Here is a 43,985-nt window from a genome sequence, read left to right on the forward strand (position 1 = left end):
ATTACCTCACCAACAAGCTGATAGGCCGCGAGCTCATCCTTCTCCGCCGGAGCTTTCCACTTCAGACCATGCAGTCCGAAGTCGTATTCGGCATTAGCCATCGTTTCCAATGGTTATTCCAAAGAGAAGGGCAGATTGCTCACGTGTTACTCACCCGTTCGCCGCTCGTGTACTCCCGAAGGAGCCTTACCGCTCGACTTGCATGTGTTAAGCACGCCGCCAGCGTTCGTCCTGAGCCAGGATCAAACTCTCCATTGAAAGTGCACAGACCGAGGTCTGCAGACTGCAACTTCAGTTCGACTCTGACAAACTATTTGCTGACAAATAAATTGTCGGAATTGATTCCATCGATCTTCTCGGCGAGCCGAAGCTCTCCGATTGGTCTCGACGGGGTATTACTAATTAATCTCGTCGACTTTTGGCACACTGTTGAGTTCTCAAGGATCAGACGCTCACCTTGGCTAGGACCTTTCGGCCGGCACCTCGGGGCTGCTCGTCCAACTTACACGGCTCGTTTTCACCGGTCAAACCCGGGTTGGTCGCCATGTTCAGCTCGTGTTGTCCCGCGGTCCGTCTCCAGGCACCAGAGGTGCCGTGCCGTTAACCGTTTCGGTTGAGCTGGCTGCTAGCCCGAGCGACCTGCCTTTCGGCCTTTCGCTCCGCCGTGCTGTGCAACAAGAAGAACATTACGGACAAGATCCACGCTCGTCAAATCGCGTCCGTGTGGCGCCCGTCACACGATTCCGAGCCCCTGAAATGACGGGGATCAGGACACCGACACGCCCGAGATCGAACGTTTTCCCTTGCGCAGAACCGCCCACCGACCGTGCAGCAACGTCCCAGCGGCCAGCTCCAGCTCGGGGTCTGACACACGTTCGTTGTTGAGGTAGGCGCCCCCGTCGGCGACGGCACGTCGGGCAGCCGATCTGCTGTCCGCCAGACCTGATGCCACCAACGCGTCGACGACGGTGGGACGGTCTGCTGCCAGGAGGTCGACTGCGCCGGCCTCACGCAGTGCGGCAGCGAGCGTCGACTCCGGCAGGTCAGCCAGCTCCCCCCGTCCGAACAACGCGCCGGAGGCGAGCTCTGCTGCCCCAGCCTCCTCGGCGCCGTGCACGATCGTCGTCACCTCTGAGGCGAGCCGTCGCTGGGCAGCCCGAAGCCCCGGCGTCTCGATGTGGTCGGCCTCGATGCTGGCGATCTCCTCCACGTCGAGGAAGGTGAACTGACGGAGGTACTCCCCCACCTTCGCGTCCTCGGCCTGGATCCACGACTGGTAGAACGCGTACGGACTCGTGAGCCCGGGATCGAGCCACACCGTGCCCGACTCCGTCTTGCCGAACTTGGTGCCGTCGGCCTTCGTGATGAGTGGGGTCGCCAAGGCGTGGACCTTGGCACCGTCTGCACGGCGCACCAGCTCGACCCCCGCCGTGATGTTGCCCCACTGATCGCTCCCCCCGGTCTGGAGCACGCATCCGTGGCGCCGATGCAGCTCGAGGTAGTCCAGCGACTGCAGGAGGACGTAGCTGAACTCGGTGTAGCTGATGCCGGACTCGAGCCGGCTGCTCACGACGTCGCGGGCCAACATCCGGTTGACCGGGAAGTGCTTGCCGATGTCGCGCAGGAAGTCGATTGCGCTGAGGTCAGCCGTCCAGTCGAGGTTGTTGACGAGGACGGCGGCGTTGTCTCCGTCGAAGTCAACGAACCGTGACACCTGCTCGCGGATGTTGTCGACCCACTCGCCGACGGTCTCCTTGGCGTTCATGATCCGCTCGCCCGCCTCCTTGGGGTCGCCGATCAACCCCGTGGAGCCACCCACCAGGAGCAGCGGTCTGTGCCCCGCGAGCTGAAGGCGGCGAGCCGTGAGGATCTGCAGCAGGTTGCCGATGTGCAGGCTGGCGGCCGTGGGGTCGAACCCCACGTAGTAGGTGATCGCCCCCGCCGACAGCTCTGCGCGGAGGGCGGCGCGGTCCGTCGTGTGCGCGACGAGCCCTCTCGCCTCGAGATCGTCGAGTACGTGGGTCACGGTGAGTCCTTGTCCGGTGCCAGGGAAAGATGCACCGCGACTTTAGCGCGCCGAACTCAGGGCCTGGCGGACTCAGGCTCGACGGACTCAGGCTCGAGAAACTCAGGGCTTGACGGCAACAACCGGGATGGTGGAGTCGAGCAGGATCGACTGCGCGACGCTGCCGAGCAGGACCTTGCCGACCGGGCTGCGGGGGCGCACGCCGATCGCTATCAGCGAGGCACCTGCCTGCTCGGCCTCGAACAGGACTGTCTCGGAAATGTTCTCGCCGACGACCTGTCTGACCTCGTACCCCACGTTGTCGGCGTCGAGCGCCTCGGTGATGGCCTGCACATGGGTGCCACGGGCGTGCCCCGTGTCGAGCCGGGGTTCGGCTCTGCTGACGTTGATGATGAGCAGCGAGTCGTTCCGGGCGCGAGCCTCTGAGGCGGCCCAGTCGAGAGCGGCCTGGCCGAACTCGTCGGGGCGATATGCGACGGCAATTGTCATGACATAAGGGTATCGTCTTCACGGCTCGAAGCACAGGAGAACTACTGCGACCAGTGCCGACCTCGGATAGATTTCGCGCCGTGTCTCAACTCATCGTGGCGTGGATGCCCGAGGACCCCCGTCGTACCGGGCTCGAGATGATGAGCGGCGTCATCGACAAGCTCACGGGCGGGTTCTCGGCAGGCGTCGGGTTCCGCATCGCGCGGGTGTGCCGGCGGTGTGGGAGCGATGCGCACGGCAAGCCGCAGGTAATGATGGGTGACGGCTCGACGGCCACGACGCACGTCAGCCTGAGTCGCGCGGGCGGCCTGGTGCTGGTCGCCGCGACGAATGCGGGGCCTGTGGGCGTCGACATCGAGGCTGCTGGCGCGGCTGACTTTCACCATCACGCTGACGTCGTCCTCCACGACGAGGAGCGACCGTGTGACGACCCGACCCGCATGTGGGTGCGCAAGGAGTCGGTGCTCAAGGCGACCGGCCACGGCCTGACGATCGACCCCCGCTCGATCAGGGTCAGCGCCCCGGACCGCCGACCTGAACTGCTCATCTGGCCAGCGGGCGAGGAGATGACCGGTCCAGCACAGATGTTCGACCTCGCGATGCCTGAGGGCTACTCCGCGGCTCTCACGGTGCTGATCGGTGAAAGACCCGAGATCGTCGTCACGGGGTCGGCAACGGCGGCAGGGTGAGCTCGTCGAGCCACGAGCGGAAGAGCTCGTCGGTGGACGTGCTGCTGTGCTGGTCGACGAGGTCGACGAACTGGTCTGTCGTCACCGAGCCGTGCGCGTGCTTGGCCGTCCACTCCTGGAGGACGGTGAAGAACATCCCGTCGCCGACCGTGAGCCGCAGGGCGTGCAGCGCGAGGGCACCGCGCTTGTAGACCCGGTCGTCGAACAGGAGATCGGGACCCGGATCGGCGAGCACCATGTCCTGCGGAAGGTCGGAGAGCTTCTTCCAGTGCTCCTCAGCCTGCTGCTGCGCAGTGTCGCCGCCGGACGCCTCCGACCACAGCCACTCGGCATAGCAGGCGAAGCCCTCGTGCAACCAGATGTCGCGCCAGTGGCTGAGCGTCAAGCTGTTGCCGAACCACTGGTGGGACATCTCGTGCGCGATGAGTCGTTGGGCCTCCCACTCCTCGGTGAGGAAGTTGGACCCGAAGATCGACACTCCTTGCGCCTCGAGCGGGATCTCCAGCTCGTCGGCCGTGATGACCGCGGTGTACTCGGCGAAGGGGTAGGGCCCGAATCTGGAGATGAACAACGACATCATCTCGGTCTGGCGCCCGAACGCCCTGGAGCACCGGCCGGAGTCGCCCGGGGGGTGCACCGCGTTGACCGCGACCCCGGACGTCTCGTCGGTCGTCGTGATGTAGCGACCCACCTGGACCGTCGCGAGGTAGGTCGCCATGGGCGCCGCCTCCTCGAAGACCCACGTCGTGGTGCCGGCCCGACGACGGCGGCTCGTGAGCACGCCGTTGGCCACCACGGTGTAGTCCGACGGGACAGAGAGCTGGATGCGATAGATGGCCTTGTTGGACGGGCGGTCGTTGCAGGGGAACCACGAGGGGGCCCCGTGCGGCTGAGAGGCGACGATCACCCCGTCCTCGAGCTCTTCCCAGCCGGCGTCCCCGTCGAGGCCGGGCATCGGCCGGGGCGAACCGGCGTAGGTCACGACGATCGTGCACCGCTCACCCTCGCGCAGGACCGTGCGGAACCGGATGAGGAGCTTGTCGTCGCGCCGGGAGTGCTTGGCGGGCTGGGCCCGGTCGACGGTGATCTTGGAGACCCGCAGGCCGAAGAGGTCGAGCTCGACCCGCTCCAGGTGCTCGCGCGCCTCGACAACGATCGTGGCCTTGCCCGACAGTCGGTTGCCCTCGAGCACGTACGTCAGGTCGAGCTCGTAGGAGATCACGTCGTAGGCCAGGTCTCCGTGGCCCGGGACATACCGCTCGTTGGACGTGTCGGGCCCGGCAGCTGCAGTCATCGCACACCGACGAGGTCGTCGTCCTCGGTCCACGGCCCGATGGGGTTGCCCAGCCACCGCGTCTTGTCGGGCACTGACTCACCCCGCATCACCAAGGACACCGGACCGATAGTCGCGTGGTTGCCCAGACGGGCAGCGGGGAGGATGACGCTGTGGGGACCGAGGGTCGCACCCGCCTGCAAGATGACCGTGTCCATGCTGAGCATCCGATCATGGAACAGGTGCGTCTGCACCACGCAACCCCGATTGACCGTCGCGCCGTCGTGGAGGCGGATGAGATCCGGCTCGGGAAGCCAGTAGGTCTCGCACCACACTCCCCGACCGATCTGGGCGCCGATGGAGCGCAACCAGACGTTGAGGGCAGCGGTCCCCGTCGTGCAGCGAGCGAACCAGGGCGCGGCCAGAACCTCCACGAAGGTGTCAGCGAGCTCGCTTCGCCAGACGAATGAGCTCCAGAGCGGGTGCTCACCCGGGCGCACTCGCCCGACGAGGAGCCACTTGGCGGCAGTCGCGACGACTGCGGCCACCATCCCGACGGCCATCAGCGCAAGGCCCGACGTGAGCGCTGCGACGAGCCACCCATACCGGTCGGCAACGCTCAGCATGCCCACCACCGCTCCGAGTGCCAGCACGACCGACAGGACGAGGGCAATCGCCCGGCACGCCTCGACGATCACGCGGGCAACGCGCAGGCGCCGGGGGGGCTCGTGCGTGCGGGTGACGTCGCCCGCGTCCGACGTGCGGCGCAACCGTTGCGGAGGGCTACCGAGCCAGGAGGTCCCGGGCTTGGCCTTCGTACGGCTGGGCGCGGCCGACAGCACGGCGACCAACCCGCGCTTGGGCACCTTGCGGCCCGGCGCCGTCATGCCGGAGTTGCCGACGAAGGCGTGCCGGCCGATCTTGACCTGCTCGATGCGGAGCCAACCACCGCCGAGCTCGTACATCCCGAGCATCGTGTCGTCCGCGAGGAAGGCTCCGTCGTTGACCGACGTCAGCGGTGGCAGCATCAGCACCGTGGACGCCTCGACGTCCTTGCCGATGCGGGCCCCCAGCGCTCGCAGCCAGGCGGGCGTCAGCGCGCTCGAGTAGAGCGGGAACAGCCAGGTCCGAGCCTCGTCCATGATGCGAAGGATCGACCACGCCTGCCAGGCGCGCAGGCCGTGGACCGGATGGGTCCCGCTTCGCAGACCGATCGACTGCACCCGCACGAGCGCGATGATCAACAGCGCCAGCGACACATGTCCGGCCAGCGCTGCGAGCGGCGCCGCGAGGAGGAGCCTGACGGTAGCGCCCCGTAGATCTTCTGCCGGGCTGACCAGGAAGATCACCGCCGACGCTCCGATGGCAACCGCGAGCAGGGGCAGGGCCGAGACAAGACTTGCCATGGCGGCGTACGCCACGACCCAGCGCGCATAACGGCGCGGTCGTGAGCCGCCGAGCGGGCCGCGGGCCGGTCCACTGTGCTTCGCCGGAGCTCCGGACCAGTACTCCCCTGCCGGGACCGGGCCGAACACCGCCGCACCGGGCCCGATCTCGGCACCATCGCCGATGTCAGCACCGCCGCCCAGCATGCTACGAACGCCGATGCGAACATCTCGGCCGACGTGCACGCTGCCGATGTGCAGGATGTCGCCGTCGAGCCAGTGGCCTGCAAGGTCGACCTCCGGCTCGACCGACGAACCGTCGCCCAGCGACAGCATCCCGGTGATCGGCGGGACGGAGTGGAGGTCGACATCACGTCCGACCTGGGCACCGAGGGCGCGGGCGTAGACACCTAGCAGGGCCGCGCCGGAGAGTGACCCGGCCCGCAGCTCGTCGGCCACCCGCTCAGCCAGCCACAGCCGCAGGTGGACCTTTCCGCCGCGCGGATACTCACCGGGCACGACCCCGCGCAGCAGCAACCGTGCGGCGAGCGCGGCCAGCAGGATGCGACCCGGTGGGGCTACGAGAAGGAGCCACCCCAGGGCGAGCCATGCCCACGACGGCGACGGTGGCAACCATGTCCAGGACAGCAGGGACGTGGCGGCGTGGTTGCCGATCGCGATCCAGGTGAGCCAGCGCAGACCGCTGATGGTGCGGAGCGGGAGAAGGCACGCGAGCTGGCCGAGCTGGGTGCGCAGAGGCACGGGCTGTACCGCGTCGTTGCGTCGTCCGGAGGTGACCGCCATGCCGTCGAGGCCGACGGCGAGGTCCCCGATGGTGGGGTGCTCATAGATGTCGGCGACCGTCACCTCGATGAACCTGTCGCGGAGACGGCCGACCAGCTGGGCGGCGGTCAGGCTGCCTCCGCCGAGAGTGAAGAAGTCGTCATCAGGTCCGGCGACGACCGCTCCGAGGATCTCGAGCCACAGCTCCTGCAGCCAGCCCCCTGTTCCGTCCAGCGTTGCTGAGAGGTCTGACGACGCGACACTCGCCAGGGGCCACGGGAGTGCGTCACGGTCGATCTTGCCCGACGTGCGGGTCGGGAGGCTCTCGAGCTGCGCGATCCGCGGGACCAGCGCAGCGGGCATCGAGGCTCGCAGGTGAGCCATCGACGCGTGCAGGTCGAACGATTCGTCGGCGGCGATGTAGCCGACCAGGATGCGGTTGCCGGCACCGGTGACGCGGATGGTGGCGGCCGCCGCGGCCACACCCGGCAGGCCGAGCAGCGCGCTGTCGATCTCGCCGAGCTCGATGCGGCGGCCGCCCAGCTTGATCTGCTCGTCGGCGCGGCCGTTGAAGACCAGACCCTCCACATGGAACGTCACCTGGTCGCCGCTGCGGTAGGCACGATCCCAGCCGAGCGTGGGCATCGGCGCATACTTCTCGGCGTCCTTGACCGGGTCGAGGTAGCGAGCCAGCCCCACGCCGCCGATGATCAGCTCACCGGACTCCCCCGGCGCGACCTGCTGCCCGTCGGGGCCCACGACCGCGAGGTCCCAACCATCGAGGGGGAGCCCGATGCGCACGGGAGGGTCGGCAGACAGCCGCGCTGCGCAGGCCACGACCGTCGCCTCGGTGGGTCCGTACGTGTTCCAGACCTCCCGTCCGTCGGTCGCCAGCCGGGCTCCGATCTGCGGGGGGCATGCCTCCCCGCCGAGGATCAGCAGCCGGACCCCGTCAAGAGCGCCGGGCGGCCACAGGGCGACGAGCGTGGGCACCGTGGAGACCACCGTGACGTCGTTGGCCACCATCCACGGGCCGAGGTCGGTGCCGCTCCTGACCAGCGACCTCGGCGCGGGGACCAGGCACGCTCCGTGCCGCCAGGCGAGCCACATCTCCTCGCACGACGCATCAAAAGCGACTGACAACCCCGCCATGACCCGGTCACCGGGGCCGAGAGGGCGATCGGGCACGAACAACACGGCCTCGGCATCGACGAAAGCGGCGGCAGAACGGTGGGAGACCGCGACGCCCTTGGGTGTGCCGGTCGAGCCGGAGGTGAAGATGATCCAGGCGTCGTCGTCCGGGCCGGGCGCCCTCCCCTCGACCGGGGGACGTGCGGCGCGGCGCGGCGCGGCGACGAGACCGTTGCCGATGACAGCCGCCACCTCGGCCTCATCGAACACCATCGCCGCCCGGGAGTCGGGGTCGTCGACGTCGACCGGGACGTAGGCTGCGCCCGCGACCAGCACTGCCATGATCGCGATGTAGAGCTCTGCCGTGCCCGAGTCGATGCGGACGCCGACCCGGTCGCCCACCCCTATTCCCTGCTCGTGCAGGACCTCTGCGAGCGACTCCGCCGCCTCACTGAACTCCTGGTAGGTCAGGACGATCGCACCGTTGTCGAGGGCCGCGGCATCGGGGACCTCAGTGACCGTCGCGCGCAGGATGTCGACAAGGGTCCGCTCGGGTGCGGCCATCGGCGAGCGCCGCAGGACCGAGTCGGCCGCTGCGCCGACGGCGAGGGCGTCTGATCCGTGCACAGCGTCATTGTCGCCGTACTCGGTGAACACCTGGTGAACCGCCACCCGCCGGTCAGTCCTCGACGTTGGTCCCCTCGGGCTTGACGGCCAGCACTGGGCACGTCGCGTCGAGGATGGTCCGCTGGGCGACGCTGCCCAGCAGCAGCTTGCCGACAGGGCTTCGAGGACGGATGCCCACGACGATCAGGCTCGCAGCGACTTCTTCGCTGACCTGCAGCACTGCTTCGGCGATGTCTCGGACCATGTCCTGGCGCACCTCGGACTCGACATCGAGCCGCGCGAGCTGTGTGCGCAGCGCGTCGATCTCGGCCTCGTGGGCGAGCCGCGCGTCGACATAGGCATCGCCCTTGGTGTCGTTGATGACGATGAGCTTCTCTCCCCGCCGAGACGCCTCCGCGGCGCCGTGGCTGAGGGCCGACCGCCCGTACACGTCGGGGGCGTAGGCGACGATGACACTCATCTGTTGACCTCGATCTTCTTCTCGTCGGACGGTGCAGGCTTGCGCAGCCCCTTGGCCACGACGTACGCCAGGGCTCCGAGGATGATGGCGTAGATGAGCACGGCGACCGGCTCGCTCCACAGCGTGCTGACCTGGCCGGAGGAGATCGCGAGCGCCTCGGTGAGCTGCGCCTCCAGCCTGGGGCCGAGTATCACCCCGATGATCAGCGGCAGCACCGGAAGTCCGAACCGGCGCATCGTCAGGCCCAGGACGCCGATGATCAGCAGGATCAGCAGATCGAACGACTGGAAGTTGACGCTGTAGGCGCCAAGGGAGGCGAAGAACAGAATTCCGGCGTAGAGGTACGGCCGGGGCGTCTGCAGCAGCTTCGCCCACAGGGGCGCAAGCGGCAGGTTGAGCACGAGCAGCAGGGTGTTGCCGATGAACAGGCTCGCCAGCAGCGTCCACACCAGCAACGGTTCGGTGTCGAAGAGCTCGGGGCCGGTCTGGATGCCATAGCTCTGGAAGGCCAGCAGCATGACCGCCGCCGTGGCCGTGGTCGGCAGGCCTATCGCGAGCAGGGGAACCAGCGTGCCGGCCGCCGAGGCGTTGTTGGCGGCTTCCGGGCCGGCGACGCCCTCGATCGCGCCGTGGCCGAACTCCTCGGGCGTCTTGGACAGCCTGCGCTCCGTGACGTAGGACAGGAACGTCGGCAGCTCTGCACCGCCGGCCGGCAGCGCACCGAACGGGAAGCCGAACGCGGTGCCCCGGGGCCACGGCTTCCACGAGCGACCCCAGTCGTCGCGACTCATCCACGGCTGGCCGACCGGGATGATCTCCAGCGGACGACGTCGCAGGTGGGCCGCGACCCACAGGGCCTCTCCGATGGCGAAGATCGCGACGGCGACCACCACGACATCGATGCCGTCTGCCAGCAGGGGGCTACCGAACGTCAGCCTCGGCTGGCCTGTCTGCGTACCGATCAACCCGATCATCAGGCCCAGGAACAGCGCGATGAATCCGCGGAGGCGCGAGCTCCCGAGCACTGCGGTGACGGCCAGCAGCGCGAGCAGCATGATCGCAAAGTAGGACGGCGCTCCGAGCTTGACGACCTGACTGGCGACGGTCGGGGCGAACAGCACCAGCAGCACCGTGCCGATCGTGCCGGCGACGAACGAACCGATGGCGGCCGTGGCGAGCGCCTGCGCGGCCCGCCCAGCCTTGGCCATCTTGTTGCCCTCGATCGCGGTGACCACCGACGAGGACTCCCCCGGCGTGTTCAGGAGGATCGACGTCGTCGACCCGCCGTACATGCCGCCGTAGTAGATGCCGGCGAACATGATGAGCGCGCTGGCGGGCGGAACGCTGTAGGTGATCGGGAGCAGCAGCGCCAGCGTCATCGCCGGGCCGATGCCGGGCAGGACGCCGACGGCCGTACCCAGCAGCACGCCGAGGCACGCGTACAGGAGGTTGGTCGGTGTCACGGCGTTCTCAAAGCCCTGCATCAGGAGGTCGAAGGATCCCATCTCAGAGCACCCCGTCAAGGATTCCGGCCGGTATCGGTAGTCCGAGACCGGAGTAGAAGCCGTACCAGGTGCTGGTCGAGAGGACGACGCCGATGGCCAGGTTGCGGACGATGGTCCGGCTGCCGAGGACGTGGGCGGTGCCGACGAACAGCAGCGCCCCGGTGACGGCCCAGCCGAGCCAGTCGATCAGGACGATGTTGAGCGCGAAGACCACGACCAGCTTGACGACAGTGGCCCAGTCGCTGCCGTGCGTGAGGTCGATGTCCTCACCGTCCTCAGCCTGCGCAACGTCTCCGCGGGCCGTGGCAACGGCGAGGAGCGCGCCGAGGATGACCAGGCCGGCACCGACGACATACGAAAGGGTGTGGGGCTGGACCGGCTGGTCGGCGAACCCGTTGCGCAGGGTGGTCGCGTCGTAGAGGACGTAAGCTCCGGCGATGGCGAGGAACGCCGCGAGGCCGTACTGGGCCGAGTCGACGAGGTGCGTGCCACCCGGGTCGCCGATCGTCTCCTCGTGGTCGATCTCGTGCTGTGTCGTGGTCATGTCAGTCCCAGCTCCTTGAGGGTCGTCTCGACCCGGGCGTCCTGCTCCTTGAGGAAGGTGGCGAACTCGTCGCCGGTGGCGAACGAGTCGATCCACCCATTGCGCTTCACGGCGGCCTTCCAGGCCTTCGTGCCGTGCATCGTGGTGAACAGCTCAGTGAGGTCGGCCCTCGTCTCGGCCGAGATACCGGGTGGCGCGAGGATGCCGCGCCAGTTGACGAACGACATGTCGACGCCGGACTCCATCAGGGTGGGTGCGTCGACATTGGGGAGCCGCTGCTTGCCCGAGACCGCGAGCACCCGCAGCGTGCCGTCGGCGATCTGACCCTCGAACTCGGACGGGCCGGAGGTGCCCACGTCGATCTTGCTGCCGAGCAGGGCCGTCGTGAGCGGGCCACCACCGTCGTAGGCGATGTACTTGACGTCCTTGGGGTCGATGCCGATGGTCTTCGCGAGCTGCATCGGGAAGAGGTGGTCAGGCCCACCGGGCGAGGATCCGCCTCCGACGGTGACGCTCGACGGGTCGGCCTTCCACGCCTTCACGAGATCGTCGACCGTGGTGAATCGCGAGTCCTTCGGGACGATGAGCGCCTCCTGGTCCTCGATCAGCCGAGCAATGGGTGTCGCCCGCGAGACTCGAGCCTTCGACTCGTTGGTGTAGACAGCGCCGACCACGCCGAGGCCCATGGCCATCACGAGGTCGTCGGCTCCGCGCTCGTTGAGCAGTCGCTGCATCGCCACGGTGCCGCTCGCCCCGGTGACGTTGGTGATCTCGAACCGGCCGGTGAGCCCGTCGTCCTCGAGCACGTGCGCCGCAGCCCGGCCGGTGAGGTCGTAGCCCCCGCCCGGGCTGTTGGGGATCATCATCCGCAGACGACGGTTATCGGCGCCTTCGGCTCCGCGGGTCACGCCGCATCCTGCCAAGACGAGTGCGGTGATCATGACGAGCACGACGCCGATGTTCGTCCGGTGGACGCCCTTGGTGGACGACATGGCAACCTCCTGTGGTCGACCCCGATCATCGCCCGGGCCCGTGGCGTGCGTCACTATTGCGGAATCAAAGGAGGTTGTGGTCTTTGTGGTCACCGCGCCGGCAACGGCTGACATTGGCAGGACAGTTCCTCGTCCTCCAGCTTGTCGTGGTCGCCCTCGTGCTGGCGATCGTCGGTGACATCTCGGTGCGGCAGTCGACCTCGACCTTCGCGAGCGACCGCGGGTCGCAGATGCGTTCGGTGTCGGAGTACCTCGCCAACATCTCGGTCGTCCGTGCCGAGGTCGATGGTGATGATCCCCGTCGACGTCTCGCACCGTCGATCGACCGCGCGCTGGCCCTGTCGGGCGCCTCGGAGGTGAGCATCGCCGACACGGACGGGGTCGTGCTCTCGTCGTCTGACCCCAACCTTGTCGGCTCGCGCGTCGCGCTCGGCGACAGCCGCGTGCGGGAGGGCCGCGGGTGGACGGGCGACGTGGATGACGACGGGCACCTCGCCGTGGCCGGTCATGCGCCGATCATCGCCGACGACGGCACGCTCGTCGGCCTGTCGATCGCGCAGGAGCGTTATCCGTCGACGTGGCAGCGGCTCACCAATGCCGCACCGGATCTGGCCCTCTTCCTGGGCGTGGGTGCATTGCTGGGCATCGCGGGTTCGCTACTGCTCTCACGCCTGATCAAACGACGGACACGAGGGCTCGAGCCGCACGAGATCGCCACTCTCGCCGATCACCGCGAAGCCCTCCTGCACAGCATCCGCGAGGGCGTCATCGCCGTCGACACCGACGATCGCGTGACAATGGTCAATGACAGCGCACGGGACCTGTTGGGTCTCGGGCGCGACGTGGTTGGGCGCCGGGTGGCCGAGCTCCCGCTCGACCCACAAGTGGCCTCTCTGCTGACGATGGTCGACGACAGCCAGGACGCGGTCGTCCTGGTCGGCACCCGGGTGCTCGTGTTCAACCAGCGCTCGGCCTCGAGCCGCGGCCAGGGCATCGGTACGGTCACGACCATGCGCGACCGCACCGAGCTCGTCTCCATGCAGAGCCAGCTCAGCTCGAACCTGACGATCACCGACACGTTGCGCGCCCAGACCCACGAGTTCGCCAATCAGCTGCACACCATCTCCGGTCTCGTTCAGCTCAGGGAGTATGACGAGGTGACGACTCTCATCGGCGCCCTGACCCGACGTCGGGCAGAGATCATCGACGGGGTGACCCGGCGCATCAGCGACCCGGCCGTTGCCGCGCTCCTCGTGGCGAAGTCCAGCGTCGCGGCCGAGGCCGGCGTCGAGCTGACCCTCTCCCCCGACTCACGGCTGCCGACCCTGGACGGACCCACGTCGGGAGACCTCACGGCGATCGTGGGCAACCTCGTCGACAACGCGATCGACGCGTGCAAGGGCGAGGACCTGCCATCGGTCCACGTCGACATCACATCGACCAGCACGCTGATCGTGCTCGAGGTGCACGACAACGGGCCCGGTGTGGCCGATGAGCTGCGGGAGGCGATCTTCGTCCGCGGATTCTCCACCAAGCCGGACGTGCTCGGTGGGCGCGGTATCGGGCTGCCACTCGTGCAGCTGATCTGCAGCCAACGGGGCGGACAGGTCACGCTCGGACGCGAGGGCGGCGCGACCTTCCGGGTGCAACTTCCTGTCCGGCCGTCATCGTCGTCACCGTCGCCCGGGAGGCTCGGATGAGCGGACCTGAGATCATCGGGGTGCTTGTCGTCGACGACGACTTCATGGTGGCCGGCATCCACGCCCGCTTCGTGGAGAAGACCGTGGGCTTCCACGTCGTGGGCACGGCACGCACCGGTGACGAGGCCCTGCAGCTGGCCGAGGAGCTGTCTCCGGACCTGTTGCTGCTCGATGTGCACCTGCCTGACATCAGCGGCCTCGAGGTCCTGCGGCGACTGCGCGCCTCGGGCAACATTGCCGGGGTCGTGATGGTCACGGCCGAGCGTGATGCCGACGTCGTCCGGTCTGCACTTCACGGTGGAGCCATGCAGTACCTCGTGAAACCGTTCGAGTACGCCGACCTCGAAGGGCGGCTCCGTCGCGTGCGCGAGGCACTGACGATGCTCGAGCGCGGTGACACCGACCAGGCGTCGATCGACCGCGCGTTCGGCGCACCACCGTCGGCCGCGCTGGTCCTTCCCAAGGGTCTCAGCCCGGAGTCGGCCGACCTCGTGGCAGCAGCACTGGCCACCGCAGGCGAGCTCTCCGCGGCCGAGTGCGGCGAACGGGTGGGCCTGTCACGGGTGAGCGCACGCCGCTACCTGGAGTACTTCGTCGACCGAGGCCAGGCGGTCGTACGACTGAACTACGGCAGTGCCGGACGTCCCGAACGGCTGTACCGCACGAACCCTGGGGTGACGTGATCCCACCACCCCTCATCAACACGCTCGCGACGTGAGCTCAGCTCGTCGGGGACGCCGTTGTCCGGCTAGTGGCTGTTCAGAACCGCCCACGCGATCAGGCCGTCCAGCCGGCGTACGTCTGCACCCTTGCTCAACTTGATCTTGATGTGCCCAGCTCGGGTCCACAGCTCGATCTCAGAGTTCCAGTCGAGCTTGCCTGCGTTCTCCGAGGACCACATGTTGATGTTCGAGTACGGCAGCGAATAGATCTCGACCTTCTTGCCCGTCAGTCCTTGCGCATCCCTCACGATCAGGCGTTTTGTCGTGAAGACTGCGCTGTCGCGGAAGGTCTTGAATGCCGCCACGGCATCTTCTCCGGCGACGAGCAGCGGAGTCACGTCCTCGGGGATCGGTATCTCGTTCTGCAAGGTCCATGACGTGATCGGAGCAGTTTCCATCGAGGTCTCCTTCGTGACTCGCGACCGGCGGTCGGTCAAAAAGCCTGATCGCGGTCAGCAGGATCAGGCCCGTGGGCTCCGACGGTACGCCGAGACCGTGCGATCACCCGTGATCCAGAACCGCCACGCCACGTCAGCCGCCCGGGAGACCCCGACCCGGGGACCGGCGCTGACGGCGGGAACCTCGACGGGCGGAGCGCCGAGGAAGACGCCGCCGGGCACGAGCAGAGGAGCGCCGAGGTCGGCTAGCGTCAGACCCAGCGACTTGGCAAGGTTGCCCGGGCCACGCGCAAGCGCCACGTCCTTGGGGGCGGTCCCGCGCCGCTCGCGCGCAAGCTCGACTCCCTCGACGATCTTCCCGGCGCGGATCAGCACTGCCGCGGCCCGATCGGTGGGGCCCGTCACGACGTTGGCGCACACGTGCATGCCGTAGGACCGATAGACGTACAGGTGCCACGGGTCGCCATACATGATCTCGGAGCGAGGCGTACGGGTGAACGCGTGCGACGCAGGGTCGTCCACTCCCCCGTAGGCCTCGACCTCGGTGATCAGCAGTGTCACGCCATGGCCGTGGAACATGCGCCCGAGGAGCGACCGCGCGCGGGCGGCGACGTCGTCCATGTCAGGCGGTCAACCTGCGAGTCGTGCGCGAAGCTCGGCGAGCTGCTCGGCCACACGCACCGGAGCGGTGCCGCCGCGTGAGTCGCGGGACGCAAGCGAGCCCTCGACCGTCAGCACCTCGCGCACGGCCGGCGTGAGCGCCGGGGAGATGGCGGCGAAGTCGTCGTCACTGAGGTCCCAGAGCTCGATGCCCCGCTGCTCGCACGCCTGCACGCAGGCGCCGGAGATCTCGTGCGCGTCGCGGAACGGGACACCCTGCCTGACCAGCCACTCGGCGATGTCGGTGGCCAGGGCGAACCCCTGGGGCGCGAGTGCCGCCATGCGCTCGGTGTTGAAGGTGAGGGTGGCCACCATGCCGGTGAATGCCGGCAGCAGGACCTCGAGAGTGTCGATCGAGTCGAACACCGGCTCCTTGTCCTCCTGCAGGTCCCGGTTGTACGCCAGCGGCAGCGCCTTCAGCGTCGCCAGCAGTCCGGTGAGGTTGCCGATGAGCCGACCGGACTTGCCTCGGGCCAGCTCGGCGATGTCGGGATTCTTCTTCTGCGGCATGATGCTCGACCCCGTCGAGTAGCCGTCGTGCAGCGTGACGAAGCCGAACTCCTTGGTGTTCCACAGGATGATCTCCTCGGCGAACCGTGAGAGGTCAACCCCGATCTGGGCCATGACGAACGCGAACTCGGCCACGAAGTCACGCGAGGCCGTGCCGTCGATCGAGTTGGGGGTGGAGCCGCTGAATCCGAGGTCGGAGGCGACCTTCTGGGGGTCGAGGCCGAGCGACGAGCCGGCGAGAGCGCCCGAGCCGTACGGCGAGTCTGCGGCCACCCGTGCGTCCCAGTCGGCGAGTCGGTCGAGGTCACGCACGAGCGGCCACGCATGGGCGAGGAGGTGGTGCGACAACAGCACCGGCTGAGCGTGCTGCAGGTGTGTGCGCCCGGGCATCGGCGCGCCCATGTGGGCATCAGCCTGGACGGCCAGCGCCCCGACGAGCCCGCGGACCAGCACGCCGACGGAAGCGGCGTGATCGCGGAGGTACATCTTGAACAGCGTCGCCACCTGGTCGTTGCGCGAACGGCCCGCTCTGAGACGTCCACCCAGCTCAGCCCCGAGGCCTTCGAGCAGGCCCCGCTCGAGTGCGGTGTGAACGTCCTCGTCACCGGGCTGGGCGATGAACTCGCCCGACTCGACGTCGGCGGCGAGCGCGTCGATACCCGAGATGAGCGCCGTCAGGTCGTCGCGGCTGAGGAGACCGGCGGCCTGCAGCACGAACGCGTGCGCCCTCGAACCGGCCAGGTCGTACGGCGCGAGCCGCCAGTCGAAGTGGGTCGACCGGGACAGGGCGACAAGCTCGGGCGAGGGTCCGGACTCGAACCGGCCTCCCCACAGGGACGTGCCGTCGGGGTGATCGTTCACTGGGGCTCCTTGGAGGTGGACACCGACGCCGCGAGGTCGGTGAGGCGTTGCGCGACTCCTGCGCCGCCGTCGGCGTCCCGGCAGACCAGCAGCAGCGTGTCGTCGCCCGCGATCGTGCCGATCAGGTCGTGCTGCGGGGAGTGGTCGAGTGCCGAGGCGAAGTACTGGGCGGCGCCAGGCGGCGTGCGGAGGACCACCAGGTTGGCTGAGGACTCGGCCGTCACCAACAGCTCGCGGCAGAGCCGGGCAAGCCTCGACTGAGCTGCGACGCTGTCGGCACCCGGACGGGGCGTGCGGTCGCCTCCCTCGGCGGGCACGGCGTAGACGAGGCCGCCGTCTGGGTGACGGATCCGTACGGCGTCGAGCTCGACGAGGTCGCGCGACAGTGTCGACGCCGTGGCGTGGACGCCCCGGGACTCGAGCAGCTCGGCCAGGTTGCCCTGGGAACGTACGAGGTGCTGGCCGAGCAGATCGACTATCAGCTGCTGACGGGCCGACTTGGTGGCGGGGATCGTCATCATGCCCGTTCCAAGAGCCACACGAGCAGCGCCTTCTGCGCGTGGAGGCGGTTGCCCGCCTCGTCCCAGACCCTGCTCTGGGGGCCATCGAGCACCTCCGAGGTGATCTCGACACCGCGGTACGCGGGGAGGCAGTGCAGGACGATCGCGTCGGGAGCGGCGTTGGCCAGCCGCTCGGACGTGATGGCGTAGTCGCCGAACAGTGCGAGCCGGGCGTCCTTCTCACTCTCCTGGCCCATCGAGATCCAGGTGTCGGTGATGACGACGTCGGCACCGAGGATCGCGGCCGCCGGGTCGTCGGTCACGGTGATCGACCCGCCGGTCTCCTTCGCGATCGCCTCGGCGTCGGTGACGACCGTCAGATCGGGTTGGAAACCCGCTGGGGCACCGACCCGGACGTGCATGCCGGCGGTCGCCCCACCGAGCAGGTAGGAGTGGCCCATGTTGTTGGCGCCGTCACCGACGTAGGCGACGGTCAGACCGGCCAGCTGTCCCTTGCTCTCGATGACGGTCTGCCAGTCGGCCAGGATCTGGCACGGGTGGAAGTCGTCGCTGAGCGCGTTGACGACCGGTACACCGGCGTGGGCGGCCATCTCCTCCAGGCCCGCCCGCGCGTAGGTGCGCCAGTCGATCGCGCTGGTCATGCCACCCAGCACCCGCGCGGTGTCGGCGATCGACTCGCCCCCACCGCTCTGCGTCGTGGCGGCATCGAGGATGAGCGGGTTGCCTCCGAGGTCGGCGATGCCGACACTGAAGGACACCCGGGTGCGGGTCGAGGCCTTGTCGAACATCACCGCGACGGTCTGTGGGCCCGCGAGCGGCTTGCGGGCGTACGGATCGGCCTTGATCTCGACGGCGAGTGCCAGCACCTCCGCCTGTTCGGTGGGGCTCAGATCGTCGTCGCGCAAGAAGTGCCTCACGCCGGCACCTCGTCGAGCAGTCGCCTGATGGTGCGCACCGCGTCCGAGGCCTGCTCCACGGTGAGGATCAACGGCGGTGCGAGGCGGAGACGTTCGGGAGTGGCGTTGTTGAGGATCAGTCCTGCCGCGAGCGCCGCCTTCTGCACCTCGGCGGCGACAGGGCGGTCGAGGACGATGCCCACCAGCAGCCCACGCCCCGTGACGTCGACGACCAACGGATGATCGGCCAGACCAGCGCGGAACACGTCGCCGACCTCGAGAACGCTGCCGAGCAGCCCGTCGGACTCGATCGTGGCGATGACGGCCAGCCCCGCAGCGGTTGCCACCGGGTTGCCGCCGAACGTCGTGCCGTGGTTTCCGGGCTCGAGAAGTGTCGCGGCGTCGCCTGTCGCCACGCATGCGCCGATCGGGATGCCGCCCCCGAGTCCCTTCGCGAGGGTCATCAGGTCAGGCACGACGCCGGACTCGGTGTGGGCGAACCACGCCCCGGTGCGCCCCATCCCCGTCTGCACCTCGTCGATCCACAGCAGCGCGCCGTGCCTCGTCGTGATGTCGCGGGCAGCCTGGAGATAGCCGTCGGGTGGCCCGACGACGCCGGCCTCGCCCTGGATGGGTTCGAGCAGCACGGCCGCGACAGTGTCGTCGACCGCAGCCTCCAGCGCCTCGACGTCGCCGTAGGGCACCCAGCTGACGTCGCCGGGGAGCGGTTCGAACGGGGCCCGGTAGGCCTCCTTCGAGGTGAGCGCCAGCGCGCCCATCGTGCGTCCGTGGAACGAGCCCTCGGCGGCCACGATGCGGGTGCGTCCGGTGCGACGGGTCGCCTTGAAGGCGGCCTCGTTGGCCTCGGTACCGGAGCTGGTGAAGAACACCCGACCGTCGTGACCCAGGAGCGCGAGCAGCTTCTCGGCAAGCTCCACCTGCGGCTCGGAGGCGAAGAAGTTGGACACGTGGCCGAGCGTGGCGAGCTGTGCCGTGACAGCCTCGATGATCGCCGGATGTGCGTGACCGAGGGCATTGACTGCTATGCCGCCGAGCAGGTCGAGGTAGCGGGTGCCGTCGGCGTCCCAGACGTACGCACCCTCACCACGGACGAGCACTCCCTGCGGTGTGCCGAAGGTGTTCATCACAGCGCCCTGGTAGCGCGTGGTCCAGCTCGAGACGGTCATGGCGTCTCCCTTCCGACACTCGTGGAGTAGAGAGCAGTGCGGATGCGCGTCGGCACCCCGGGCACGACCTGCGTGCCGACACCCTCGTCAGTGAAGATCTCGAGCAGCACGGCGTGCGGCTCACGACCGTCGATCACGGTCGCGCGCTTGACGCCCTCCTGCACCGCATTCAGGCAGGCCGTCATCTTGGGGATCATGCCGGTCGACAGGTGGGGGATGAGCTCGGCGAGCGACTCGGGGCTGATCTCGCCGATGACGTCGGAGCTGTTCGGCCAGTCGGCATACAGGCCTTCGACGTCGGTGAGCACGAGCAGCTCCTCCGCTCCGAGTGCGACGGCCAGAGCCGCCGCCGCAGTGTCGGCGTTGACATTGTGGACCTGGCCCTCGGCATCGGGGGCGACGGTTGACACGACTGGGATGCGACCGGCGTCGATGAGGTCCTGCACGGCTTCGGGGCGCACCCCGACAACCTCGCCCACCAGACCAATGTCAGTCTCGACGCCGTCGATGACCGGCAGCGTCTTCCTGGCGGTGAACAGTCCGCCGTCCTCGCCCGACATCCCGACGGCAAGGTCGCCGTGCTGGTTGAGCAGCCCGACGAGCTCTCGGCCGACCTGCCCCGTGAGCACCATGCGGACGACATCCATCGTCTCCGGGGTGGTGACCCGCAGGCCACCACGGAACTCCGACTCGATGCCCAGCTTGTCGAGCATCGCGCTGATCTGTGGACCTCCGCCATGGACGACGACCGGTTTGAAACCGGCGAGCCGCAGGAAGACGATGTCCTCGGCAAAGGCATGCTTGAGGACCTCGTTGGTCATGGCGTTCCCGCCGTACTTCACCACCACGATCTTGCCGTGATACTTCTTGAGCCACGGCAGGGCCTTCGCGAGCGTGGCGGCCTTGTCCGTCGCCTTCTTCCAGTCGGCGGGATGCCACTCGTCGAGGCCGGGTGTCTGGTTGTCGGGAGTCTGGTTGTCGGTCATGAGGAGTACGCCGAGTTCTCGTGGACGTACGCCTGCGTGAGGTCGTTGGTCCAGATGGTGCCCGACTCGTGGCCGGACTTGAGGTCGATCGTCACTGTGACCGCGCGGGGGTCGAGGTCGATGCCGTCGGGAGACTCCGACGGGCCACTGTTGCGGCACACCCAGACCCCGTTGAGTGCGACGTCGAGGTCGCCCGGGTCGAAGGCGGCCTTCGTCGTGCCCACCGAAGCGAGGATGCGGCCCCAGTTGGGGTCTTTACCGAAGATCGCGCACTTGAACAGGTTGCTGCGCGCCACCGACCGGCCGACCTCGAGTGCGTCGTCGACACTCGCCGCATTGACGACGTCGATCGCGATCTCGTGGTCGGAGCCCTCGGCATCAGCAAGAAGCTGCAGCGCGAGGTCGCGGCACACAACCGTGAGGGTGTCGGCGAACTCCTCGGAGTCGGGCGCGCTTCCGGATGCGCCGCTCGCCATCAGCAGGACGGTGTCGTTGGTGGACTGGCACCCGTCGGAGTCGAGGCGGTCGAAGGTTTGTGCGGTTGCCGTGCGCAGGGCCGTGTCGGCCGTCGCAGCATCGATGTCGGCATCGGTCGTGATGACGACGAGCATCGTGGCGAGGGCCGGCGCGAGCATTCCCGCGCCCTTCGCCATGCCTCCCACCGTGAAGCCAGCTCCGTGGGCGACGGCCTGCTTGGGCACGGAGTCGGTCGTCATGATGGCCCTGGCGGCGGCGTCGCCCCCGTCCGGGGCGAGCCCGTCGAGCGCGTCCCGCACGCCCGACAGCAGCGTCTCTTGGTCATTGAGCAGACCAATCAGCCCCGTCGAGCACACCTGGATGTCGATCGCCCCGACAGCGAGCCTCTCGGCCACGGTCTCGGCGGTCCGATGGGTGATGGCGAACCCCTCCGGGCCGGTGTAGCAGTTGGCGCCACCGGAGTTGAGCACCACCGCGACGGCTGAGCCGCCCTTGATGGCCTCCTCGCTCCAGATGACGGGGTTGGCCTTGCAGCGGTTGCTCGTGAAGACCGCGGCGGCCGCCGTCGACGGTCCGTGGTTCACCACGATCGCCACGTCGGGTGCGCCGGTGGACTTGAGCCCGGCTGCCACGCCGGCAGCCGCGAATCCGCGCGCTGCGGTGACACTCATCGGGCGCTTCCTCTCGGCAGGGTCTGGTTCTCATGGATCATGGCGCCACTCCTACGGTGCTGAGCCCCATGGTCTCGTCGAGCCCCAGGGCAAGGTTCATGGACTGGATCGCGCCGCCCGCCGTCCCCTTGACGAGATTGTCGATCGCGGACACGGCGACGAGCCGCTTGGCCCGCGCGTCGATCGCGACCTGGATCTGCGCCGTGTTGGCTCCGAGAGTCGCGGCGGTCGTGGGCCAACGGCCCTCGGGCAGCAGGTGGATGAACGGCTCGTCGGCATAGGCGGTGTCGTACGCCTCGCGTACGGCGGCAAGGTCGACGCCGTCTGCGATCCGGCCCGTCGTCGTCGCGAGGATTCCCCGCGACATCGGGACAAGGGTCGGCGTGAACGAGATCGTCACGTCCTTGCCGCCGGCCAGCCGCAGGTTCTGCATGATCTCGGGGACGTGGCGATGCGTGCCGCCGACGCCGTACGGAGACGCTGCGCCGAAGCCCTCCGCGGCCATCAAGCTGGTCTTGGGAGCCTTGCCCGCACCCGAGTAGCCGTTGGCGAGCACCGCGACGAGGTCGGTGGATTCGACGAGCCCGGCCGCAATCGCGGGCTGGATGCCGAGGGTGACGGCCGTGACGTTGCAACCCGGGACGGCGATGCGCCTGGCCCCCGCGAGCGCGTTGCGTTGGCTTCCGTCTCCGACCATGAGCTCCGGCAGCCCGTAGGGCCACGTGCCCGCGTGCTCGCCCCCGTAGAACTCGGCCCACTCATCAGCCGACTGCAGTCGGTGGTCTGCTCCGCAGTCGATCACCAGCACGTCGTCGCCGAGCTGGGCGGCCACTGCGCCGGACTGGCCGTGCGGCAGGCCCAGAAAGACCACGTCGTGGCCTGCCAGCACCTCGGCCGTGGTGGGTTGCAGCACACGATCGGCGAGGGGCACGAGATGCGGGTGGTGCCCCCCCAGCGGGGTTCCGGCGCTGGAGGCCGCGGTGAGGGCGCCGATCTCGATCGCGGGATGCGCCAGAAGCAAGCGGAGCACCTCACCGCCGGCATATCCGCTGGCACCGGCGACGGCGACCGTGATAGTTCTCATCTCTCTACCTTTGCAGACGTGTCGAGCGTGGTCGTGGGGTGCTTGCCGCTCAGTCGGTACCGAACTCCATGGCGGCGAAGTCGAGTGCCTGCTCCTCTTCGTCGGGTGACTCCCCCCGCGAGGCAATCGCCTCGGCACCGCCGGTCTCCATCGCACCGATGAGCTCGGTGTGCGAATCACCGATCATTCCGAGCAGGGCGTACTGCTCGAGCTTGGCTCGGGAATCCGCGATGTCGAGGTTGCGCATCGTGAGCTGGCCGATGCGGTCACCCGGCCCGAAGGCCGAGTCGACGGTGCGTTCCATCGAGAGCTTGTCGGGGTGGTAGCTGAAGCCTGTGCCCTGCGTGTCGACGATCGAGTAGTCCTCGCCGCGACGCAGCCGCAGGGTGACCTCGCCGTCGATGGCGGAGCCGACCCACCGCTGGAGGGACTCCCGGATCATCAGGGCCTGGGGGTCGAGCCAGCGTCCCTCGTACATCAACCGGCCGAGACGGCGACCGTTGTCGTGATAGCTGGCCAGGGTGTCCTCGTTGTGGATCGCGTTGACGAGCCGCTCGTACGCGATGTGCAGGAGGGCCAGGCCGGGAGCCTCGTAGATGCCACGGCTCTTGGCCTCGATGATGCGGTTCTCGATCTGGTCGGACATACCGAGCCCGTGCCGGCCACCGATCGTGTTGGCCTCGTGCACCAGATCGACATCGGTGGCGAACTTCTTGCCGTTGATCGAGACCGGCCAGCCACGCTCGAACGCTATCGAGACGTCTTCCGTCACGATCTCGACCTCGGGGTCCCAGAACTTGACGCCCATGATCGGCTGCACCGCCTCGAGGCTGGTGTCGAGGTGCTCGAGGGTCTTGGCCTCGTGCGTGGCACCCCAGATGTTGGCGTCGGTCGAGTAGGCCTTCTCCGCGCTGTCGCGGTAAGGCAGCTCGTGGGCGACGAGCCATTCGCTCATCTCTGTGCGCCCGCCCAGCTCGGCAACGAAGTCGGCATCGAGCCACGGCTTGTAGATGCGTAGGTGCGGATTCGCCAGCAGGCCGTAGCGGTAGAACCTCTCGATGTCATTGCCCTTGAAGGTCGACCCGTCCCCCCAGATCTGGACGTCGTCCTCGAGCATCGCGCGCACCAGCAGGGTGCCGGTCACAGCCCTGCCCAGTGGCGTGGTGTTGAAGTAGGCGCGACCGCCGGAACGAATGTGGAATGCTCCGCAGGTCACGGCGGCGAGACCCTCCTCGACCAGCGCGGCGCGGCAGTCGACAAGCCGGGCGATCTCGGCGCCATAGGCGGTGGCTCTGGCCGGCACTGACGCGATGTCGGGCTCGTCGTACTGCCCGATGTCGGCGGTGTAGGTGCACGGGACGGCCCCCTTGTCGCGCATCCAGGCGACGGCCACCGAGGTGTCGAGGCCTCCGGAGAAGGCGATTCCGACGCGCTCGCCGGCAGGAAGGCTGGTCATCACTTTGGACATGACGAACATTCTTGCATGTGCCTGCAAGTTATTGCAGGCCGGGGTCCGCCCACATGATCTCGGACGCGGACTCCACCACCCTAGGATGCAGCCATGAACCGGATCGGGCTGCGCATTGTCGCGCTCATCCTCACGGCTGGTCTCCTGCTTGCTCCAGCACTCATCGCGATGATTCCCGACGACTCGACAACCAGTCCCGATCCGGTGACCATCACCGACCACCACGCCAGATTCCTCGTGCAGTCCCACGGCAAGCTCATTGCCAAGGAGACACTCACGACCGAGTTCCCGGCGGGAAGACACGGCATCTTCCGCGGGGCGAGCTCTTCGGGCAACAACGACGCCTTCTCCGGATTCGAGTCCTCGCTGTCCTCCTCGATCAGCGCCTACGCAGCATCCCAGCCGTCCTCATCGTCATCAGGTGGCGACGGCGGTGGCGGTGGCGGTTCGTGGTGAGACCGCACCATCCACTCACCTCCCGATCCCTCGCCCCCTCCGTGTCACCACCCCATCGCTTCCCCACCCTGAGGAGAACACATGCTCTTGATGATCGTGGCGGTCATCATCGCCCTGTCGCTGTTCGCGGCCTATGCCTTCAACAAGCTGCGTCGTCTGGACATCGGGGCGCAGGAGGCGCTCGGCGGCATCGACGTGCAGCTCACCCGGCGCGCCGACCTGATTCCCCACCTCGTCAACACCGTCAAGGGCTACGCCCAGCACGAAAGGGGCGTCTTCGCGGAGGTCACGGCCGCGCGGGCAGGCGCCGCCGCGGCAGCGAAGCAGGGAACGGTGCCAGAGAAGGCCGCGTCCGAGGCTCGACTCGACAGGGCGATCATCGACGTCCTCGCGGTTGCCGAGGCCTATCCTGACCTCAAGGCGTCGGCCAACTTCCAGGCGCTCCAGGCCGAGCTCTCCGACACCGAGAACAAGATCTCGTTCGCCCGTCAGTTCTACAACGACGCAGTGGCCAGCCTCAACAAGGTCGTGCAGACGATCCCGTGGCTGCTGTTCACCGGTGTCGCCGGGGTGAGGTCCAGGGAGTTCTACGACTCACCAGACGGCCAGGCGACTGCGCCGACCGTCTCCTTCTGACCCTGCACTCCGATCCCATCCGTTGGACACGCCCGTCGGAGGCCAGGTCAGGTCAGGTGCGCAGGATGGCACCGCTCACCCGACGCGCAGCGTCGACCGCCGCCTCGCGCGCGCCCCTGATGTCCTCTTCGGTGAGGGTCCGGTCAGGGGCACGGAGGCGCAGCGCGAACGCGAGCGACTTCTTGCCCGCGGGCACCTGATCGCCCGTGTAGACGTCAAAGAGCCGAGCCGACTCGATCAACGTGCTCGCACCTGCCAGCACGGCCTGCAGGTCGCCGGACAGCACCGACCCGTCGACGACCAGCGCCAGGTCCTCCTTGGCGACGGGGAACGCGGAGAAGTCAGGCCGTGGACCGATCTCTGGAGAGGCGTCGACCAGCGCATCGAGGTCGACCTCGGCGGCAACCACGCGGGCAGGAAGCCCGTAGGCCTTCAGCACCCGCGGGTGCAGCTCACCTGCATGACCGATCGTGACCCCGTCGAGGACGAAGGCCGCGCAACGTCCCGGGTGCCAGGGGGCCAGCTGGACCTGCTCGACCGCGAGGTCGACGTGCAGCACCTCAGCGACGTGCTGGACGACCGCGACGGCATCTGCCCACATGACGTGACGCCCGGGTCCGGCCCAGCCGGTACGGACACGTTCACCACTCATGAGGAGTCCGACGTGCAGCGGTTGGGCCGGGAGAACGGCATCGAATACCGCGAACTCGCCCGGCCCCGGACGGTCAGCGACACCGTAGATCGGCGCCGTCGCGACGTCCGACCGGGGCAGGAAGACCCTGCCGGTCTCGACGATGCTCACATCGGAGTGACCCCGGCCGATGTTGAGCACGAGGCTCCTGAGCAGGCCGGTCAGCACCGTGGTGGTCATGCCCGGCTCCTCGGCGGACAGCGGGTTCTCGAGGAGCACCTGGGTGCGGCGCACGTCATCGGGCAGGAGCCCCATGCGGTCCCAGTCGGCCTCGCCGGCGAACGGGAAGGTCTTGACCTCGATGAGCCCGTCGCCGGCCAGGACGTTGCCAACCCGGCGACGCAGCTTCTGGGCCTTGGTCAGTCCCCTCCCGGCCGGGGCCGGGGGCAAGATCGATGGCACCTTGTCGTAGCCCACGACCCGCAGCACCTCTTCCACGACGTCGTACGGGTCGGTCAGGTCGGGCCGCCACGGCGGGGGCGTGACAGTGAGCCACTCGTGGTCCATCTCCACACTGCAGCCATTGGCCTCGAGCGCCTCGACAGAGGCGACCGCATCGATCTCGACACCCGTCACGCGGCTGGGGAGGTCGACCCGGAGCCGGATATGTGGTGACGCCGGCGACTCACCGACGACGGTCATGGTGCCAGACACGACTCCCCCGCCGAGCTCGGCCATGAGCTGGGCCACCCGCGTCGCGGCCCGTGGTTGCAGGCTCGAATCAATGCCGCGCTCGTTGCGCTTGGACGCCTCGGACGGGATGCGGTGTCGTCGGGCGGCGCGGAAGATCGTCTTCGGGTCGAAGTAGGCCGACTCGATCACGATGTCAGTCGTCGTACCGTCGATCTCGACGTCGGCAGAGCCCATGACCCCAGCAATGCCGATGGGACCACGATCGTCGGTGATCAGGAGGTCGTCGGGGTCGAGCGTGCGCACGACATCGTCCAGAGTCGTGATCTTCTCACCCTCGACGGCGCGACGTACGACGATGCCGCCGCGCAGCTTGGCTCGGTCGTAGGCGTGGTTGGGCTGGCCCAGCTCGAGCATGACGTAGTTGCTGATGTCGACGGCCAGCGAGATCGATCGCATGCCGGCCTGCTCGAGCCGTCGTACGAGCCAGCCGGGGCTCGGGCGGGACGGGTCGAAGCCGGTGATCTCGCGGGTCACGAAGACGGGTGCGGCGAAGGCATCCTCGACCCGTACGGGATAGGACGTGCCGGTCGACACCACCTCATCGACGGTGTCGGCCGGGTCGTGGAAAGGCACGTCGAACGCGATCGCCGAGTCGCGCGCGACGCCCCGGAGCGACAGGGCATAGGCGCGGTCGGGGTTGACCTCGAGGTCAAGGACGTCACCGTCGAGGCCGAGCAACACGATGGCGTCGTCGCCCGGCTCGGCCGTGCCGGGCTCGAGCACCATGATGCCGTCGGCATCACCGGCCAGCCCCAGCTCAGCACCGGAGCAGATCATGCCGTCGGACACGTGGCCGTAGGTCTTGCGGGCGGTGATCTCGAACCCCAGGGCCGGCAGCACGGTGCCGGGAAGGGAGACGACGACCAGATCGCCGACGACGAAGTTGTGGGCGCCACACACGATGCCGCGCCCTGCCGCCATCTCGACGCCGTCGGGGTCGCTGACGGGAGGGTCGTTGTGGGCCGCGCCGACGTCGACACGGCACCAGTTGATGGTCTTGCCGTTCTTCTGCGGCTCACCCACCAGGGTCAGCACTCGACCGACCGTGAGCGGGCCGGAGATGCCCGAGCCGATGATTTCCTCGAGCTTGAGGTCGAACGCCGTGAGCCGGGCCGCCAACGCCTCGGTGCTCAGGTCGTCGGGCAGGTCGACGTACTGGCGCAGCCACTCGACAGGTACGCGCATCAGAGCTCAACTCCGAACGGCTCAGTGAAGCGGATGTCTCCGTCGAACAGGTCACGCAGGTCGGCGATGTCGTAACGGGAGGTGATGGTGCGGTCGAGCCCGATGCCGAACGCGAATCCCGAGTAGACGTCGGGGTCGACGCCGCAGGCGATGAGCACCCGCGGGTTGACCACGCCGCATCCGCCCCACTCGACCCACCCCTCGCCCTTGCAGGTGCGGCACTCGGCGACAGCGTCGGGCTCGTTGTGGCAGACGTAGCAGAGCAGGTCCATCTCCGCGCTCGGCTCGGTGAACGGGAAGTAAGACGGACGAAAGCGCGTGGTCATGCCGTCGCCGTAGATGGCCTGGGCGAAGTGATCGAGGGTCCCCTTGAGGTGAGCCATCGAGAGGCCCTTGTCGATCGCGAGGCCCTCGACCTGGTGGAAGACCGGGGAATGCGTGGCATCGAGCTCATCGGTGCGGTAGACCCGCCCCGGACAGATGACGTAGATGGGGGGCTCGCGGGTGAGCATCGTGCGCGCCTGAACGGGCGACGTGTGGGTGCGCAACACCATGGCCGCCGACTCGGGCGTGACCCAGAAGGTGTCCTGCATCGTGCGCGCAGGATGGTCAGGGCCGAGGTTGAGGGCATCGAAGTTGAGCCACTCCGCCTCGACCTCCGGGCCCTCGGCCACCTCCCAGCCCATGGCGACGAAGATGTCGGCGACGTGCTCCTGGATCGTCGTGAGGGGATGGCGCGCACCGACGGCCTCGACGTCCCACGGCAACGTGACGTCGACGGTCTCGCTGGCGAGCGCAACCTCCTCCTCGGCGGACTCGACCTCGGTGGTCCTGGCCGCGAGAGCGTGGTTGATGGCTCCGCGGGCCTGACCGACTCGCTGGCCGGCCTCCTTGCGCGCCTGCGGCGGGAGAGCGCCGATCTCGCGGTTCGCGAGAGCCATCGGAGAGCGGTCACCGGCATGGTCGATGCGCACCTGCTTCAACTCCTCCAGCGTGTGCGCCGCGGCGATGGCCGACAGCGCCTCGTCGCGCATGCGTTCAACCTCATCGGCTCGCAAGGGCGTGACCTCCACGGGGTCGTACGAGGAGTTGGGCGCGGACATGATGACCTTCCGGCGAGCACAGATGAACGGATCAAGCCATGACGACGTGAGTTTATCGGTCGCCGGTCGGGTCGTTCAGTCGGTCATCGAGTCGGGCTCGTTGATCGGGAACCACACCCGGATCTGCGCGCCGCCACCCTCGGCATCCAAGATGTCGATCGAGCCACCGTGCTGCTCGACGATGCCTCTCACGATGTACATGCCGAGGCCACTGCCGGCGCCCGGCCCCGAACGCCAGAACCTGCTGAACACGCGCTGACGCATCTCTTCGGGGATGCCCGGCCCGTGGTCGTGTATCTCCAGGGACACGCCGCCCCGGAAGTCGGGGTGCTGGGTGTTCTTCACGACCACCTCGCGCAGGCCGAATCCGTGCCGCATGGCGTTCTCCACGAGGTTGGTCACGACCTGGGTCATGCGGTCGCTGTCGCCCCAGATGAGGTCGAGATCGTCACCGATGTTGATACCGAACGGCTCGGTCGCGCCGCCCGACATGTTGGTCAGCACGTTCCGCACCACCTCATCGAGCTTGACTGGGCCGCGCTTCAACGTGAGCCTGCCGGCGTCGATCCGCGCTGCGTCGAGGAGCTCGGTGATGAGCCGGCTCAACCTGTCGGCGTCGGAGTCGACGGTCTCGAGCATCAGCCGGCGCTGCTCCTCCGTGAACTTGTCCCACTTGGTCAGCAGCGTCGACGTGAATCCCTTGATACCCGTGAGGGGCGAGCGGAGCTCGTGGGCGACCGTCGCGACCAGGTCAGACCGCTCACGATCGCGCTGGTTACGGATGCGGGCGTTGCGAACGCTGACGACGACCCGCGTCACCGGACCGGCCGGCCGGTCGCGCACCAGGGAGGCGGTGATGAGGTACTCGCTGCCCTTGGGAGACCACCACCCCTGTTCCGAGACCCGTTTGCGGATGTTGAGACCGTCGTACGGGCGGGAGCAGTCGTACCAGGAGTTGCCGTTGAGATCGTCGAATGGCACCGCCTCGGACAGATGCATGCCGATCATCTCGTCGCCGATGGCCCTGGCCATGTCGCGTATGCGTTCGTTGACGTACTCGACGATCCCGTCGGGTCCGGCGATGATGACGCCGTCCGGGTAGTCGTCGTAGTCCATAGAAGTTGAATCTAGTACGAAAGAACTATTCCTGACTATTCGGCCCGTCGTCGTGTCATCCGGCGTGGCGCGCGCGGGCCGAGGCGTAGAGGCAGACGGCGGCGGCCGTCGCCAGGTTGAGGCTCTCGGCCCGGCCGTAGATCGGGACCGCGACGACGGCGTCGGCGAGCCCGCGTGCGTCGCGAGAGAGGCCTGTCGCCTCGTTGCCCATGACCCAGGCCGTCGGCCGTGCAAGGTCGAGGGCGGCGTCGAAAAGCGCCATCTCCCCCTCACCATCGGCAGCAAGCACCTGCAGGTCTCGGGCTGCCAGGACGGCCACGACGTCCGCGAGATCACGGTGCACGATGACCGGTAGGTGGAACAGGCTCCCGGCGCTGGCACGCACCGCCTTGGGGTTGGTCGGGTCGACGCTGTCGGCGCAGAGCACGACGGCGTCGGCGCCCGCCGCATCAGCGCAACGGATGACGGCGCCCGCGTTGCCGGGGTCACGCATGTCGACGCAGACCACCACGAGCGACGCGTCTGCGGGCAGCCCGTCGAGGTCGAGCACGACCGAAGCGCAGCGGGCCACGAGACCCTGGGGCGACGCAGCGTCGCTGATGCCGTCGACCACGTCGTCGTCGACGACGTGCCACTGGACCCCGCTCTGACGGGCGCGCTGCTGAAGGTCGGCGTGGCGCAGCGTCGCTTCGGCCGTGGCGAACACCTCGATGGTCACTCCCACGACCGTGAGCGCCTCGCGGACGGCCTGCGGCCCCTCGGCGAGGAATTCGCCGGTGTCGGACCGGAACGCACGAGTGGCGAGCCGCCTGGCGTGCTTCACACGTCCGGATCGGACGGTGAGCTCACCTGGCGTGCTCGCCACTGCGTAACGGTTGCCGCGGTCAGGCCGCGGCGCCGTCCTTGGGTGCGTTGACGTCGGCCGGAAGGTTGTCCTTCGCGACCTGCACGAGTGCCGAGAAGGCAGCCGGCTCGTTGACCGCGAGATCGGCCAGGATCTTGCGGTCGACCTCGACCTCGGCGGCCTTGAGGCCCTGGATGAAGCGGTTGTACGTCATGCCCTCGGCGCGGGCGGCAGCATTGATCCGCTGGATCCAGAGCCGACGGAAGTCACCCTTGCGCGCCTTGCGGTCGCGGTAGGAATAGACGAGCGAGTGGGTGACCTGCTCCTTGGCCTTGCGGTACAGCCGCGACCGCTGGCCGCGGTAGCCCGCGGCGCGCTCCAGTGTCTGGCGGCGCTTCTTCTGGGCGTTGACAGAGCGCTTGACGCGTGCCATCTCAGTTCTCCTTCACGATTGTTGTGTCGCTAGTCGTTGTGTCGGGGCGCGCGGTCAGAGACCGAGCATCTTCTTCACGCGGGGGACGTCGGCCTTGGCGACGTCGGTGGAACCTTCAAGGCGACGCTTGCGCGAGGACGACTTGACCTCGAGCAGGTGACGACGGTTGGTCTGCTCACGACGCAGCTTGCCGCTGCCAGTGATCTTGACGCGCTTCTTCATCCCCGAGTGGGGCTTGAACTTCGGCATTTATGCCTCCATGTCTGGGTCGAGGTTCTCGGAACGACGACGTGGCTTCTTGGGTGTTGCAACGGCATGGGCGGCTTCACGATGCGCCTTGACCTCAGCCTCTTCGGCTTCCTTCTCGGCTGCCTTCACGCCCATGCTCTTGACCTTCTCGGCCTTGACCTCGGCCTGGGCCTCGGACTTCTTCTTGAGCGGACCAAGAACCATCGTCATGTTGCGTCCGTCCTGACGGGCGTTGGACTCGATGAAACCGAGATCCTCCACATCGGCGGCCAGACGCTGCAGCAGCCGGTAGCCCAGCTCGGGGCGGTGCTGCTCGCGTCCGCGGAACATGATGGTGATCTTGACCTTGTCGCCGGCCTTGAGGAACCGCACGACGTGACCCTTCTTGGTGTCGTAGTCGTGCTGGTCGATCTTCGGCCGGAGCTTCATCTCTTTGATGATGGTGTTGGTCTGGTTGCGCCGTGACTCGCGAGCCTTTTGCGCCGTCTCGTACTTGAACTTGCCGTAGTCCATGAGTCGGCAGACGGGCGGGCGAGCTGTCGGGGCCACCTCGACGAGATCGAGATCGGCTTCGGCCGCCAGTCGCAGGGCATCTTCGATTCGAACGATGCCCACCTGTTCACCGCCAGGACCGACGAGGCGTACTTCTGGCACTCGGATTCGGTCGTTGACGCGCAGCTCTGTGGTGATGGATCCTCCTGAGGTGGTGGAGAGGCCATCAAAAAAAATGGCCCCCGTTGCGAAACGGAAGCCACCAGTGACGTGTTCCCGGAGGAACATGCCTACGGTCGGCCATCACGCCCGAAGGCACTTCTGACCGACTGATACCCCGAGGTCAAGGACCAAGCAGGTGGGAGGTGGACCTCCACTTCTTCCACAAGGTTATCAGCGACGGCGATCGCTTGTGAAATCGAGGATGGTGCGCGGGTCGCGCCGCAGGCATGAACTGTCCTGATCGTGGGAGGAGTTAGGTGCTCAGGCGCCATGTCCTGGGAGCTGGCGGGGTGGGGTCAGGTGGAGGCGGGAAGCCAAACGGGGCCGGCTTCGCTCTGCACGAGGCGGTCGCCTGCCGCGAGATGTTCGACGTCGGCGGTCTCGATGACCGTGAAGGTCGGGTTGGCAAGATCGAGGACGATGGCGGCAGCGCCCTCGTCGAGCGCCGCCCGGGCCGCGTCGCCGCCACGTATCGGCACCGGCCTGGCCTTGGCGTCCCACTGCATCATCGACAACACGCTGCTGAAGGCCAGCAACGCCCTGCGGCCGTCGGCCCCGGTCATGAGCACGGCAGCCATCTCGGCATTCTTGTCGCCATCGGTGGGCGCCTCACCCAGCAGCGCGATGATCGGGACGAACACCCGCGCATCGGCGATCACTGAGAGCACCGAGATGTCATCACCGAACGCCGCGGCCAGCACCATGTCGGCGGTGCCGTCGTCATCGGGGAACGCTGGGCTGGCGAGCGTCCGATCGTGATTCACCGCAGCCGTCCGCGGAGGTAGGCCATGGCCTCGCGGGCGTATGGCCCATCGGTGCCCTGGATCGCGAACAGCATCACGCGCTCGTCGTCCTTCGTGACCAGCGTCGGCCACGGAGCGCCGGAGTTCATCGCGAATCCTTCGACGTCGCCCCACGCGACCCGGTGGCGCCGATAGCCGTTGAGCACCTCGATGCCGTCGTCGTCTGCGCGCACGAAGCTGCGCCCCACTCCGTGCAACATCGCCAGCACCACGAGGATGATGATCCACAGCGTGACGTCCTCGGCGGGGGTGAAGTAGATGTCGGACGGCAGCGCCGTCCCGACCACCGCCGTGAGGGCCAGCATCAGCACCGCCACGACGTAGGCGACGATGCGGGCGCCTCCCGGCCGGAACGTCCTCAGATCCGGCACGCCAAGATATCCGTCACGAGGATCCCGCGGGCTCCGAGCTCGTAGAGCCCGTCCATGACCTTCTGGGCAGTGTCGCGCGGCACCATCGAGCGCACGGCGACCCACCCCTCACGATGAAGTGGCGACACCGTGGGCGACTCGATGCCGGGTGTGAGCTCGACAGCCCGTTCGACCTCGTCCACACGGATGTCATAGTCCATCATCACGTACGTCCGGGCGACGAGCACACCGTCGAGGCGACGCTTGAAGACCGCGAAACCGGCCGGCTCGGGCGCGTCGAGGCGGGTGATCAACACGGCTTCGGACGACAGGATGGGCTCGCCGAACACCTCAAGATCGGCCTGGCGCAGCGTACTGCCGGTCTCGACGACGTCAGCGATGGCATCGGCGACCCCCAGACGCACCGACGACTCGACGGCGCCATCGAGCCGGACGACCTCGGACGTGATGCCGCGCTCGAACAGGTAGGTGTCGACGATGCCGGGGTAGGACGTGGCGATGCGCTTGCCGTCGAGGTCCTGGATGGTGGCCATCGTGCCGATGGGCGCAGCGAAGCGGAAGGTCGATGCGCCGAAGCCGAGCGCGATGTTCTCGACGGCGTGCGCGCCGGAGTCGAGCAACAGGTCACGGCCGGTGATACCGATGTCGAGCGTCCCCTCCCCCACGTAGATCGCGATGTCGCGCGGTCGGAGGTAGAAGAACTCGACGTCGTTGTCGGGGTCGAGGGTGACCAGGTCCTTGGCGTTACGGCGCTGGCGGTAGCCGGCCTCGGCGAGCATGTGGGCGGCCGAGTCTGCAAGCGCTCCCTTGTTGGGGACGGCGATCTTGAGCATGGATCTCTCTTCTCAGGAGTTCTGTGACGCTGGGGGCGACGGAGGCACGGACGGACACCCGAGGGTCCGGTCCGTCACAGATGCGCGTAGACGTCGTCGAGCGTGATTCCGGCGGCGATCATCATCACCTGAACGTGGTAGAGCAGCTGGCTCAGCTCTTCGGCGGTGCGTTCGGGACCTTCGTGCTCGGCGGCCATCCACGACTCGGCGGCCTCCTCGACAAGCTTCTTGCCGATGGCGTGCACACCGGCATCGAGCTCGGCGACAGTGCGCGAGCCCTCGGGGCGCTGAACGGCCTTGTCGGCGAGCTCGGCGAAGAGTTGGTCGAAGGTCTTCATCGCCCAGAAGTCTAGGCCCACCGTCGCGGGGCCCCCGCCGGGCCCGGCTCAGAGGAGATTGCGCAGGATGTTCCAGGTCGCGAGTGCAGCCTCGGCGGCCTCGCGGCCCTTGTCCTCGCGGCTGTCGGGCAGACCCGCGCGGTCCAGCGCCTGCGCCTCGTCGTCGCACGTCAGCAGTCCGAACCCGATGGGCACACCGGTGTCGAGCGCCACCCGGTTGAGCCCGTCGGTGGCAGCCGCCGAGACGTACTCGAAGTGCGGCGTGCCCCCACGAATGATGACCCCGAGCGCGACGACGACGTCGAAACCATGCTGAGCGTGAGCCAGGGCGAGGACAGGAAGCTCGAACGAGCCGGGCGCCCGGACGAGCGTCACGTCACTGACGTCGGCGTCGGACAGGGCGCGTTGGGCCCCGGCAATCAGTCCGTCCATGACCTCGGTGTGCCACCGGGAGGCGACGATGACGACCTTCGCCCCGGCGCCGTCGGCGAAGATCTCCGGCGCACCGTGACCGCTCATGCCGACTCCCCTTCGCCGCTGGTGACATCGAGGCCCGGGAGGTCGTGCCCCATGCGTTGGGCCTTGGTCCGCAGGTACGTGAAGCTGTCCTTCGTGGCGGCGACCACGAGCGGCAACCGTTCACTGATCTTGACCCCGTAGGCCTCCAGCGCCGTGGTCTTGTCGGGGTTGTTGGTGAGCAGCCGCGCCGACGTGACACCAAGGTCACGCAGGATCTGTGCCCCGGCGGCGTAGTCGCGCTCGTCCTCACCGAAGCCGAGCTGCAGGTTGGCGTCGACGGTGTCACTGCCCGCGTCCTGCAGCGCGTACGCCTGCAGCTTGTGCAGCAGCCCGATGCCGCGCCCCTCGTGCCCGCGCAGATAAACGACGATGCCCGCGCCGGCGGCGGTGATCTCGGTCATCGACAGCTCGAGCTGCGGTCCGCAGTCACACCGCCTCGACCCGAACACGTCACCGGTGAGGCATTCGGAGTGGATGCGGGTGAGCACGTCCTCGGTGCCGGGGTCACCGTAGACCAGGGCGACGTGTTCCGACCCTTCGATGCGGTCGCGATAGCCGTGTGCCGTGAACTCGCCGAACTCGGTCGGGAGCCTCGTCGTGGCCAGCCGATCGACCTGCGACTCGTGCAGACGGCGGTAGACCTGAAGGTCCTCGATCGAGACCAGCGCAATGCCGTGCTCGTCGGCGAACTCCCGCAGCGCCGGGGCGCGCATCAGCGTGCCGTCGTCGTGCAGGACCTCGCCGATGACACCGGCGGGGGTGAGGCCGGCCAGCCGCGCGAAGTCGACGGCGGCCTCGGTGTGGCCGGCCCGCTCGAGCACTCCACCGTCCTTGGCCCGCAGCGGCAGGATGTGGCCGGGCTGGTTGAGCTCGAACGGCTCGGTGGCCGAGTCGGCGAGCACCCGACACGTACGGGCCCGGTCGGTGGCGGAGATGCCCGTGGTGATGCCGTCGCGGGCGTCGATCGAGACCGTGTAGGCGGTGCGCATCTTCTCGCGGTTGTGCGGGGTCATGAGCGGGATTGCGAGCCGGTCGAGAATCTCGCCCGTGATGGGCGCGCAGACGAGGCCGCTGGAGTAGCGGACGAGGAACGCCATGAGCTCGGGCGTCGCCTTGCTCGCCGCGAAGATGATGTCGCCCTCGTTCTCGCGATTCTCGTCATCGACGACCACGATGGCTTTGCCCTCGCGGAAGTCGGCGACGGCGCGTTCGATGCTGTCCAGGTGCACGCTCATGCTGTGTCCTTCTCGTTGGCCGGGTCTTCACGAGCTCCCAGCAGGCGCTCGACGTACTTGGCGAGGATGTCGACCTCGAGGTTGACTCGATCGCCCGCGACCTTGGCACCCAGGGTGGTGTCGGCGAGCGTCGTCGGGATCAGCGACACCGAGAACCACGAGCCGTCCGGTGTCGCGGCATCGCCGTCAACGACCTCCACGACGGTCAGCGACGTGCCGTCAACCGTGACAGACCCCTTGTCGACGAGATATCTCGCCAGCTCGCGGGGCAGACCGATGCGGATGATCTCCCAGTGCTCGCTGGGGATGCGGTCGATGAGGCGACCGGTGCCATCGACATGGCCCTGGACGATGTGCCCACCGAGCCGTGCGCCGGCCTTGGTCGCGCGCTCGAGGTTGACCTCGTCGCCGATGCCGAGGTCGCCGAGCGACGTCTTGTCGAGCGACTCCTTCATGACGTCGGCAGCAAACGTCCCGGCGCCCTGCGCCATGACGGTCAGGCAGACGCCGCTCACGGCGATCGAGTCGCCGTGGCGCGCGTCGGACGTCACCAGCGGGCCGCGGATCGTCAGGCGCACGGAGTCGCCCAGATCGTCCACCGCCGTGATGGTGCCCTTCTCCTCGATGAGTCCGGTGAACATCAGTCGAAGTCCTCTCGCTGCATGCGGCCGGGGGTCCCGATGATGCGGATGTCCGGCCCAACCATCCTCAGGTCGTCGAGGTCGATGGGGCGCAGGTCTGCCAGCGTGGTGGCTTCGCCCTCGAGCGCGGCCCGGCCCGAACCGAGCATCGCCGGCGCAATGTAGCCGATGACGCGGTCGATGACACCGGCGTTCCAGAATGCCCCGGCGAGCCGGGGACCTCCCTCGAGCCAGACGTGCCGGATCTCGTTCTCCACCAGCTTCCGCAACACCTCCGCGGGGTCGCGCGACTGGATCATCAGGGTGGGAGCCACCCGGTCGAACACCCGGTAGTAGTTCGGGATTTTGGTCTCACCGACGACGACACGCAGCGGCTGCTGGTCGTACGGCAGCGGCATGTCGTTCTCGTCACGAACCGTGAGACGCGGGTCGTCGGCCAACACTGCGCCGGTGCCCGCGACGATGGCATCGGACTCTGCCCTGAACGTCTGCACGTCGCGCCGCGCCTCCGGGCTGGTGATCCACTTGCTCGTGCCGTCGGGCGCCGCGCTGAGTCCGTCGAGGGTCGCTGCGTACTTCCAGGTCACGAACGGCCTGCCCCGAGTGACGGCGTACGTCCACTCAGGGTTGAGAGCCGCAGACTCCTCGGCCAGCACGCCGGTCTCGACGGCGACGCCAGCATCGGCAAGCACCTTCGCACCGCCCGGGGCCGTCGCGTCGGGGTCGGACTGCGCGGAGGCAACCCGAGCGATGCCCGCCTCGATGAGGGCGGTGGAGCAGGGACCGGTGCGGCCCGTGTGGTTGCAGGGCTCGAGGGTGACGACCGCGGTGGCCCCGCGGGCTGCTGCTCCGGCACGCGTCAGCGCATCGATCTCCGCGTGGGGGGTTCCGGCGCCATGGTGGACACCGATGGCGAGCTCGGCGCCGTCGGGCGAGAGGAGGACGCAGCCGACCCGCGGGTTCGGGAGTGTGCGCCGGGTCGCGCGGGCAGCAGCGAGCGCGCGGCGCATCGCGTCGATCTCGATGTCGCTCTGCGGTGTCATGCATTCCTCCGGGTCGGTGCTGGCGCGCGGACTCCGGAGTGGTCAGACGGCGACGCATGGACGCGTCTGCCCGCCTGCGTGCGCCTCTCATCCGGACTTTCACCGTCGGTGCCGGAGTTCCACCGGCTCAACCGTTGCCACACCTGGGATGTGACCGCGGGTCGCGGACTATCACCGCCGGTTCGGAATTACACCGACCCCGGAGCACGCGAGCACTGCTGTGAAGCTGTGATGCTCGTGCTCCAAGTCTAGCCCGGGCGGCCGGGTCAGTGCCCGGTACCTCCCGCTTGCGCCCGGAGCTCGGCGACCATCCGGTCCGGATCCTCTGCCCCGAACACGGCCGAGCCGGCTACGAACACGTCTGCCCCGGCCTCCGCGCAGCGCTCGATCGTGTCGAGTGACACCCCACCGTCGACCTGGAGCCAGATGTCACCACCGTGCTTGTCGATGAGGGTGCGCGCGCGACGGATCTTGGGCAGACACATGTCGAGGAATGCCTGACCGCCGAACCCGGGCTCCACCGTCATGACCAGGATCATGTCGAGCTCGGGCAGGAGGTCCTCGTACGGCTCGATCGGTGTGGCCGGTCTGAGCGCCATCGAGGCTCTGGCGCCCAGGGCGCGAATCTCACGGGCGAGTCGGACCGGTGCTGCCGCCGCCTCGACGTGGAACGTCACGCTGCCAGCGCCTGCTTCGACGAACGACGGTGCCCACCGGTCGGGGTTGTCGATCATCAGGTGCGCGTCGATGGGTTGAGCCGCCACCTTGGCGAGCGCCTCGATGACGGGTGCTCCGAGCGTCAAGTTGGGCACGAAGTGGTTGTCCATGACGTCGACGTGGAGCCAATCGGCGCCCGCGATACGCGCCGCCTCGCTCTGCAGGTTCGCGAAGTCGGCCGACAGCATGCTCGGGGTGATCTGGATGCCCATGGCGCCAGCGTAGTGGCCGCTCCGGCCGGGTCGAGGGTCAGTCAGCGCGACGGGGAGTCGCACAAGACGCCGTCGACGATGATACCCAGCAGCGACCCCGTGGAGTCGGCGCTCATGCCACCTGCCCCGTCGATGACGCTCGCCACTCCACTCACGAGCCGCATGACGTCACGCGACTGCACGCCGTCACGCAGCTGACCCGTGCTGTCGACGTAGTCGAGCACGCGCTCGTTGGCTGTCGAGAGCACCCGGCACTTGCGGTAGATCGGCGATGAGGGGTCGTCCATCGCCGCCGAGATCTTGGCCGCCGCGCCGCGGTGCAACGTGATGTGACCGATGAACACCTCGAACCACCCGGTGAGCGTCTCCCGGGCCGGCAGCGCAGCGGCCACGGCAGCCTCGCTGTCGGCGACGACCCTGGTGGTCCAGTCGCGCATCAGCACGTCGATGAGGTCGTCGCGCGTGGGGAAATGCCGGTAGAGGGTGCCCGGTCCGACGCCGGCGCGCTTGGCGATCTCGTCGAGCGAGCCGGTGGCCCCGCTCTCGGCGAAGACCTCGCGGGCAGCGGCGAGCAGCTTGTCGTAGTTGCGCTTGGCATCTGCCCGCATCGGTCTGTCGCACCCGGACTTCTCTGCTGACACCGTTTGCGGTGTCCCCGTCTGGGGTGCCGTGACTGACGTCACTTGCCAACCCTTCTTGTCAATCAGAGACCATCTCCGCATGTTCGAAGAACCGGAGTCCTTCTCCGCCTAGTCTACGCCACCACCTATCGCGCGACAGGTACATCTCCGCGACCACTCACAGGACTCAGGAACGTCGGAGCAGGGCGCAGAACATCGCGTCCGTGCCGTCGATGTGGGGCCACCACTGGTGGGTTGACTCGATGTTGACGTCGTCGCGGCCAGCGGTGACCGTCTCGAGCACTCCACGGGTCTCTTGCAGGTGGGGTGAACAGGTGGCATAGGCCACTACCCCGCCGGGGCGAACGAGCTCGAGCGCACGGGTCAGCAGTGCCGTTTGCAGCGGCACGAGCTCGTCGAGGTCGGCCATCTCGCGGCGCCAACGGGCCTCGGGACGCCGCCTCAGGGCGCCGAGCCCAGTACAGGGAGCATCCACCAGCACACGATCGAACGAGGCCGGCTCCCACGGGCCGTGACGCCCGTCGGCGGTGGTCACCTCGACGTTGCCGAGCAGACGCACTCCCTGGCGGACCAGCGCGGCTCGGTGTTCCAGGATCTCGTTGGCCACGAGCGTCGCACCGCGCTGCTTCGCCAGCGCTCCGAGCAGAGCGGCCTTGCCGCCGGGGCCGGCACACAGGTCGAGCCACCGGGTGTCGGATCCGTCGACCTGCGCCTCGGCCAGCGAGATGGCGACCAGCTGCGATCCCTCGTCCTGGACGCCCGCCCTGCCGTCACGCACCTGCGGGATGGCACCGGGGTCGCCACCGGCGTCGAGGATGCGCGCGTAGGGCGACAGCGTGCCGGGGATGCCCGGAAGGTCGTCGGGCTCGCACAACCCCGGTCTGGCCACGAGCGTGACCCGCGGCGGGGCGTTGTCGGCGGCGAGGAGCTTGTCGATCTGTGCTCCGTGGCCTCCGAGCGCCTCGTGCAGGGCCTTGACGATCCACAGCGGGTGCGACGTGCGCACTGCGCGTGCCTCGTCGCCCTCCAGTCCGGCGGTCACCACCTCGAGCCAGCCGTCGAGATCCTTCTGGCCGATCTTGCGCAGCAGCGCGTTGACGAAGTGCACCGGCTTGTGGCCGATCTCGCGGCGTACGACGTCGACCGTCTCGGACACGGCAGCGTGCGGGGGCACCCGCATGTTGAGCAGCTGGTGAGTGCCGAGCCTCAGCGCGTCGAGCACTGGCGGGTCGATCGAGGCGATGCCCTTCGTGGCGACCTGACCGATGATCGCGTCGTAGGTGCCCTGCCGCCGGATCGTGCCGTGGACGAGCTCGGTGACGAATGCGGCGTCGCGCCCCTCGATGTGGTGCTCGTCGAGCATGGCGGGCAGCACGAGGTTGACGTAGGCGTCGCGCTCGGCGACCGCACGCAGGACATGGAACGCGATGGCGCGCGCGGGGTCACTCATACGAACATCGCCTCAGCGGCAAGCGCCGTCCCGCGTCCCCAGTCGGCCGCCTGCATGCGCTTCTTGCCGACCGCCTGCACCTCTGCGAGCACGAGGTCGGTGGTCGTGGTTCCGACCCGGACCTCGCGCTTTGCGACGTGCAACCGGCCGACATCGAGGGTGCGGTCGTCGGCGATGGTCGCCGGGCCGATCTTGATGCGGTCGTCACCCAGCATGGTCCAGGCGCCCGGCGCCGGTGTGCACCCGCGGATGTGACGGTCAATCGCGAAGGCCGGCCTGTTCCAGTCGATGCGACCCTCCTCGGTCGAGAGCTTCGGTGCAAACGAGATGTTGTCCTCAGGCTGTGGCACAGCCGCGATGTCACCATCCTCGATGTGATCGACGACATCGACGAGCAGCCGGCTGCCGAAGTCGGCCAGGCGCGAGAGAAGCTCGGCGGTGGTGTCGTCCTCACGGATGCGCTCGGTGATGGATCCGAGCACCGGCCCGGCATCGAGCTCCTCCACGAGGCTGAACACCGTGGCGCCCGTGACCTCGTCACCGGCCATGATGGCGCGCTGCACCGGCGCGGCTCCCCGCCACGCCGGGAGCACCGAGAAATGCAGGTTGATCCAGCCGAAGGTCGGAATGTCGAGCGCCTCGCGGCGGATCAGCGCCCCGTAGGCCACGATCGGTATGCAGTCGGGCTTGAGCGCCCGGAGACGATGCATGAACCCCGGGTCGGACGGCTTGACGGGCTTGAGCACCTCGATGCCGTGCGCTGCGGCGACTTCCGCGACGGGCGAGGCGGCGAGGGCACGACCGCGTCCTGCCGGCGCATCGGGCCTGGTGATCACGGCGATCACCTCGTGGCGGCTCGCGACGAGTGCTTCGAGGGTCGGAACCGCCGTTGACGGGGTTCCGGCGAAGACGACTCTCACGGCGACGAGTCTAGGACCCGTCCCATCGGCCCCGCGCCGCACCGTCGCGCACCGACACACCCCAGCCCTCTTCGTGGACGGGAAACGGTGTTGGCGGCCGGGCCGGGAATCGGTGGGCGGGCCTAGAGGGTGGGCGGGTCTACCTGGATGCGGAGACCGGGCTGCTTGGCGGCGCTGCGCTCCGCGGCGCACTCCCGGAGTGCCGCGGCCAGTGCGGCTCCCTCGCGACGGGGCGAGCGCAGGATCAACCTCTCCCCCGCCTCCCCCTGCGGCGCACGTGGATCGACCGGGACGGGCCCCAAGATCTCGGTGTGCGGCGTCCACGACCGGCCGGCCAGGGCGGTGAGCACGGCGTCAGGCCCGTCTATCGTGACGAGTCGCGCCGCGGGCGGCAGGTGCGTCTCGGATCGACCGGCGAGCTCGCGGGCCGCGAACCCGGCCGGGTCGGCACGCACCAGCGCCTGCAGCATCGTCGGGTCACCCACGGCGATGGCCGAGGCGCCGACCCCGGCGAGGGCGAGGGCGTTGAACCATCGACGGTGAGACTCCTCCTCGACGCGGATGTCCTCACGGCCGATCATCAGCCACGTGTCCATCAGCACCACGAGGTCGTAACCGCCAGCGACGTGCGGCTCGGCGCCGGGCGTCGCCAGCACGAGGACCCGGCCGGCCGGCACGTCGTCACGGATCGTGTCGCCTCCGGACGTCAGCACCTCGACGCCGGGAAAGGCCCGGCCGAACTCCTCTGCGGTTCGCAGCTGACCCACCACGGGAGAACGTAGAACAGTGGCGTGGCAGTGGGGGCACGCCCACGGGGACGCCGCACGAGCGCACCAGCGGCACGTGATCGGCGCCCCGGCCGATGCCTGGCCGAGCGGGCCCTGACATGTCGTGCAGCGCGCCGGTTGACGACAGGCCTGGCACGACAACGCCTCGCGGTAGCCGCGGCGTGGCACCTGGATGAGCACCGGGCCGGTCGTGGCCCGGATGGCCCGGAAGACCTCGCGCGGCAGGCGCGCGGGAGCCGATCCGGCCGACGACCCGTCGGTGACCTCGAGCCGGGGCCACGCGGCGCGCCGGGTGCGCTGGTCGGCGGCCAGCTCGACACACCAGCCGCTGTCGAGCAGCGACTGCCCCTCGGCGGTGCGGGCGTGACCACCGATCAGGAGCGCCGTGTGCTGCGCCGTCGCCCTCAACAGCAGCACCTCTCGTGCGTGGGGGTAGGGAGCGCGAGGCTCGGCGAAGAGGTCGTCGCCGTCATCCCACATCGCCACGAGTCCGAGGTCGTGCACGGGCGCGAACGCCGCTGCGCGGGTGCCGAGGACCACGCGCACCTCGCCGCGCGACATCGCGAGGAACGAACGGTAGCGGGCCTCGGGCTTCTGCGTCGACGTGAGCGACACGTGCCGGCCCGGACCCAGGACCTCGGTGAAGACGGCGTCCCACCGCGCCACGTCGCGCACGTCGGGCACGCACACCACCGCACCACGGCCGGACTCCAACGTGGCAAGCACGGCCTCGGCGACGGTGTGGGCGGGGTCGTGGCCGGGCACCGCGGACCACCACGCCCGGGGTTGCTCACCAGCCCTCAACGCTGCGAGGAAGTCGGTGCCACGGCCGTAGGTCTGCCAGTCGGAGACCACCGGCGCAGCCGGCAGGTCGGCTGCCGGCACAGCAGCCGACGCCGCCGACTCGGCGCGGGCGCGGCGTGGCGGTACGGCGAGCCGAAGGACGTCGCCGAGGGTGCCCGCGTACCGATCGGCGACCGTGCGGGCCAGCGCGAGGATCTCCGGATGGAGCACCGGCTCGGACGAGACGACCGACGCCAGAAATGCCAACCGACCCTCGTGAGCGCTGCGCTGGACGCGATCGACGACGAACCCGTCGACCAGGCGCCCCGCGAACCGCACCCTGACCCGGCACCCGGCGACCACCTGGCCGTGCAGCGCCTCGGGCACCAGGTAGTCGAACAGCCGGTCGAGGTGCGCCAGGCCCGAGTCGACGACGACGTGGGCCACGGACAGGTCTGCCGCCGCCACTAAAGCCGGCTTCGCCCGCGCCGGACGCCCGCGGGGCGGGGATGACGAAGGGGCCAGA

General features: G+C 68.3%; 43 protein-coding genes, 1 rRNA gene and 1 riboswitch. Of the genes, 5 read left to right on the top strand and 39 right to left on the bottom strand.

All coding sequences use genetic code 11. From position 1 onward, the window contains the following. From H7290_RS17205 to H7290_RS17215, 3 genes are all read right to left on the bottom strand, one after another. Nucleotides 1-258 (bottom strand): 16S ribosomal RNA (locus H7290_RS17205); the annotation flags it as partial. 508 nt (nt 259-766) lie between these two features. Further along, complete coding sequence (gene tyrS, locus H7290_RS17210) at nt 767-2,026, bottom strand: tyrosine--tRNA ligase (RefSeq protein WP_290515249.1); 1,260 nt, start codon at nt 2,024-2,026, stop codon at nt 767-769. A 102-nt stretch (nt 2,027-2,128) separates the two neighbouring features. Next, on the bottom strand, nt 2,129-2,515 hold the full coding sequence (locus H7290_RS17215) for a universal stress protein (protein WP_290515250.1): 387 nt from the start codon (nt 2,513-2,515) through the stop codon (nt 2,129-2,131). 80 nt (nt 2,516-2,595) lie between these two features. Between H7290_RS17215 and H7290_RS17220 the strand changes: the two genes are divergently transcribed. Next, nucleotides 2,596-3,204, top strand: a complete 609-nt coding sequence (locus H7290_RS17220) for a 4'-phosphopantetheinyl transferase superfamily protein (protein ID WP_290515251.1) — start codon at nt 2,596-2,598, stop codon at nt 3,202-3,204. Here H7290_RS17220 and H7290_RS17225 read toward each other — a convergent pair. Genes H7290_RS17225 through H7290_RS17250 form a run of 6 tightly spaced genes read right to left on the bottom strand, consistent with a single transcriptional unit; the run spans nt 3,176 to nt 11,904 of the window. After that, on the bottom strand, nt 3,176-4,498 hold the full coding sequence (locus H7290_RS17225; protein ID WP_290515252.1) for a M1 family metallopeptidase: 1,323 nt from the start codon (nt 4,496-4,498) through the stop codon (nt 3,176-3,178). The genes H7290_RS17220 and H7290_RS17225 overlap by 29 nt on opposite strands. Beyond that, nucleotides 4,495-8,448: a Pls/PosA family non-ribosomal peptide synthetase gene (locus tag H7290_RS17230; RefSeq protein ID WP_290515253.1), complete on the bottom strand. Its 3,954-nt coding sequence runs from the start codon at nt 8,446-8,448 to the stop codon at nt 4,495-4,497. Before H7290_RS17230 ends, H7290_RS17225 begins: the two co-directional genes overlap by 4 nt. A gap of 7 nt (nt 8,449-8,455) precedes the next feature. After that, nucleotides 8,456-8,863: a universal stress protein gene (locus tag H7290_RS17235; protein ID WP_290515254.1), complete on the bottom strand. Its 408-nt coding sequence runs from the start codon at nt 8,861-8,863 to the stop codon at nt 8,456-8,458. Next, complete coding sequence (locus tag H7290_RS17240; protein ID WP_290515255.1) at nt 8,860-10,368, bottom strand: tripartite tricarboxylate transporter permease; 1,509 nt, start codon at nt 10,366-10,368, stop codon at nt 8,860-8,862. Before H7290_RS17240 ends, H7290_RS17235 begins: the two co-directional genes overlap by 4 nt. A gap of 1 nt (nt 10,369) precedes the next feature. After that, complete coding sequence (locus H7290_RS17245; protein ID WP_290515256.1) at nt 10,370-10,912, bottom strand: tripartite tricarboxylate transporter TctB family protein; 543 nt, start codon at nt 10,910-10,912, stop codon at nt 10,370-10,372. Next, nucleotides 10,909-11,904: a tripartite tricarboxylate transporter substrate-binding protein gene (locus tag H7290_RS17250; protein ID WP_290515257.1), complete on the bottom strand. Its 996-nt coding sequence runs from the start codon at nt 11,902-11,904 to the stop codon at nt 10,909-10,911. Before H7290_RS17250 ends, H7290_RS17245 begins: the two co-directional genes overlap by 4 nt. A gap of 83 nt (nt 11,905-11,987) precedes the next feature. Here H7290_RS17250 and H7290_RS17255 point away from each other — a divergent pair, with 83 nt between their 5' ends. Together H7290_RS17255 and H7290_RS17260 are read left to right on the top strand one after the other, a co-directional pair. Next, nucleotides 11,988-13,604, top strand: a complete 1,617-nt coding sequence (locus tag H7290_RS17255; protein ID WP_290515258.1) for an ATP-binding protein — start codon at nt 11,988-11,990, stop codon at nt 13,602-13,604. Next, nucleotides 13,601-14,287: a response regulator gene (locus H7290_RS17260; RefSeq protein WP_290515259.1), complete on the top strand. Its 687-nt coding sequence runs from the start codon at nt 13,601-13,603 to the stop codon at nt 14,285-14,287. Before H7290_RS17255 ends, H7290_RS17260 begins: the two co-directional genes overlap by 4 nt. A gap of 65 nt (nt 14,288-14,352) precedes the next feature. Here H7290_RS17260 and H7290_RS17265 read toward each other — a convergent pair whose 3' ends face one another. From H7290_RS17265 to argG, 10 genes are all read right to left on the bottom strand, one after another. Continuing rightward, entirely contained in the window at nt 14,353-14,724 is a 372-nt protein-coding gene (locus H7290_RS17265) for a PH domain-containing protein (protein ID WP_290515260.1), read from the bottom strand. A 63-nt stretch (nt 14,725-14,787) separates the two neighbouring features. After that, nucleotides 14,788-15,345 carry a DNA-3-methyladenine glycosylase gene (locus H7290_RS17270; protein ID WP_290515261.1) on the bottom strand — a complete coding sequence of 186 codons (558 nt, stop codon included), beginning with the start codon at nt 15,343-15,345 and terminating at the stop codon, nt 14,788-14,790. A 9-nt stretch (nt 15,346-15,354) separates the two neighbouring features. Next, on the bottom strand, nt 15,355-16,755 hold the full coding sequence (gene argH / locus H7290_RS17275) for an argininosuccinate lyase (RefSeq protein WP_290515262.1): 1,401 nt from the start codon (nt 16,753-16,755) through the stop codon (nt 15,355-15,357). After that, complete coding sequence (locus tag H7290_RS17280) at nt 16,752-17,276, bottom strand: arginine repressor (RefSeq protein ID WP_366927647.1); 525 nt, start codon at nt 17,274-17,276, stop codon at nt 16,752-16,754. The genes argH and H7290_RS17280 overlap by 4 nt, the downstream gene beginning before the upstream one ends. Beyond that, on the bottom strand, nt 17,273-18,193 hold the full coding sequence (gene argF / locus H7290_RS17285; RefSeq protein WP_290515263.1) for an ornithine carbamoyltransferase: 921 nt from the start codon (nt 18,191-18,193) through the stop codon (nt 17,273-17,275). The genes H7290_RS17280 and argF overlap by 4 nt, the downstream gene beginning before the upstream one ends. Next, nucleotides 18,190-19,359: an acetylornithine transaminase gene (locus tag H7290_RS17290; protein WP_290515264.1), complete on the bottom strand. Its 1,170-nt coding sequence runs from the start codon at nt 19,357-19,359 to the stop codon at nt 18,190-18,192. The genes argF and H7290_RS17290 overlap by 4 nt, the downstream gene beginning before the upstream one ends. Further along, complete coding sequence (gene argB / locus H7290_RS17295; RefSeq protein ID WP_290515265.1) at nt 19,356-20,345, bottom strand: acetylglutamate kinase; 990 nt, start codon at nt 20,343-20,345, stop codon at nt 19,356-19,358. Before argB ends, H7290_RS17290 begins: the two co-directional genes overlap by 4 nt. Then, nucleotides 20,342-21,493 (bottom strand): bifunctional glutamate N-acetyltransferase/amino-acid acetyltransferase ArgJ, encoded by a 1,152-nt coding sequence (gene argJ, locus H7290_RS17300; protein ID WP_290515266.1) that lies wholly within the window; start codon nt 21,491-21,493, stop codon nt 20,342-20,344. Before argJ ends, argB begins: the two co-directional genes overlap by 4 nt. 37 nt (nt 21,494-21,530) lie before the next feature. Next, the gene (gene argC, locus H7290_RS17305; RefSeq protein WP_290515267.1) at nt 21,531-22,577 is read right to left on the bottom strand and encodes an N-acetyl-gamma-glutamyl-phosphate reductase; all 1,047 of its coding nucleotides are present in this window, start codon (nt 22,575-22,577) and stop codon (nt 21,531-21,533) included. Nucleotides 22,578-22,626: 49 nt separating this feature from the next. Then, nucleotides 22,627-24,054, bottom strand: coding sequence for an argininosuccinate synthase (gene argG / locus H7290_RS17310; RefSeq protein WP_290515268.1), 1,428 nt, complete (start codon nt 24,052-24,054; stop codon nt 22,627-22,629). An 84-nt stretch (nt 24,055-24,138) separates the two neighbouring features. Between argG and H7290_RS17315 the strand changes: the two genes are divergently transcribed. Beyond that, nucleotides 24,139-24,501 (top strand): hypothetical protein, encoded by a 363-nt coding sequence (locus H7290_RS17315; protein WP_290515269.1) that lies wholly within the window; start codon nt 24,139-24,141, stop codon nt 24,499-24,501. An 81-nt stretch (nt 24,502-24,582) separates the two neighbouring features. Further along, nucleotides 24,583-25,137: a LemA family protein gene (locus H7290_RS17320; RefSeq protein WP_290515270.1), complete on the top strand. Its 555-nt coding sequence runs from the start codon at nt 24,583-24,585 to the stop codon at nt 25,135-25,137. Between the two features lie 52 nt (nt 25,138-25,189). Here the strand turns inward: H7290_RS17320 and pheT are convergent, their stop codons facing one another. The 20 genes from pheT to H7290_RS17420 form a co-directional block, all read right to left on the bottom strand. Beyond that, nucleotides 25,190-27,706: a phenylalanine--tRNA ligase subunit beta gene (gene pheT / locus H7290_RS17325; protein WP_290515271.1), complete on the bottom strand. Its 2,517-nt coding sequence runs from the start codon at nt 27,704-27,706 to the stop codon at nt 25,190-25,192. Further along, nucleotides 27,706-28,809 (bottom strand): phenylalanine--tRNA ligase subunit alpha, encoded by a 1,104-nt coding sequence (gene pheS, locus H7290_RS17330; RefSeq protein WP_290515272.1) that lies wholly within the window; start codon nt 28,807-28,809, stop codon nt 27,706-27,708. Before pheS ends, pheT begins: the two co-directional genes overlap by 1 nt. Nucleotides 28,810-28,884: 75 nt before the next feature. Continuing rightward, complete coding sequence (locus H7290_RS17335) at nt 28,885-29,925, bottom strand: PAS domain-containing sensor histidine kinase (RefSeq protein ID WP_290515273.1); 1,041 nt, start codon at nt 29,923-29,925, stop codon at nt 28,885-28,887. Nucleotides 29,926-29,980: 55 nt separating this feature from the next. Next, on the bottom strand, nt 29,981-30,790 hold the full coding sequence (locus tag H7290_RS17340) for an RNA methyltransferase (RefSeq protein WP_290515274.1): 810 nt from the start codon (nt 30,788-30,790) through the stop codon (nt 29,981-29,983). A 19-nt stretch (nt 30,791-30,809) separates the two neighbouring features. Then, the gene (gene rplT / locus H7290_RS17345; protein ID WP_290515275.1) at nt 30,810-31,202 is read right to left on the bottom strand and encodes a 50S ribosomal protein L20; all 393 of its coding nucleotides are present in this window, start codon (nt 31,200-31,202) and stop codon (nt 30,810-30,812) included. A gap of 54 nt (nt 31,203-31,256) precedes the next feature. Then, nucleotides 31,257-31,451, bottom strand: coding sequence for a 50S ribosomal protein L35 (rpmI, locus tag H7290_RS17350; RefSeq protein ID WP_290515276.1), 195 nt, complete (start codon nt 31,449-31,451; stop codon nt 31,257-31,259). After that, nucleotides 31,452-32,180: a translation initiation factor IF-3 gene (infC, locus tag H7290_RS17355; protein WP_290515291.1), complete on the bottom strand. Its 729-nt coding sequence runs from the start codon at nt 32,178-32,180 to the stop codon at nt 31,452-31,454. A gap of 281 nt (nt 32,181-32,461) precedes the next feature. Continuing rightward, nucleotides 32,462-32,929: an SseB family protein gene (locus H7290_RS17360; RefSeq protein ID WP_290515277.1), complete on the bottom strand. Its 468-nt coding sequence runs from the start codon at nt 32,927-32,929 to the stop codon at nt 32,462-32,464. Then, nucleotides 32,926-33,339: a PH domain-containing protein gene (locus H7290_RS17365; protein WP_290515278.1), complete on the bottom strand. Its 414-nt coding sequence runs from the start codon at nt 33,337-33,339 to the stop codon at nt 32,926-32,928. Before H7290_RS17365 ends, H7290_RS17360 begins: the two co-directional genes overlap by 4 nt. After that, the gene (hisG, locus tag H7290_RS17370; RefSeq protein WP_290515279.1) at nt 33,327-34,172 is read right to left on the bottom strand and encodes an ATP phosphoribosyltransferase; all 846 of its coding nucleotides are present in this window, start codon (nt 34,170-34,172) and stop codon (nt 33,327-33,329) included. Before hisG ends, H7290_RS17365 begins: the two co-directional genes overlap by 13 nt. Nucleotides 34,173-34,246: 74 nt before the next feature. Next, nucleotides 34,247-34,510, bottom strand: a complete 264-nt coding sequence (locus tag H7290_RS17375; RefSeq protein ID WP_290515280.1) for a phosphoribosyl-ATP diphosphatase — start codon at nt 34,508-34,510, stop codon at nt 34,247-34,249. 48 nt (nt 34,511-34,558) lie between these two features. After that, the gene (gene ribH, locus H7290_RS17380; RefSeq protein ID WP_290515281.1) at nt 34,559-35,029 is read right to left on the bottom strand and encodes a 6,7-dimethyl-8-ribityllumazine synthase; all 471 of its coding nucleotides are present in this window, start codon (nt 35,027-35,029) and stop codon (nt 34,559-34,561) included. Further along, a complete protein-coding gene (locus H7290_RS17385) occupies nt 35,026-36,264 on the bottom strand; it encodes a bifunctional 3,4-dihydroxy-2-butanone-4-phosphate synthase/GTP cyclohydrolase II (RefSeq protein ID WP_290515282.1) in 1,239 nt (412 codons plus the stop codon). Before H7290_RS17385 ends, ribH begins: the two co-directional genes overlap by 4 nt. Next, a complete protein-coding gene (locus H7290_RS17390; RefSeq protein WP_290515283.1) occupies nt 36,261-36,905 on the bottom strand; it encodes a riboflavin synthase in 645 nt (214 codons plus the stop codon). The genes H7290_RS17385 and H7290_RS17390 overlap by 4 nt, the downstream gene beginning before the upstream one ends. Next, complete coding sequence (ribD, locus tag H7290_RS17395; protein WP_290515284.1) at nt 36,905-37,948, bottom strand: bifunctional diaminohydroxyphosphoribosylaminopyrimidine deaminase/5-amino-6-(5-phosphoribosylamino)uracil reductase RibD; 1,044 nt, start codon at nt 37,946-37,948, stop codon at nt 36,905-36,907. The genes H7290_RS17390 and ribD overlap by 1 nt, the downstream gene beginning before the upstream one ends. Nucleotides 37,949-38,022: 74 nt before the next feature. Continuing rightward, nucleotides 38,023-38,160, bottom strand: a riboswitch (FMN riboswitch). Nucleotides 38,161-38,214: 54 nt separating this feature from the next. After that, nucleotides 38,215-38,877 carry a ribulose-phosphate 3-epimerase gene (gene rpe, locus H7290_RS17400; RefSeq protein ID WP_290515285.1) on the bottom strand — a complete coding sequence of 221 codons (663 nt, stop codon included), beginning with the start codon at nt 38,875-38,877 and terminating at the stop codon, nt 38,215-38,217. Between the two features lie 41 nt (nt 38,878-38,918). After that, nucleotides 38,919-39,485, bottom strand: coding sequence for a helix-turn-helix domain-containing protein (locus H7290_RS17405; RefSeq protein ID WP_290515286.1), 567 nt, complete (start codon nt 39,483-39,485; stop codon nt 38,919-38,921). Between the two features lie 199 nt (nt 39,486-39,684). After that, nucleotides 39,685-40,968, bottom strand: a complete 1,284-nt coding sequence (locus H7290_RS17410; protein ID WP_290515287.1) for a transcription antitermination factor NusB — start codon at nt 40,966-40,968, stop codon at nt 39,685-39,687. Continuing rightward, a complete protein-coding gene (fmt, locus tag H7290_RS17415) occupies nt 40,965-41,888 on the bottom strand; it encodes a methionyl-tRNA formyltransferase (RefSeq protein ID WP_290515288.1) in 924 nt (307 codons plus the stop codon). Before fmt ends, H7290_RS17410 begins: the two co-directional genes overlap by 4 nt. Before the next feature lie 122 nt (nt 41,889-42,010). Then, the coding region (locus H7290_RS17420) for a primosomal protein N' (RefSeq protein ID WP_366927648.1) at nt 42,011-43,985 on the bottom strand (1,975 nt) is incomplete at its 5' end.

The organism is Aeromicrobium sp., assembly GCF_014378035.1.
GTDB lineage: Bacteria > Actinomycetota > Actinomycetes > Propionibacteriales > Nocardioidaceae > Aeromicrobium.

Bases quoted from the DNA above. Each gene is read 5' to 3' on its own strand.
- pheT (WP_290515271.1), bottom strand. From the start codon at position 27,706: ATGCGCGTACCTGTCGAGTGGCTGCGCCAGTACGTCGACCTGCCCGAC.
- H7290_RS17215 (WP_290515250.1), bottom strand. From the start codon at position 2,515: ATGACAATTGCCGTCGCATATCGCCCCGACGAGTTCGGCCAGGCCGCT.
- H7290_RS17245 (WP_290515256.1), bottom strand. From the start codon at position 10,912: ATGACCACGACACAGCACGAGATCGACCACGAGGAGACGATCGGCGAC.
- ribD (WP_290515284.1), bottom strand. From the start codon at position 37,948: ATGACACCGCAGAGCGACATCGAGATCGACGCGATGCGCCGCGCGCTC.
- H7290_RS17240 (WP_290515255.1), bottom strand. From the start codon at position 10,368: ATGGGATCCTTCGACCTCCTGATGCAGGGCTTTGAGAACGCCGTGACA.
- H7290_RS17405 (WP_290515286.1), bottom strand. From the start codon at position 39,485: ATGCGGGCAGATGCCAAGCGCAACTACGACAAGCTGCTCGCCGCTGCC.
- hisG (WP_290515279.1), bottom strand. From the start codon at position 34,172: ATGCTCAAGATCGCCGTCCCCAACAAGGGAGCGCTTGCAGACTCGGCC.
- H7290_RS17390 (WP_290515283.1), bottom strand. From the start codon at position 36,905: ATGTTCACCGGACTCATCGAGGAGAAGGGCACCATCACGGCGGTGGAC.
- argB (WP_290515265.1), bottom strand. From the start codon at position 20,345: ATGACCGACAACCAGACTCCCGACAACCAGACACCCGGCCTCGACGAG.
- H7290_RS17225 (WP_290515252.1), bottom strand. From the start codon at position 4,498: ATGACTGCAGCTGCCGGGCCCGACACGTCCAACGAGCGGTATGTCCCG.
- H7290_RS17290 (WP_290515264.1), bottom strand. From the start codon at position 19,359: ATGACCGTCTCGAGCTGGACCACGCGCTACCAGGGCGCTGTGATGAAC.
- H7290_RS17270 (WP_290515261.1), bottom strand. From the start codon at position 15,345: ATGGACGACGTCGCCGCCCGCGCGCGGTCGCTCCTCGGGCGCATGTTC.
- H7290_RS17315 (WP_290515269.1), top strand. From the start codon at position 24,139: ATGAACCGGATCGGGCTGCGCATTGTCGCGCTCATCCTCACGGCTGGT.
- H7290_RS17385 (WP_290515282.1), bottom strand. From the start codon at position 36,264: ATGAGCGTGCACCTGGACAGCATCGAACGCGCCGTCGCCGACTTCCGC.
- H7290_RS17235 (WP_290515254.1), bottom strand. From the start codon at position 8,863: ATGAGTGTCATCGTCGCCTACGCCCCCGACGTGTACGGGCGGTCGGCC.
- rplT (WP_290515275.1), bottom strand. From the start codon at position 31,202: ATGGCACGCGTCAAGCGCTCTGTCAACGCCCAGAAGAAGCGCCGCCAG.
- argG (WP_290515268.1), bottom strand. From the start codon at position 24,054: ATGTTCGTCATGTCCAAAGTGATGACCAGCCTTCCTGCCGGCGAGCGC.
- rpmI (WP_290515276.1), bottom strand. From the start codon at position 31,451: ATGCCGAAGTTCAAGCCCCACTCGGGGATGAAGAAGCGCGTCAAGATC.
- H7290_RS17320 (WP_290515270.1), top strand. From the start codon at position 24,583: ATGCTCTTGATGATCGTGGCGGTCATCATCGCCCTGTCGCTGTTCGCG.
- ribH (WP_290515281.1), bottom strand. From the start codon at position 35,029: ATGAGCGGTCACGGTGCGCCGGAGATCTTCGCCGACGGCGCCGGGGCG.
- H7290_RS17280 (WP_366927647.1), bottom strand. From the start codon at position 17,276: ATGATGACGATCCCCGCCACCAAGTCGGCCCGTCAGCAGCTGATAGTC.
- argJ (WP_290515266.1), bottom strand. From the start codon at position 21,493: ATGAGTGTCACCGCAGCGCGCGGATTCGCGGCTGCCGGCGTGGCAGCC.
- H7290_RS17410 (WP_290515287.1), bottom strand. From the start codon at position 40,968: ATGAGTGACCCCGCGCGCGCCATCGCGTTCCATGTCCTGCGTGCGGTC.
- rpe (WP_290515285.1), bottom strand. From the start codon at position 38,877: ATGGGCATCCAGATCACCCCGAGCATGCTGTCGGCCGACTTCGCGAAC.
- argC (WP_290515267.1), bottom strand. From the start codon at position 22,577: ATGAGAACTATCACGGTCGCCGTCGCCGGTGCCAGCGGATATGCCGGC.
- H7290_RS17265 (WP_290515260.1), bottom strand. From the start codon at position 14,724: ATGGAAACTGCTCCGATCACGTCATGGACCTTGCAGAACGAGATACCG.
- H7290_RS17335 (WP_290515273.1), bottom strand. From the start codon at position 29,925: ATGGACTACGACGACTACCCGGACGGCGTCATCATCGCCGGACCCGAC.
- H7290_RS17375 (WP_290515280.1), bottom strand. From the start codon at position 34,510: ATGAAGACCTTCGACCAACTCTTCGCCGAGCTCGCCGACAAGGCCGTT.
- H7290_RS17260 (WP_290515259.1), top strand. From the start codon at position 13,601: ATGAGCGGACCTGAGATCATCGGGGTGCTTGTCGTCGACGACGACTTC.
- pheS (WP_290515272.1), bottom strand. From the start codon at position 28,809: ATGTCCGCGCCCAACTCCTCGTACGACCCCGTGGAGGTCACGCCCTTG.
- H7290_RS17250 (WP_290515257.1), bottom strand. From the start codon at position 11,904: ATGTCGTCCACCAAGGGCGTCCACCGGACGAACATCGGCGTCGTGCTC.